36 protein-coding genes and 3 tRNA genes are annotated in these 46,007 nt (G+C 37.2%); 7 read left to right on the top strand and 32 right to left on the bottom strand.

Annotated elements, in window-relative coordinates:
• Positions 1-191: hypothetical protein (locus AC4MRQ_RS08205; RefSeq protein ID WP_491197179.1), on the bottom strand; the 191-nt coding region annotated here is incomplete at its 3' end.
• A 405-nt stretch (positions 192-596) separates the two neighbouring features.
• Here AC4MRQ_RS08205 and AC4MRQ_RS08200 point away from each other — a divergent pair.
• Positions 597-1,217 (top strand): plastocyanin/azurin family copper-binding protein, encoded by a 621-nt coding sequence (locus AC4MRQ_RS08200; RefSeq protein ID WP_491197178.1) that lies wholly within the window; start codon positions 597-599, stop codon positions 1,215-1,217.
• Between the two features lie 64 nt (positions 1,218-1,281).
• On the opposite strand, the gene AC4MRQ_RS08195 is transcribed toward AC4MRQ_RS08200, so the two are convergent.
• From AC4MRQ_RS08195 to AC4MRQ_RS08140, 12 genes are all read right to left on the bottom strand, one after another.
• Positions 1,282-2,199 (bottom strand): helix-turn-helix domain-containing protein, encoded by a 918-nt coding sequence (locus AC4MRQ_RS08195; RefSeq protein WP_491197177.1) that lies wholly within the window; start codon positions 2,197-2,199, stop codon positions 1,282-1,284.
• A gap of 95 nt (positions 2,200-2,294) precedes the next feature.
• Entirely contained in the window at positions 2,295-3,113 is an 819-nt protein-coding gene (locus AC4MRQ_RS08190) for an SDR family oxidoreductase (protein WP_491197176.1), read from the bottom strand.
• 11 nt (positions 3,114-3,124) lie between these two features.
• The gene (locus AC4MRQ_RS08185; protein ID WP_491197175.1) at positions 3,125-4,051 is read right to left on the bottom strand and encodes an alpha/beta hydrolase family protein; all 927 of its coding nucleotides are present in this window, start codon (positions 4,049-4,051) and stop codon (positions 3,125-3,127) included.
• A gap of 128 nt (positions 4,052-4,179) precedes the next feature.
• Positions 4,180-5,097 carry a helix-turn-helix domain-containing protein gene (locus AC4MRQ_RS08180; protein ID WP_491197174.1) on the bottom strand — a complete coding sequence of 306 codons (918 nt, stop codon included), beginning with the start codon at positions 5,095-5,097 and terminating at the stop codon, positions 4,180-4,182.
• A 93-nt stretch (positions 5,098-5,190) separates the two neighbouring features.
• Positions 5,191-6,075, bottom strand: coding sequence for an SDR family oxidoreductase (locus AC4MRQ_RS08175; RefSeq protein WP_491197173.1), 885 nt, complete (start codon positions 6,073-6,075; stop codon positions 5,191-5,193).
• A 156-nt stretch (positions 6,076-6,231) separates the two neighbouring features.
• A complete protein-coding gene (locus tag AC4MRQ_RS08170) occupies positions 6,232-7,155 on the bottom strand; it encodes a helix-turn-helix domain-containing protein (RefSeq protein ID WP_491197172.1) in 924 nt (307 codons plus the stop codon).
• Positions 7,156-7,262: 107 nt separating this feature from the next.
• Positions 7,263-8,291, bottom strand: coding sequence for an aldo/keto reductase (locus tag AC4MRQ_RS08165; protein WP_491197171.1), 1,029 nt, complete (start codon positions 8,289-8,291; stop codon positions 7,263-7,265).
• Positions 8,292-8,302: 11 nt separating this feature from the next.
• Entirely contained in the window at positions 8,303-8,536 is a 234-nt protein-coding gene (locus AC4MRQ_RS08160) for a hypothetical protein (protein WP_491197170.1), read from the bottom strand.
• A gap of 23 nt (positions 8,537-8,559) precedes the next feature.
• Positions 8,560-9,084 carry a hypothetical protein gene (locus tag AC4MRQ_RS08155; protein WP_491197169.1) on the bottom strand — a complete coding sequence of 175 codons (525 nt, stop codon included), beginning with the start codon at positions 9,082-9,084 and terminating at the stop codon, positions 8,560-8,562.
• A 227-nt stretch (positions 9,085-9,311) separates the two neighbouring features.
• Positions 9,312-10,235 carry a helix-turn-helix domain-containing protein gene (locus AC4MRQ_RS08150; RefSeq protein ID WP_491197168.1) on the bottom strand — a complete coding sequence of 308 codons (924 nt, stop codon included), beginning with the start codon at positions 10,233-10,235 and terminating at the stop codon, positions 9,312-9,314.
• Positions 10,236-10,246: 11 nt separating this feature from the next.
• On the bottom strand, positions 10,247-10,936 hold the full coding sequence (locus AC4MRQ_RS08145) for a nitroreductase family protein (protein ID WP_491197167.1): 690 nt from the start codon (positions 10,934-10,936) through the stop codon (positions 10,247-10,249).
• Positions 10,937-11,116: 180 nt separating this feature from the next.
• Entirely contained in the window at positions 11,117-12,058 is a 942-nt protein-coding gene (locus AC4MRQ_RS08140) for an alpha/beta hydrolase (RefSeq protein ID WP_491197166.1), read from the bottom strand.
• A 420-nt stretch (positions 12,059-12,478) separates the two neighbouring features.
• Between AC4MRQ_RS08140 and AC4MRQ_RS08135 the strand changes: the two genes are divergently transcribed.
• Together AC4MRQ_RS08135 and AC4MRQ_RS08130 are read left to right on the top strand one after the other, a co-directional pair.
• Positions 12,479-12,856, top strand: coding sequence for a nuclear transport factor 2 family protein (locus tag AC4MRQ_RS08135; protein WP_491197165.1), 378 nt, complete (start codon positions 12,479-12,481; stop codon positions 12,854-12,856).
• Positions 12,857-13,497: 641 nt separating this feature from the next.
• A complete protein-coding gene (locus tag AC4MRQ_RS08130) occupies positions 13,498-13,971 on the top strand; it encodes a hypothetical protein (RefSeq protein ID WP_491197164.1) in 474 nt (157 codons plus the stop codon).
• An 821-nt stretch (positions 13,972-14,792) separates the two neighbouring features.
• Here AC4MRQ_RS08130 and AC4MRQ_RS08125 read toward each other — a convergent pair.
• The 16 genes from AC4MRQ_RS08125 to AC4MRQ_RS08050 form a co-directional block, all read right to left on the bottom strand.
• Positions 14,793-16,391, bottom strand: a complete 1,599-nt coding sequence (locus AC4MRQ_RS08125; protein WP_491197163.1) for a T9SS type A sorting domain-containing protein — start codon at positions 16,389-16,391, stop codon at positions 14,793-14,795.
• A 207-nt stretch (positions 16,392-16,598) separates the two neighbouring features.
• Entirely contained in the window at positions 16,599-18,917 is a 2,319-nt protein-coding gene (locus AC4MRQ_RS08120) for a glycoside hydrolase family 3 N-terminal domain-containing protein (RefSeq protein ID WP_491197162.1), read from the bottom strand.
• Positions 18,918-19,036: 119 nt separating this feature from the next.
• Complete coding sequence (locus tag AC4MRQ_RS08115; protein WP_491197161.1) at positions 19,037-19,696, bottom strand: glycoside hydrolase family 78 protein; 660 nt, start codon at positions 19,694-19,696, stop codon at positions 19,037-19,039.
• Positions 19,697-19,716: 20 nt separating this feature from the next.
• Positions 19,717-22,929 carry a cellulase family glycosylhydrolase gene (locus AC4MRQ_RS08110; RefSeq protein WP_491197160.1) on the bottom strand — a complete coding sequence of 1,071 codons (3,213 nt, stop codon included), beginning with the start codon at positions 22,927-22,929 and terminating at the stop codon, positions 19,717-19,719.
• A 69-nt stretch (positions 22,930-22,998) separates the two neighbouring features.
• The gene (locus AC4MRQ_RS08105) at positions 22,999-24,174 is read right to left on the bottom strand and encodes a PKD domain-containing protein (protein WP_491197159.1); all 1,176 of its coding nucleotides are present in this window, start codon (positions 24,172-24,174) and stop codon (positions 22,999-23,001) included.
• A gap of 26 nt (positions 24,175-24,200) precedes the next feature.
• Positions 24,201-25,181, bottom strand: a complete 981-nt coding sequence (locus AC4MRQ_RS08100; RefSeq protein WP_491197158.1) for a hypothetical protein — start codon at positions 25,179-25,181, stop codon at positions 24,201-24,203.
• Positions 25,182-25,201: 20 nt separating this feature from the next.
• A complete protein-coding gene (locus AC4MRQ_RS08095; RefSeq protein WP_491197157.1) occupies positions 25,202-26,728 on the bottom strand; it encodes a RagB/SusD family nutrient uptake outer membrane protein in 1,527 nt (508 codons plus the stop codon).
• A gap of 53 nt (positions 26,729-26,781) precedes the next feature.
• Positions 26,782-29,853: a SusC/RagA family TonB-linked outer membrane protein gene (locus AC4MRQ_RS08090; protein WP_491197156.1), complete on the bottom strand. Its 3,072-nt coding sequence runs from the start codon at positions 29,851-29,853 to the stop codon at positions 26,782-26,784.
• Positions 29,854-30,383: 530 nt separating this feature from the next.
• Positions 30,384-33,053: a two-component regulator propeller domain-containing protein gene (locus AC4MRQ_RS08085; RefSeq protein ID WP_491197155.1), complete on the bottom strand. Its 2,670-nt coding sequence runs from the start codon at positions 33,051-33,053 to the stop codon at positions 30,384-30,386.
• 316 nt (positions 33,054-33,369) lie between these two features.
• A tRNA-Pro gene (locus tag AC4MRQ_RS08080) sits at positions 33,370-33,444 on the bottom strand.
• Positions 33,445-33,568: 124 nt separating this feature from the next.
• Positions 33,569-33,643 (bottom strand) — tRNA-Pro (locus AC4MRQ_RS08075).
• A 14-nt stretch (positions 33,644-33,657) separates the two neighbouring features.
• Positions 33,658-33,744: transfer RNA gene (locus AC4MRQ_RS08070), tRNA-Ser, on the bottom strand.
• A gap of 210 nt (positions 33,745-33,954) precedes the next feature.
• Positions 33,955-34,938, bottom strand: coding sequence for a flotillin-like protein FloA (floA, locus tag AC4MRQ_RS08065; protein ID WP_491197154.1), 984 nt, complete (start codon positions 34,936-34,938; stop codon positions 33,955-33,957).
• Between the two features lie 4 nt (positions 34,939-34,942).
• Entirely contained in the window at positions 34,943-35,410 is a 468-nt protein-coding gene (locus AC4MRQ_RS08060; RefSeq protein ID WP_491197153.1) for an NfeD family protein, read from the bottom strand.
• Between the two features lie 4 nt (positions 35,411-35,414).
• Positions 35,415-35,690 (bottom strand): ATP-dependent Clp protease adaptor ClpS, encoded by a 276-nt coding sequence (locus AC4MRQ_RS08055; RefSeq protein WP_491197152.1) that lies wholly within the window; start codon positions 35,688-35,690, stop codon positions 35,415-35,417.
• A 51-nt stretch (positions 35,691-35,741) separates the two neighbouring features.
• Positions 35,742-38,210, bottom strand: a complete 2,469-nt coding sequence (locus AC4MRQ_RS08050) for an SPOR domain-containing protein (RefSeq protein ID WP_491197151.1) — start codon at positions 38,208-38,210, stop codon at positions 35,742-35,744.
• A 288-nt stretch (positions 38,211-38,498) separates the two neighbouring features.
• Between AC4MRQ_RS08050 and bcp the strand changes: the two genes are divergently transcribed.
• The gene (gene bcp / locus AC4MRQ_RS08045; protein WP_491197150.1) at positions 38,499-38,957 is read left to right on the top strand and encodes a thioredoxin-dependent thiol peroxidase; all 459 of its coding nucleotides are present in this window, start codon (positions 38,499-38,501) and stop codon (positions 38,955-38,957) included.
• Between the two features lie 44 nt (positions 38,958-39,001).
• On the top strand, positions 39,002-40,024 hold the full coding sequence (gene recA / locus AC4MRQ_RS08040; protein ID WP_491197149.1) for a recombinase RecA: 1,023 nt from the start codon (positions 39,002-39,004) through the stop codon (positions 40,022-40,024).
• A gap of 74 nt (positions 40,025-40,098) precedes the next feature.
• On the opposite strand, the gene AC4MRQ_RS08035 is transcribed toward recA, so the two are convergent.
• The 3 genes from AC4MRQ_RS08035 to AC4MRQ_RS08025 form a co-directional block, all read right to left on the bottom strand.
• On the bottom strand, positions 40,099-41,982 hold the full coding sequence (locus AC4MRQ_RS08035; protein ID WP_491197148.1) for a protein-disulfide reductase DsbD domain-containing protein: 1,884 nt from the start codon (positions 41,980-41,982) through the stop codon (positions 40,099-40,101).
• 45 nt (positions 41,983-42,027) lie between these two features.
• A complete protein-coding gene (locus tag AC4MRQ_RS08030; RefSeq protein ID WP_491197147.1) occupies positions 42,028-42,420 on the bottom strand; it encodes a thioredoxin family protein in 393 nt (130 codons plus the stop codon).
• Positions 42,421-42,509: 89 nt separating this feature from the next.
• Positions 42,510-43,748 carry a thioredoxin family protein gene (locus AC4MRQ_RS08025; RefSeq protein WP_491197146.1) on the bottom strand — a complete coding sequence of 413 codons (1,239 nt, stop codon included), beginning with the start codon at positions 43,746-43,748 and terminating at the stop codon, positions 42,510-42,512.
• A 127-nt stretch (positions 43,749-43,875) separates the two neighbouring features.
• Between AC4MRQ_RS08025 and AC4MRQ_RS08020 the strand changes: the two genes are divergently transcribed.
• Both AC4MRQ_RS08020 and AC4MRQ_RS08015 read left to right on the top strand, forming a co-directional pair.
• Positions 43,876-45,360 (top strand): sensor histidine kinase, encoded by a 1,485-nt coding sequence (locus AC4MRQ_RS08020; RefSeq protein WP_491197145.1) that lies wholly within the window; start codon positions 43,876-43,878, stop codon positions 45,358-45,360.
• A 26-nt stretch (positions 45,361-45,386) separates the two neighbouring features.
• Positions 45,387-46,007, top strand: a 621-nt coding sequence (locus AC4MRQ_RS08015; protein ID WP_491197144.1) for a response regulator transcription factor, incomplete at its 3' end; no start/stop codon positions are given.

Below are 46,007 nucleotides of genomic sequence, written 5' to 3'. Positions count from 1 at the left end.
AACGCTTTATTCAAATTTGCCCTGTACACACTACCATTTAAATTAAAGTGTTCAGACCTGTTAGTTGCGGAATAATTTATTTCCGGTGAATACAAACTTTGTACTTTAATTTCCTTTAACTGGCCATAGCCATTATAAAAATTCAGTAACAGACCAATCACTATCGGCCATTTGGCTAAAACTTTCCCCATGCTCATTTGCCATTATTATCACAGATCATGCAATGTGTATATGCTGGTTAGCAATCAACTGTGAATTACATTTATTTCAGTGGTCTAAAATCAACATCACGACAGCAACTTGAAAAGAATTGTGAGAAACGGTATCATGTTAATGAGAAACAACCAGGAATTAACCAAGGAGACTCAGATACCTGATTTCAAACTACATTTAATTTTGAACCACAAATGGCACAGATAGACACAAATTATTTTTCAATGGAATATGCATTCAAAAAACCACTCCTATTCTAAGTAATAAGAAATTCATTAATGATTAACTGTAATCAATTAGTGGAAAAAACGTCACATTGACAAAAGTATCGGATATTAAGATATTTGCATCTTATTATATCACTAACATTAATAATATGAATCATGAATACACTTGCAAATAAACTCTGCTTAGTAACGATTTTTACAGCATTTTGCCTTGTAACTATCAATGCTCAAACAAATTGGAATGTGACCGTTAGCAATTTTTCATTTAGCCCGGCAGACCTTACAATAGATCAGGGAGATATTATTACATGGAATAATACTCTTGGAACACATAATGTTAATGGCACAACTGCAACATTTCCGAATAACCCAACTTCGTTTGGTAATGCTGTACAAGCTGCACCATGGGAGTATAGTTTTACTTTTGATATCGCCGGAGAGTACCGTTTTCAATGTAATCCACATTCTGCAAGTATGCAAGGTACGATTACAGTAAATGCTGCCACTTCTATTGTTAGCAGCGAAGAAAATGATAATATAAAAATATATCCATCGCCTTTTGAGGAATATGTATTTATTGAATTACCCGATACCAAGACCAAATCCTACGAGCAGATTCAGCTTTTTAACATGACCGGGCAAATGGTATATTCAAAGCAGATAACAAGTGATGATAAGTTTCAATTAGACTTGGGACATTTAGAACCTTCCATTTATTTCTACAGACTACAAGATTCAAATGGTTCCTTTGATACTGGTAAGATTATAAAAAAATGATAATTCGGTTTGACGTTAAATTCTGAGTTAGCTGAAATGGCATGATAGCAATTTTTAAATATGGTTAATTCAGTGGTGCTTTTTCAATGTATTCTCTCGGGCTCACTCCCGTTTTCTTTTTAAACACCTTACTGAAGTTCTGTGGTTGTTCAAAACCTAAGTCGTAAGCAATCTCACTTATAGATTGCCCTGAATTTAATAAAAGGTCTTTTGCCTTTTCAATCAGGTGGTAATGGATATGCTCGATGGCACTTTTACCTGTTTCCTGTTTTAGCAAATCGCCTAAGTAATTTGGTGAAAGGTTCAGTTTTTCAGCACAATACTTTACCGATGGAAGCCCATTGAGCTTTACTTGTTCTGAATCGAAATAATCAGAGATGAGTTTTTCAAACTGAGATACAATTCCTTTGTTGTGTTGACTGCGAGTGATAAATTGTCTGCCATAAAAGCGTTTACAGTAATTCAGTAATACTTCAATGTTTGATATAATCAAATCGTGACTGTGATTGTCGAGGTTGGCACTAAACTCCTCCTGAATGGTTTGAACAACTGTATATAAAGTATTCTTTTCCTTGTCTGATAAATGCAAAGCCTCATTCATATCGTAAGAGAAAAAGCTATAGCTCTTAATCTTATCATTTAGGAAACTGGAACGGATTAAATCGTGATGAAAGTACAAGCCCCAACCTTCAGCTGAGCCTGACTCTTCAATGCCGGAAGAAAAAGTAAGTTGTTCTGGTGACATACATAAAAGTGCAGCTTCGTTAAAGTCAATGTCTTTTCGACCGTATTTTACTTCACCTTGATTTAATTTTTTCAGCATAATGCAATAAAAGCCCAGGACAACTCTGGTAGTCTCGTTGCTTATTTGAAATTTAACTTTCGAAAAATTAATGAGCGAAATTAATGGATGCACTGGTTTTTTATAACCAAATATCTCGTGCAACTTACTTATTGAGTTTATTTTAATTACTTCTTTCATATATGCACTGTAAGCTTAGTAAAGTTAGGAATATTACCAGAAATCATCGGATAAATTATTATCAATTAATCCGATGATTTTTGTGGTTTTATCTATTACAATAAGCCCATTTGCGCAGCAATCATTTCCTTAAATTGCACATCGTCCATTTGACTGCGGGCAATAAGCAATTGAGCAGCATCGGCACCAACAGGGTATCTTAGCTGGCTGGTATTATCAGTGGCTGCTTCAAAGGTTTTATCAGCTACTTCTTGTGGATCTTGTCCTGCCTGAATCATAACTTCTGCCGCTTTTAGAAAAGCATCCAGCTTTGGTTTATATTCATTATCCTCTTCAATAGCCACCCAATCCATTGAGCGATTGGCAAAATCGGTATTGAATGCACCTGGCTCAATTAGTTTCAGATGTATACCAAATGGATTCAGCTCGTATTGAAGTGATTCTGTTAATCCTTCGACAGCAAACTTGGTTGCATGATACATGGATGTGTATGGGAAAGTCACCCTTCCGCCAATAGATGAATAGTTGATAATGATACCGTTTTTGTTGTTACGAAAATGTGGTAATACGGCCTTTGTAACATTAATCAATCCAAAATAATTAACCTCCATTTGCCTTCTGAATTGTTCTTCTTTCGCATCTTCCATAGGACCAAAAATTCCATATCCGGCATTGTTTATTAACACATCAATCTTACCAAAACGTTCCAAACCTTCTGTTACAGCTTTTGTAATAGACTCGTTATCAGTTACATCAAGTTGATTGACCAATACATTGTTTAATTGAATCAATTCTGTTTCCTTTTCGGGGCTTCGCATTGTTGCAATGACGTTCCACCCCTCTTGTTGAAACTTTTTTGCGGTTAGTTTTCCAAAACCTGTGCTTGCGCCTGTTATTAATACTGTTTTCTTCATATCATCAAATTTTACTTCATATACTTATCAAACCATTCTATCATCATTTCAGGATTTTCGCCAAAGTAGTTATAGCCCACAAAACGTTTTGTAGTTCCTTCAATCCAGAATAGTTTTTTATCATTACCCGGGATTAAATCATAAGTTGTTTGAACATCATCAGGAATTGTCCATACATCGTCTTTCACTTGAATAATAAAGGTTGGAACTTTTACATTCATGGCATAATTGTGAGGGGACATATCGCTGCTCTTAAATCCACCCAATTTGATTTGTTCTTCATCCAAAACATCTAAATAGTCTCCTAAGCCCATGTTCTTTAATGTTATCTGCGACATTATATGCATGGATGCAGGCTGTGGGCAAACAAATGCTTTCACATCTTCAAAATATTCAGGATGTTTTGTCATAGCAACCATGGCAGCATCACCTCCGGCACATGGATTAAATAAACCAACTTTCATCTTTTTTAGCTCATCATGGTTTTGCACATATTGCATTGCTCCAACAACATCCTGGTACTCTAATAAACCAACGCCACAAACATTATTGTCAGCTGATGCACTTTCTCCATGATTTCGCAAATCATAGGTTAACACGTTATAGCCAGCATCATGCAGTGCTTTATAAAGAGGTAGAAAGTTAACCCTAACATCACTAAACTGATTCCACGGCTCTAAATGTCCAGGAAACCCAGAACGATTAAACGTCATTGGATGGTTACAAATGATAAGCTTATCTGAGTTTTCAGAAGGAATATACCATGCTGCTAAAGTAGTACCATCCATTGAGGAAAAGGAAACATCTGAGAATTCCATATTATAATCAGATGGTTTTTCTAAAATTGGAGTAGGGTGGTCAACCTTTGTTAGGCCTTTGGCTAATCCCGCTATATTAGCCCTAATCTCTTGTTGTTCCTTTGTGCTTAAATTTTCCATTGTGATAGCTTTAATTTGTTTATCACAAAGGTATAAGGTGCAATATCCGCAAAACGTAGCCATTTTACGGTAAGGGATAGCCATTTTACAGGTAGGTACAAAAAAATCGGCGGAGTGCCGACATTAAACTAATTCAAGGTTGAACTTTCAATATACTCCTTTGGACTCATACCCACTTTCTTCTTAAACAGGCGCGAGAAATATTGAGGATATTCAAAGCCAAGATCGAAAGCAACCTCTGACACTCTACTATTAGAGTTGAGAAGCTTATTTTTTGCCAGCTCTATTATATGATAATGTATATGTTCCAATATGCTTTTATCCGTTCCTTTTCTAACTAAATCACTTAGGTAGTTTGGTGAAAAACTAAGTTTATCTGCAAAATACTGAACAGTGGGGATTCCTGATTTCTCTTGTAACCCTTTTTCAAAATATTCCTCCAATAAATCAGTAAACTGAGTAATGGTATTTCTACTAAACCGCTTACGGGTAATAAACTGTCGGTTGTAGAAACGCTTGGAATAATTCAATAACAATTCAATATTGCTTACTATTAGTTCTTCACTAAAGTCATCAAGGTTTGAATCCAACTCTATTTCAATTTTATAAATAATGGATTCAACCACCACTTTCTCTTTCTCAGAAATATGTAAGGCTTCGCACGATTGGTAGTTAAAAAAGCCATACTCTTTCATTTTTTTTTGAAGAGAAAAGGTGCGGATTAAATCTGCATGGAAGAAGAGCGACCATCCGGATGTAACTCCTTCGCTTTCCTCGAAACTGTAATCAACAATCTGTTCTGGTCCTATATAAATCAGAGAACCTTCTTGATAATCGTAGGTTTCACGCCCATATTTTATAAAGCCATTTTTATCGCCTTTCATTGAGATTTGATAAAAGTCACAAACAACCTTAAACAGTGGTATAGCTGTATTGAATGGAGTTTTAGAATAATCAATAATTGCAATTAAAGGATGTTTTGGAGGGGGCATCTCCAAAATCCGAAACATTTCAGTTAAAGTATTTATTTTTAGAAATTCTGTCATTGTTTGCAAATTACAAAGATTCAGTTAATTGATATATTTATCGTAATACTCAGCAAAAGAATCGAAAAGAAATTTGCTGTCTTCGCAACCTATTTATATTATACCTACATGTTGTTTTGATATTTCCCATACTTTATCAACCAGTAACTCTTTAAGTGCTTCAGAATTAGGATCTCTTTCTGCATCCTCAAATATGAATTTACCGGTAACGCCTTCAAATTCTTTTGATAGGGCTAATCGTAAAATTCTATCGCCACCTACTTCCGGTTTTGATGCAAAAAAGAACATGTAAGGAACTCCAATCAGGGCTGTCCAGCCACTATGATCGCGTAGCAGATTTGTTTTTATAAATCCAGGATTAAGCGCATTTACAGTAACTCCCGAACCCTTTAGTTCTTTTGCCATTTTTCGGGTACACATATTCATAGCCAGCTTTGCCTGTGAATAGGTCTTCAATAAACTCCATTTATGGACTGTCTGCAGATCATCGAAACGAATATGTCCATATTTTTCCATAGCCGAAGACAGGTTGATAATCCGTGCCGGTGCCGATTCTTTTACTCTTTCCAATAATAAGTTAGTCAGCAAAAAGGCCCCTAGGTGGTTAATAGCCCAATTCTTTTCATATCCTTCCTTCGTTACTTGCCTGGTGGCTACATTTATTCCGGCACAATTGATCAGGTAATTAATTTTAGAACATGTATCAAGAATGGTGTTGGCAGCTTTTCTAATACTTTCCTGCGAAGCCAAATCGCAATGTATATAGTGAGTATTTTCTTTTTTTGAAATAGCATTGAGTTCAGAAACAATTGCCTTTGTTTTTGCTTCGTTTCTTCCAAGTAACATAATGGTAGCACCCATTTTAGCCAATTTTGTAACAGCAACTTTGCCCATACCATCAGTACCACCAGTAAAAACTATTGTTTTTCCATTTAAATCTATACCCATAAAGGATTTTTGTCTGTCTGCCAGTTTCATTTTCGTATCATTTAAAATTGTAATACAAAGTTATGATGCAACAAGTCGGTGTGCTGTATACAAATTATCTGGAATTGTATAGATTTCTACGATGAAGCTTCTTTGAAAAAGTAAGGGACAAAAAGAGACTGTCTTCTAGGTTGAAAGTCAACCTCATTAATTCAGTGGTGCGTTTTCAATGTATTCTCTCGGGCTCACTCCCGTTTTCTTTTTAAACAGGCGCGAGAAGTATTGGGGATATTCAAAGCCCAACTTATATGCAGTTCCGGAGATGGAAGCATTGGGAGCTAGTAATAAGTTCTTAGCTTCTTCAATCAGGTAGAGGTTAATTTGATCAACTGCTGTTTTTCCTGTTTCAGCCTTTATGGTATCATTCATGTACTTGTAACTCACGCATAATTCCTTAGCCAACCAATCAACTGTAGGAATCCCTTTTTCTTCAAATTGATTGGAATCAAAATAAGCATCTAAAACATTCTTAAGCCTGGTTAATAAAGCTTTATTAATTTCTTGACGATTTAGAAACTGACGTTTGTAAAAACGATTGGCATACTTTAACAAGGCCTCTAAATGAGTTAAGATAATTTCTTTGCTAAACTCATCCTGATTATTGTGGTATTCTGTTTCAATATTTTTGAAAATTGATTTTATGGTTTGCTCCTCTTTCGGAGACAGATGTAAAGCTTCGTTAACGTTATAATTGAAGAAACTATAGTTCTTAATCTGCTTCCGAATTTCTAATCCACGAATAAAATCTTCATGAAAAGCAATAAACCAGGATTCCGAACTCACTACAATTTCTTTGGCTATAATGGTCTGATTAGGAGCGGTAAAAAGTAAGGTACCGATACTGCAATCGTACTTTGTTCGACCATAAATTAGCTCACCCGAAATGATATTCTTTAAACTGATGAAATAAAATTGGTTCGTATAGCTAACTTCTTCATTGGATGTAACACAATCCTCTATTTCATTAGCCTTTAACTCTTTATGTCCCACATAAAAAAGCGGATTCTCTGGTTCTGGTAAATTCTGAGACTGTGTAAATTCCGTAATATTTTTAAAGTTTAAATGAATCATCGATACAAAGCTTGAGTAAAACTACAAAAACATCCTTGGTTACTATTGCTATCTTTAGATAACAGCAACAAACCAAAGATGTTATCTTATACATATATATTAGATCACTACTCGTTTTTGAAGCGGCTAAACAAGCTCTCTCCACGTTGCATTGGAGGCATCAATTGAGGATACTCTGGTTTCAAAGCGCTGACTTCATCCAGTTGTTTTATCTCTTCATCACTTAATGCTATATCGGCAGCGGCCAGGTTGTCAATTAGTTGTTCTTCCTTTCGTGCTCCAATTATTATACTTGTAACACCTTGTTTGTGAAGCAACCATGCCAATGAAATTTGTGCCACGGAAGCATTTTTACTTTCTGCAATTTCTTTCAATTTATCCACAACATCAAAACCCTTCTCTTTATCAATTGGTGGAAAGTCAAAATTAGCTCGTCGCCCCGATGCTTCTCCCTGGCGAGTGTATTTCCCACTTAAAAATCCTCCGGCTAACGGACTCCATATCAATGTTCCCAATCCTAAATCCATAGAGGCAGGTATAATTTCTCTTTCCAATTCACGCCCTACCAGTGAATAATATGCCTGAACCGAGCAGAATTTTTCAGTGCCCAATAATTTCGCCAATCCGTCAGCTTTAGCTATCTGCCATGCACTGAAGTTGGAAAGTCCGATGTACCTCACCTTACCTTGACGAACCAGGTCATCCAATGCTTTTAATGTTTCTTCAAGTGGTGTTGTTGTATCAAAGCTATGAACCTGATATAGATCGATGTAATCGGTTCCTAAACGCTTCAAACTGGCTTCCACTTCTCGCATAATTGCCAGGCGACTTGTACCCAGATCATTTGGTCCGGTAGTTAAGGTACTATATACCTTGGTAGCAATCAATACATCTTTTCTTTTAGCACCTAACGCTTTGCCAAGCATAGTTTCCGATACGCCTGAACTATATACATTGGCTGTATCAAAAATGTTAATACCCGCATCCAATGCCAGGTTAACCATTTTAGTGGCCAGTTCCTGTCCCGTTGCTCCGATTAATCCTGCGTAAGCGCCACCTTCGTTATCAAAGGTCATGGTTCCAAGTGTCAACTCAGAAACATATAATCCTGTATTTCCTAAACTTTTGTACTTCATGACATTATTATTTATAGTTGAAATATTGCATCTGCTCCAAACTGTTCCTTAAGATCATCAATCGCTTTATTCGATTTTTCTTCACTTCTGTTAAGCATAACCACCTCTGCACCTTTGCTTAAAAGAATCTTAGTAGCTTCAAAGCCGGATCCTGCATTTGCTCTTGTTATCACGAAATTTTTATCACTTAAATTTCCTAATCTTTCGGGTGTCCACCCTTGTTTACCAAATTGATTATTATTCATTTAATTGTTCTTTTAGTTCATGTTTAATTACAATCCGGACCGTTAATTTCTCCCTTGTATTCTACTAATTGTTCTTTATAGGCTTCGTGTCGAGCGCTGGAATTGCTGTCTATCATTAGAATAATCGCCATCATGGCAATTGTTGTAATGCTGATTGCACGCCAAATTGGTTTGTCAATGAAAATGATTAACAACGCAAATACAGTAATAATCAGCGGTATAATTTTGAAAACGACGCCCTGGTATTCGTTCAAAGTTTTTTCGGCACGAACAATTTCTGATTCTACAAATGCTGAAGGATTACTATTGTATGTAGTTTCAAAGTCAGTAATTCTTGACTTATTGGTAAATAATAATCCAAGTCCTATAGTCAAAAGTAAGATGCCGGCCACTAAGGTCGGTAACGTAAATGCTTTAGCCACTTCAGTTTTTCCTAATTGCCAGAATCCTATGCTTGCCAAAACAAATAAGATTCCGAAAAGGATGAAAAATGTTGACGAGAAAACTTCGTCTTTTGCCCAATCGGTTGCCGTCTTTAAAATATCCATTGGCTATGTTTTTTAGAATTTGTAATTAATACCAGCAAGTTTCTCCGATAACTGCTATAACCTTCACACTTTGATGTTGACAAAATTATTAATACAAAGGTCGGTCAGTCAAGGTAGATATGACTTAAACTATTTTGTATTTGACGTATACAATTTTTCCAAGAGCAGTTTCTAGGCAGAAAAAGACTATAAACGGGTATAAAAAAACCGGCCTAAGCCGGTTTTAACTAATTTAATAAGCTGTTCTCAATATAAGACTTTGGGCTCATACCCACTTTCTTTTTAAACAAACGAGAAAAATACTGCGGATATTCAAAGCCCAATTTATAGGCTGTTTCTGAAATGCTTGCATTGGGATTCAGTAACAGATTTTTTGCTTCTTCAATCAAGTATAGATTAATTTGGTCAACAGCTGTTTTACCTGTTTCATTTTTAATGCTATCACTCATATAACGATGACTAACACCTAATTGACTGGCCAACCAATCCACTGTAGGGATACCTTCTTCTTCCAGTTTGTTTGAATCAAAGTAATTATTTAAAATTTCTTTGAAGCGTGTAAACATGGCCTTATTAATGATCTGACGGTTTATAAACTGACGCTTATAAAAACGGTCGGCGTATTTTAAAAGGGTTTCCAAATGAGAGATAATGATTTCCTTGCTGAACTCATCCTGGTTGTTGTGATACTCAGCATAAATATTCTCAAACACCGATTTCATCACCTTCTCTTCCCTGGGAGACAAATGCAAAGCTTCATTGACATTATAGTTGAAGTAGTTGTACTTTTTTATCCGGTCAAACAACTCGTGACCATTCAGATAATCTTTGTGGAAAGCAATGTGCCACGACTCTTTACTGATCACAATCCCTTTCATAATCATGGTTTGGTCAGGCGCCATAAATAACATCGACCCTTTATCGCAATCATATTGAGTGCGACCGTACAATATCTCACCCCGGATGATGTTCTTAAAACTTATGGAATAGAAATGGTTGTTTATTTTAACAGGCTCCGGGTCCTCTTCACAAGCGACACTATCAGCATCTGCAACTACTGTATGCAAAATACTAAACAAAGGATTCTCCGGTTCAGCCTCCTTAAAGTACTCATGCATTTGCCCAATTGTCTTAAAACTCAAATCCTTCATAACATTTTCATTTAATTGCTATAACCTACCAACTGGATAAGATACGCATTTCTGCTATCATCAAACAATAGTTTTTCGTCTACAAACTCTCTATTAAAACCACCAATCACCACTGCATTCATATTATTGCTGCAGGCATATAAATACACATTCTGTGTTGAATAAGCTGTTTGGTTGCCATAATAGAAATCCATTCCATGGGCTTCTTTCATGGCTTTTAACATGAAATCGGGAAACGAGTTATCGTCAATGGCATAAATAAACACTACAGGTGCTTGTTTTACCGTGTTTTGTTCTGATATCTGGTGACGAATATCTTGAGTGATAATTTGTTTTAAGGCATGCTCATCAGGCTGATAGTGGTAAACACCCGTTGACATGGCCACATAAATGCCGATATCGCCCAGCAAAGGAACCGTTCTGCCACCATTCTCCCGGTTGATCCCTCCTGCAGCCCATAACAAGTTACTCAGGTCTTGCTTTTTGATTTCTTGCTTAGCAAAACTGCGTGTTGACTTTCTGTTTTGTAATGCTTTCATCAATGTGACTTCACTGTTAAAATCCGGTGCATCCAGTTTAATTATGTCACCCACTTGAATAGAGGCTCCGCTTGTTGTATCAATTTCTCTGTGTTTACTTTGAGCATTCGTACATGCGTTAATTAGTCCCATTAATATAGCGATGGTTAATAATTGTTTCATTTCGATTCTTATAACTCCCATTTACAATTCGTTTTCTTTTCTGATAACTCCCACAGTTTTTGGGCCACACCTCTATCCAAAACATGCGGTGCCAGCTGACATTCATCAAACACTTTTTCACTCATAATTGTAATGCTTTAAGTTAGGTAGAGACCATTTTCTGATCTCTACCTTAATCAATTACTTATTGAAGAATTCCGCTACAGCATCTGTTGATACTTTTACAGCTTCCGGTTTGTAATAGAAATCAACATGGCTAAATTCACTCAAAGCAACAACCTCAGGGTTATTTGTAAGCTTCTCAATAAATCCAGTTGAACAAATAGCTGTAGAAGCAGTTGTTCCATAGATTACAATAGTAGGCTGTACAATCTTGTCGGCATAAGCTTCGCCTATAGAAAATAATGATTGCATTGCCTGGTCGCCAATGTGCATATTAGTGAAGTTCTTAACAGCTTTAGGTCCTCTAAAGCCATCTCTACCATAGTAATCATATGTTTCTCCGGCCATTGCCGGGTATGCTGCGGCTTCAACAAATTCTTCTCTTGATTGCTCATCGTTAAGGCCAAATGGAGCTACATAATCTGGCTCCCCAGTTTCATACTGCTTTTGCATGGAAGCATTTGCAGCAGCAATCTGTTGGTCTGTTATTTCTCTACCAAGCCACTGGAAATTATCTGCCGCCATCATGCCTGAAATAGTTGCAATTTTCTTAATTCTGTGGTCTGTAACTGCTGCTGAAGCAATAATTGAACCACCTTGACATACACCAAGGCCATAAATCTCTTCTACAAAAGGCAGTGTTCCTAAATAGGATACAGCATCCCATGTATTTTCAATAAGACGAAACATATACCTCGATTGTTTATGTTCTCCAGGAAGAGCTGGGGAATCTCCCATTCCTAAATAATCAAACCCTAAGAAAACGAATCCCCTATTAGCCATTTCTGGTCCGTAAGTTGCGGGAATTTGTTCCTTAACCTGTGGAAACGGACTCGCACTAACTATTGCTTTGTACTTTTTGTTTGGGTCAAAACCTTCAGGGAGGTATAAATTTCCAACTAATTCTACTCCAAATGATTTGAAAGTCACTTCGTTTGTTCCAGCTTTGAAATTTTCCATTGTATTACCTTTTAAGTGATTACTACTTTGAGCTGATAAATTTATCGAGGCTGCTATCAGCAACAGACCGAACATTGTTTTTACAGTTGTTTTCATTTCTATCAGTTGTTGAATTATTAACTGATACAAAGTTCGGTTATACGGGTTCTTATCACTTAAACATTTTGGTATACAGCTTATACATTTTTGCAACTAAGACAAAACAAACATCTCAATCAAAAACTGATGATGAACCTGATTCCAAAAATTAATACATTAAATATTCCTATAAGGTTCTAAACTGAACCTTACCAATAGCTTTGCTTACTATATATTCAGGATGAGATTAAACAAACTATCCTTTGAAAAAAAGGATTGAGTTTCCGTCCGAAAAATACTTAAGAATTGTCAAAGATATAGTAAACATTAAAAATCTGTATTATGACGAAATTAGCAAAAGATGTTGTAGCGGAGTTTATCCGATATACAAACGATCACAAGGATGTTGCAGGTGCCGTTAGCCTAATGGATGAGAACATCAAATTTATTGGACCGGCAATGCAATGTAACAATCGGGCAGAGTATGAGGAGCTCTTAAACAATTTCCTACACAGACATATTGGTTGGAAGCATCATCAGACCCTTGAACAAGGAAATGAAATTTGTTTGATTGAGGATATCTATCTCAAGGGGCCCAAAGGGGAAGAACTGACACTGGAACTGGCAGAATGGTTTAAAGTAGAAAATGGTAAAATTGTGTACCACAAAGTATTTTACGATCCTATCGAGTTTCTGAAAGTATTCAATACCCAATCTTAGAAACTGTTTAAATTTTGTTTTTGTGAAACATCGTTCAGCGGAGCTAATTATTTTGGAAGAATTAAGCTCTCAGACAAGGCAAAATAATGCGAATAGCATCGCTATTTAAAAAAATTTTGCAGTAGTATGAGGAATTAATTCACCAAAATAAACCGAAGGATAAAGCTTAAAACAGTTTCTTAATTAAAACAACAGATTCTTAATCCGACAGTGCACATCACTTAACTGTAAACACTGTCAATAAAGCAGAGGACGTTTGGCGTATTGCCGAACGTCCTTTCTTCTAATTTTTTTTATTAAAAGTCTATATTAGACTCAAGACCACTCACAGATTAACACTAATTATTTTTCTATCGAAATCCTCAATTTATAAAAATTTGAGTAATGTATATCATTCAATTATTTATTAATAATAGTCTCAATTACCCATGTCAGGCTAAATAACGTTAGGTGTGCAATAGTCGTAATAAACATATGTTTCATTAAACAATCTACACCATTCATCAAGAAAGGGATGATTGAATCAATCATATTGTTAATTTAACATTAAATAAAAAGCACGAATCACAACTGGCCTTGGGTCTGCAAACTTCCGGTCAATGTGGTTCGCGCTCATTGTAGAATTTCAAAGATAAGATAAAATGAAGAACATTCATGACGAAAGCATTCCAAGTGAAGTATTAGAACAAGTAAACACCAAAGTAACTGAGATTAACGACCTACTGACTCCTTATTTGACAACTTTAACGAAAGATCAACGGCGAACCATTCTAAAAATGGGCGAGAAAGCTCTGAGTTTTGTAACAAATTCAAATGATTTAAGCAAAGAGTATCCTGAACTTTTACCTTCATTTGTAACACAAGAAGAATTCGATATTGATGTGACGGATGCTACACAATTATTGCCTCTGGAAAACAACTTAACAGCGTTGGCAAGTCTGATAAATGATACGGCTATGCTGGCCGGTAGTGAGGCGTATAATAATGCCTTATTATTTTACAACAATGTGAAGCTTGCAGCTAAAAACAATATACCAGGAGCCAAAGAAGTGTATGATGAACTGAAAACACATTTTCCGCGTCGAAAACGTAAAACTGAAACTGAAGAAGTATAATCAATTAAATCCGGAAGCAGACCTCCGGATTTTTTATTTTCATTTTCAACATCTCTATTAAACCTTATTCAGGTCATTTTCATACTTACCAAACCTTAAACACTAACCTTATTAAGCTAATAGTAGACTTTTATTGGCATCATCTGTGAAGTAAAATGCTGACAAGCTTATGCCAGATTGCGTTAACATTTATCATAGCAAAGGTCAATTCTACCCTTAATGAAGGTCATTAATGATGCAAAGTTGCATCATTTTTAATGCGATTATAGCCCAAATCTGATCCAGACCTGGCAGCATTTCACTTTACTTCAGCATCTGACTTTATCCCATAATACAGTTCTATTAATGCCATTGCGCATTAATAACTACGTTCGAAAGCTTCAGTTTTGAGCTTACATAGGTTCGTTTTTGGAATTAAAACCGGACAAGATTGAAACAAAGTGTCAGGAAATTAAGCTTTGGCAACCTCATTGGCAAGCTTCAATAGGATAAAAGACGGACTTCAACAGGATGGATAACGACCTTCTTTAGCATCCATTACTTACTTAAATATGACCAAGATAGACCTTACATCTTATCTTTAATGAGTTGCGACAAAGTAATTAGTTATTTTTTGTCTCGCTTTGCATGGGTTTTGTGAAACTCAATTAAAATATATACTTATAATCTGCAATGAATCTTGTATCCAAATTAGGGATAGAATAATAAAAAGATAGGAGTAACCTTGAAAAGTTAACTCCTATCAATTTAAATCAAGTACAATCTTATGCTCAAATAATTAGGGGTTTTCTTCAAACTTATACGCTAAAGAAGAATAAAATTTACTTCTTAACTATTTTTGTTGTTGCACCATTGACATTTACAAAATATACACCCCTCGGTAGTTCTACTAAGTTAACTACACCGTTGGTAGCAGGAGCGTGCTTAACCAAACTACCAGCAGTATTGTATACATTAACTGAAGTATCACTTTTAAGACCTTTAATGTATAAAACATCAGTCACAGGGTTAGGATACATAAGAAGCTCTTCCAGGCTATTTTCTGATATATCAGTAGAAACAACTGTACCTAATTCTACCTGACCAAAAACAGACGGATTCCACCATCCATTATCTTCTGTTGCCATCCAGGCGTGTGTACCTTCTCTGCCTGTTGCATCATTATCTGTAGATGATACGTCCATGCCAATTAAAGCACCTTCTACAGCAGTATAGTTGTCATCTAAATATGTCCAGGGTAATGCTATTTCTATTAACCAACCTTCGGTAACATCCGCATGTGCACTCGTGCCTTTGCCATTATTATAATCGGCATCGTTCCAGATATAACGGATTTGTTTATCATTATCGTAATTGGTACCTCCTTCATTATCAATGTCAATAAGTAATTCTACGCAATCACGTTCGTAATCATTGCCTGTTGAGTTAACTAATGTTTGATCTGTTACCTCAACAAGTACATACAAGTTCGTTTCATCCCAAAGGGCTTTAAAAGAAGCTGAATGATCTGCTGCATCATCAAAACCACCATTAAAAACATTGTTCATATTTGTTGCCGCAACATTAGTCCACAGGCCATCAATAACACCATCAATTGTTGGAGCTGATGCTGTCTTACCAATTACTAAATTAGTATTGGCAACCTTATATTTAGCTGTATAAAAATCTTTATCAACTTCAATGTTCATAGCAATTCCTGTTTTATAGGAGTTGCCATCTACATTTAAGTTCCAGGTATGATTACCAATAGGTACATCGGCCTGTTTTCCTGTCCAGATGCCATTATCGTTCGTTAATGCTATATTATTGCCATCAAAATCAACCGACATAGAAGTGGAACTTAATTTGTCAGTTACCGAAAAAGTAACTTCTACCAGACCATCTGGTGCTATAACGCCCGGAACGGTGATTTCATCAAAATACCAATCTCCTTCCGTTCCATTACCGGCATTAAATATTATTTCGATTCGATTATAAGCATCGTTGGCAGGTGCAAGATCGGTAAAGTCGTAGGTTAACAATTCCCAATCACCACCTCCTGTATGTCTCTGGGTTCGAATTTCCTTATCACTTTGTCCCGAACCTTTTATTTTAAACAAAACCTCGCCTTCGGTGTCAGACTTAACTTTCATCGTAAAGGTATACGATGCTGTAAAATCGAATTTACCATCAATATCAAAACCAAATTCATCCCAATCACTGGAATTAGTATGCGCTAGTCCTGCTTTAGCACTCGTATTAATGCCATCGGTAGTGGGATTATCCACCACCGAATAGGATGCACCCCAATCCCAATAACTTACATCAGCAGGTGTTTTATCAGGTGATTCCCAATCAAACCACAAGATTTGTGCTTGTGTAGTAGCAACAAATGCTGTAAGACAACACAATAAAAGAATACTTCGAGTAATTTTTTTCATGATTTTCATTTTTAATTAGTAATTATATAAGGGTACTGCGTTACACGAACAATGCGTCTGATAATCATCAACATGATTGCATTATTCAAAAACAATTGACTTCTACTCAATAAAGAACGATAGGTCTACAATTTGGATTAATTGCGAGGTATTAAGATTTCAATGAGAGAATAGGCTAAAGCCTTTCTCTCATTGAAATTTTTAACTCTATCTAAATGCACTATCCCACTTACCAAAGCTTGAGGCACTAATCATTACTATCTTACTACCAACTTGTATTTTAAATTTTCCTTCCTCAAGAACCCACTCACCACCAAGGTTTACAAAGGCTAAATCTGAAGCTTTTACTTTAAGCTCTACAGTATTTGTTTCACCAGGCTGTAACTCAATTTTGTCAAAAGCTCTCAGGCGCCTGTTATCGGGTGTAATGGAAGCATACAGGTCAGATGAAAACAGTAGTACAGCCTCTTTACCTGCTCTTTTACCTGTGTTTGTGACATCAACAGAAAAAGTTAGGACATCAGAAGGCATAAAATCGGTTTTATCAACTGTTAAATTGCTATAGGCAAATGTTGTATAACTTAAACCATGCCCGAAACCAAATTGTAAATCCTGAACTGCTCCATAGTTGTATGCACCTTCCATTTCTGTCCGGTTCTCAGCCGGTTTATAATCGTAATTCATTAATGAATTAGGATGTTTAGGATAAGTATATGGCAGTTTACCCGACGGGTTAGTAATTCCGAATAAAACATCCGCTGTTACTTCCCCGCCAAATGTGCCAGGCAGATAGGTTTGAACAATGGCATCGGTAAGTGGTTCAATATCGGAGATCGTTCGAGGTCGTCCTGAATTAAGCACTAAAATAACAGGCTTACCCGTTTTGGCTAAGGCCTTAACAAGGTCTTGCTGGTTTTGCGAAATAGACAGGTCATTTAGATCTCCTGGTTTCTCTGTATATGTATTCTCTCCAACACAAGCTACAATAACATCCACATTTTTTGCAGCCTTTACTGCAGCTGCTATATCGGTCATTTCTTCCTTCCAGTAAGCATCCATTTTGTATGATACACCTGGGGCAAATACAACATTTTCGGCATGACGCTTTATGGATCTTAAGAAGGTATTTTTGTTGTCTATAAACTGCTCCACTTTTTCACCTTGCCACGATAGGGTCCATCCCCCTTGAAGCGTACGCATGGAGTTCGCATTAGGTCCTGTTACCAGGATGCGCTGTTTAGTTGAAAGAGGCAACAAGTTATTTTCATTTTTTAATAAGGTAATTGATTCTTCCGCTGTTTTTCGAGCATCCGCTTTATGCTCTTCACTTGCAAATTGATCATATTCGGTGTAATCAAATACAGGTTTCTCAAATAAACCTAATCGATACTTTAAACGTAAGATACGACGCACGGCATCATTAAGGCGCGATATCGGTACCTCCCCTTCATTAACCAATTCAATAAAATAGTCGGTATAATCTACATCATACGGAACCATTGCCATATCTATACCGGCATTAAAGGCTATTTTTATGGCCTCCTTATCGTCTTTGGCAATTCTGTCGCGCGCATACAAATTATTAATATCCTGCCAATCGGTTACTACAACACCATCAAAATTCAAGTCTTGTTTTAACATTTTAGTCATCAAATTATAACTGGCATGTACTGATTCACCATTGACAATACCAGAGTTAACCATAACCGTTAACGCACCGGCTTCAACAGCTCTTACAAATGGTTCGTAATGCTTTTCAATTAATTCTTGCAAAGGAATATTGGCAGGCGTTCTATCCTTACCATTTACAGGTGTGCCATAGCCCATATAGTGTTTTAGACAAGCTGCCACATGGTGTTTGTCAACAGCTTCTCTATCATCTCCCTGATAGCCTTTAATTACTTCTTGCCCCAACTCTGAAATTAAGTAAACATCCTCTCCAAATGTTTCCCAAATTCGGGGCCATGCAGCATTGCGACCTAAATCCAGTACCGGAGAAAAGTTCCATGGCAGGTTAGATGCCCTGGTTTCATAAGCCGTGTTTTTAGCCCCTTTGCGAACCAATTCCCTGTTAAAAGTAGCCGCCTGACCAATTTGCTGTGGTAAAAACGTTGCCTTTTGTGTGTAGGTGGTTCCGTGTATGGCATCAATACCATAAATAACAGGTATTCCTGTCGTCTCCATAGCCAATTTTTGAATACGACTTACCACACTGTGCCATTCTTTTAAAGATAATGGTGTATTGGATGCCGTATTAAGAATCGATCCTGTTTTACGATTGACTAAAACATCCTTTAGCATTACCTCATCTAACTTAAAAGGGAAATGACTCGAATATACGTTTTCTCCTTCTCCAATCACATCGAGAGTAAATTGTGCTGTTTGACCAACTTTTTCTTCAACTGTCATTTGAGCCAAAAGCTTCTCAATTTCTTTTTCGTAAGGTGAACAGCTTTTTTCTTGCCTGCAGGATACTAAAAAAACAGTTAGTGATATAACAGCAAGTATTATAAATGCGTTTTTCATTTTGTTGTAATTCTATGTGCATGAAAAGAAACCAAAATAATTTTCAGGTTCTTTTGACCATTATTTATAATCGTGATTTATTCAAGTTTCAATGATCAATTAAATGTTAGGTTGATGATTTAATCAATTATTATGGAGACGACCGCACTGCGCGATGTTTGCCCTCTGCTATCAATAGCTTCAACATACCAACTAAGATTGCCGGCAACTAAGTTTTCTGTAAATGATGTCTCTGATATTCCTTCTTGAAGTAAAGCGAAATCAGAATCTGATCCGTGCTTTACAAATAAATCGTAAGTGATTGTTCCTACTCCTTCTGTTGTCGCTTGCCAGCTAAAAGTAATATCACCAGCAGCCATATTATTCTTTGGTGCTATGATGACAGGTCTGGATGGAAGCACACCACTTTCTCCTTCTCCGGTTGTTGAAAATGAAGCTATTTGACTTTTTGTGCTTGAATTACCATCGTTAGCTTCAACTTGCCAATAATATTTTGTTGCGTTTTTAAGATTTTCGTTAGGTGTATAGCGTGAGTGTTGTGTATTTTCACTTACAATACTGAGGTTACCTTCTGAGGTGCCCATCCATAAGTTGTATGTAAGATCGTTATTTTCAGGATCACTTGCCTCCCATGATAAGGATGGTCTTAAAGTTTCGCAGGTTGCTCCATCAACAGGTGATACAATGGTTGGTTGATTGGGTGCCAAATTAGGATCTTCTGACTTACTACAAGCAAAGAGCACCAACATTATACTGAATATCATAAATTGTGTTCGCATAATTCTTTTTGTTTTATTTGTTATGGTACTATAAACCTGATGGTTTCAGCCAGGTTTTTATTTGTTACTTTTAGTAAATAAACTCCACTTTTTAAGCTGCTTACATTCATTTCAACCTGATTATTTCCTGTTTTTTGTTGCTGCGAAAGAAGGCTTTGACCATTGATGGAAATAATCTCTAATAAATACATTTGCTCGTCAATAGTAGTGGGACAATTCAAGTACAATACACCATTACTAACCGGATTTGGATAGATCTCAAAAGCATTGATATTAAAAGAGAGCTTTACATCATCCGAACACTGATTGTTAGCCATTACGGTTGCAGAATACAAGCCTGATGACAGATTTTCAATTGTAAATGCTGAAGTCTCCTGCAAGTATGTTTGACCATTCAGCTGGATGGTATACGGTGCTTCTCCGCCTTCAATTGTAAACGAAACAGTAGTTCCGTCAATAATGGCTTTACTCTTCAGTGCTTCTGCTTCCTTTAAAACAACTTTGTGATAACTATCGTAGTTATTAATGGATGTTGCTAAAAGATCATAACTACCGGCAGATAAATCACTTATTGTATACTCCACATTTTGGCTTATTGGATGCTGGTCGCCACCATTTAAGGTAATGTTAATTGGTGCAACTTTACTCAATATCGTAATGCTCCCATCAGCCAGTTGATAGCATGATGGGGATACATACGATATTTGAAAATTAGTAGCAGAATATATTTCATCAGGATCATCAGAAATTACCTCACCTACCTGTTTAAACTCAAACCAATTGAGGTTATGCTCTTGCTGCTCAACTTTAAAGCGAAGAACATATTCACCTTTATTTAACAACAGAGAGGTTCCACTTTGCGTTTGCCAGGTACTCCAACTACCAGTACTACTTAGTTTGACGGTAGCAACCGATTCAAATGTTTCACCATTATCAGTACTTAACCACATGGATAAGCGAGGTGCATTATTCTCTGAAGCAACACGCATACTTAAGTCATAATAAGCCGTGTTTTGTACTGAGATGAGATAATCCAGGTAATATCCTTCACGCGCATATGATGAATTTTTTCCACCACCTACATCGGTGCAATTCTCAAACGTAAAGCCATTGTTATAATGAAAATCTTCAGCTTCAATTTTACCCGGAACTGCATGACGCATTGGTAAATTATTAAATACCGGCAAATTTGAAAAAACTACCAGTTCCTCTTCTCCTGATTGGACACTGGTTCCATTGTAACTCAATAAAAGCTCATCAAAATAAGTAAAGGTCGAACTGGTTGTTAATTCCAGAACTTTCGCATTCTCTGAACTAATCTTTACATCACTTAATTGAATATCAACACCATCTTTGTTTACTAAACTAAATTCGTTCAACTGCAAACTGCTACCTGATGTCACCTCTTTGTTGAGTGTTAAAAAAACTTGGTTACCCAAAGTATTTGACTCAACCGAGAAAGCTTTAAACTCTACACTACTGATTGGCTGTGGATTAGTAAATTCGAAATAATTCAGGTTCGCCCCTCCTTGCTCGAAATAAAATACAATTTTAACCTCTCCGGCAGGCAAAATAATGCCGTTAAACGCTGTGGTCAACCAGGTTTCATAGCTGCCTGTTGATGGTAATTCCAATGTTGATGTAACATCTAAACCATTGGCCATCAACTTAATTTTTGCAACATTACCAGCATGACGAATATTAAGCGTATATGACTGCTCGGTTGTGTTGTTTATGGTGTATTGTAACCATTCCTGATCTGCCGTCCAGCCAACATTATAGGGAGCTTCTACAAAAGAACCATCCTGGTTGGTATCAGTACAATGTTGTACGTCAACGCCATCGCTGCGATACGCCCAACCTGTATTCCAATCGGTATAATCCGTTACCTGACTCAGGTTAGCTGTATCTGTATCCCAATAGGCGTAACCATTACGTCCCATATCATAGTCGGCAAACCAGGTTTTATCACCAATTGCATGTGTTTTATATGGCTTTGTATCGTAAGTGTGTGACTGACGAATCATGGCATCAATTACATCGTACATAACCCGCACATTCTCAATTTTATGATTGTTAGCCCATTCAGTTACAGCATCGATCGCCGCCTGTCCGGTAACATCATCCGAAGATTCAGGTGTTCGCCAGCCATCAATTAGTTTCTTGTATGATTCTGGTTCCTCAACGTACATTACATTGTTGATACCATTCTTTTTAACCGGCCACCACGACCAACCAATATCTTTGCTTTCGCATAGAGCAATCAGATGTGTATACCAAACATTAGAGTTTTCACCACTTTCGCCCAACCAAAGTGGTACATTATGCTGTATGCTTCTCTCTATTATCCAATCGAGTGAATTGGCATCCACATTGTTCCAATATTTGTGAAAGCTAATTACTAAGTTATCGTCCCAAAGAGGATCTGGTAACCCGTCGTAGTTATTGGCCCAATCATTACCTTCTAAAAAGATGATGTGATTATCGCCTGTTTCACGGATGACATCAGTACACTCTTCCAGCAGATTCCATAACAGTTCATTACCATTATCTTTCAGTTCACTCCAATTGGTTTCATTCAAGAGGTCATATCCGCCAATCCAAGGCTCATCTTTATAGCGTTCAGCCAATTTTCGCCAAAGGGCCACCATCTTATGCCGATTGTTGACATCTTCCCATAAAGAAGGTTTACTGTCGTCATAATCGCTAATATCAGCATTTCGTCCTTGTCCACCTGGCGCCGCATGTAAATCTAATATCAGGTACATATTATTAGCTTTACACCAACTTAGCACATCATCCACACGCTCAAAACCACTTTCATGCCAAGTGTAATTCTTAGTGCTTAAATTTGTTGCACTTTCATCTTCAATGGGCGGTGTAAACTGGTTATAGTGCATGGCTAGACGTAAGCTGTTAAAACCCCATTTGGCCATGGAATCTACATCTGCTTTGGTCATGTGATTATCCCACCATAGTTCAAAGAAATCATCGGTAGCTGTTTCACCAATCACCTCATTTAACTTATTTCGGAATTCATGCTGCGTACCAGCTACTCCGGCGGTTTTCATCATGTACCCTTCCATCAACACCCAATTTCCGGTTCCTATCCCACGAAGAATTACTTTATTCCCCTGATCATCTTTAATCAACCTGCCATCGGTAGTGAGTGTTTGGGCATTAATAGCACAAATGTTAAGTACCATTATTATTAAAGGGAGTATCTGTTTCATCTTGTTCTGTTTAAAATCAATTGTATGTAAAGAGGCGATTAGCATCCACCTCTTTACATTTATCAATTCTTATAGTTTCTTTATTCCCGGATACTCTTTACGTAAAACGATATCATCCACATAAATTACACCACTTGTTCCTTTACCATGGCTAAACATTACCCATAAATGCCTGATATCATTGGCCTCGATTTTATTATGCGAGAAATCTTTATTTGAGAAATCAAAAGATAGGTCGACCCAGCCATCCGTGGAAGTAATGGTGTGTTCCACTTCTACACGACCATCCCAATCGTTAATGGTCGAAAGTCCAATTTTTAGCAAGCGCTCGCTTTCCGGCATATTGAAGTTATAATCAACTCCGCCAATGTTAACCGTACTTCCTTCAAGGTACACGCGCAAGCCCACTTCGGTATATTCACCTGAAAAATTAAGTGATCCTTCAGAGATACTATAGTTGGCTTCGGTCCACCAGCCACCTGATTTACCCATTAGTAATACATTACTACCATCGAATGCATATGGGTTAGTGCCTGGGTTATATTCATTAAGTAATTTCGTATCACCATTGGCTTCACCCCAAACTCCCGGATAGGCAGCATCGTCATCAAAGTTGTTAAAGACAATACTTTGCTTTTGAATATCGCCATTTTCAATGGTAACTGTTGTTTCGGTACTTAGTAAAGCACCTTGAACAAAAGCTTCAAATTTAACTGTATAAGTACCGGCATCTAAATAACGCAAGGTGGTGTCTGTTGTAGCTGTATTAATCCATGTTCCATCGCCAAAATCCCAACGACTGTCTGTAAAAACGGTTGAGGCATCCGCATTAATCTGTAATTGTCTCAAGTTTTCTTCTCCTGCTATACCTGGTTTAGAAACATCTGTGACAATAATTAACTCATCTGCAGAAACACTTATTTCGTCGAAGGTTTCAACATTCACTCTATTACCATAAACAGCAGTTACTTTGGGCTGATATGTACCATCTACTGTGTAAATAAATACTCCCGATTCCTGACGCACCGTGGTTCCATTACCAAAATCCCACTCAATATAACTCAAACCTGGTGTGCTGTTATTAAACTCATAGCTGTTGGCAATACCAATCTCATCAGAAACATTGGTAAACGAAACATCCAGGTCGATTAAATTCTCATCCCAGTCTTTTGGATTACTTTCATCTTCACAAGCTACTGTTAGCGTTAACAATGCAATTGCGATAGTATATATTGATTTCTTCATTATATTAATGTTTTAGTACTTAAACTTTATTCCAAACAACCAGGAACTTTTTGAATTAATTCAATGTCATCAACCATAATAACACCAGTTCCATCACGACCAGCACCTCTGTCGTTATCCCAGGCATGTGTAAACATTACCCAAATGCTTTCTACTTTAGTTGGGTCAATCTGGTCGAAGGTGCTGTCTGTAAAATCAAATTCCACATCAATCCATTGGTCTAATTCATTCAATTTGATATTACGCTCAATTTCCTGACGTCCTGAACCATCGTTCAGACCAATTTTAAGGTTTAAGTATGACTCAGGGATGTTAAAGTCAAAGTTTCCTTCCGGCACCTCAAAAGTGCTTGGAATATAAAAACGCATAGCTACTTTACGCCACATACCTGCATGTGAGAAGTCAAATACCTCGGAATCGAAATCGTAAGCTACTTCGGTCCACCAGCCACCGGCTTTTCCTATTAGCAATACATTATTATCCTCAGGAAACTGATAAGGGTTCTCATCAACATGATAATCTTTAAAAAGTGCTACGTCATTCGGATGCTTTTGTATCCATGAACCAGCATAAGCAGCTTCATCATCAAAATTATCGAGCATAATACGTTGCCCAATTGCACACCAAAGCGTTTCTGTTGCTGTTACAGTTTCTGCCTCCTTAGAAAGCTCACCATCATAGGTGTAAGCATTAAAGGTAATTGTGTATTCACCCGGATCGATAAAATAAACGGTGTCTTTATCTTGCTTGCTGGTTTGTCCATTTCCAAAATCCCAGGTTATAAACTGAATATCATTATCAGCTTCGCCACCGGCACCTCGAACATATTCTACTTCATATATTTGTGCCGCCAATTCTGTTACATTAATCTGTATTTTACCAGCCAGTTCTTTTAAACTTTCCGGATCTTGTTTTTTATAGTCGTCAACTACACCTACTTCTGTTGGTTCGCAACTCCATAAACCTACAGCCAGGATAAACAATAGTATTTGTGATATAATTTTCATTTTTAGATTTTTTTAGTTGCTTAATAACCTGTGTTTTGTTTCAATGGCTTCGAGCTGGAACTCGATAATTGTATTTGTACATCGGCAATTGGCCAAACACCACGTGTCGCTCTGTCAAATGTTACATCAAAAGGACTTTCGTAATTATTAGAGATGGCTTCGTCTGCGACATCAATACCGCGTCTTAACAAATCCCAATAACGTAAGCCTTCACCAAAGAATTCTTTTCTGCGCTCGTCAAATACCCTTTCTGTACTAACCGGCGGGTGTACACTAAAACCAGCACGTACGCGCACTTCTTCATAATAACTCTGTGCACTTCTGGTAAATGTTCCACCGTTTAGTGATAATTCAGCAGCCATTAAAAGCACATCGGCATACCTAACAACCGTACGTCCATCTGGATGTCCGCTAAAAGCCGGATCATCAACAAAACGGCTTAAAGGCGTAAACTTTTTGAAATAATAACCAGTATGCTGATAACTGTTAGAATAATCATTTTCTCCAACTTCACTATCTGCATCCAATATAGTAGCATTTCTTCTCTCATCAGCCGGGTCATAAATGCTATATACATCAGGATGGATAGTTCCGAATCCCCAGCCGGCAGCGTAAGTATCTGTATTTGAAATGTCTCTCAATCCGTAAAACTGAACATCGGAGCGGCTGGCTCCTTTACCATTATACGAGTAAGGGATTTGGTAAACATGTTCTTTACTGTAATAAGACTCATCAGAACCTGATACCAACCAAAGATCAGCGAAATCGTCCACCAGTCCATGTTCACTTTCTTCAATAATATTATCAACTAATGTACTAATGCTATTAAGTGTTACTCCACCCGGCATTTCTGTTTGACCATAAAACCCTGTATAGAACAAGTAAACACGGGCCAACATAGCTTGTGCAGCGTATTTAGTCACACGTCCCTCTTCCCCTTCTACTGAACTTGGTAAATCTTCGATTGCAGCTAAAAAGTCAATAGCGATTTGCTCATAAACATCATCAGGATTAGCCTGACCTACGTCAGCATCAGCCAATGTAATAGGTTCAGTTATCAGCGGTATGTTTTCGTACATACGCACCAGGTTGGCGTAAATATAGGCCCTAATAAACTTAAGCTCAGCCAATATTCTTGCCTTTTCCCCTTCATTTTCAAACGCAATTTGAGGTATCTTCTTAAGTGCCACATTGGTACGATAAACACCTACATAGCCTCTCCACCAAAATTGATCATGCTGCCAATCAGTCGCCAGCATTTTATGCTTTTCAAAACGCCTGACATCAGTTCCATCGGAAGAGCTACCGCCACCGGTAAACATGTCATCCGAACACATATTAAGAAAAAACTCAAACTCATTAGTTCCACCTTTATCATCAGTAGTGGCATTATAGGCTGCATAGAGTGCTGCATAGGCATCTTCCTCTGTCTGGTAGAAATTATCTTCGGTTGTTGCCGTATGATTATCTACTTCCAGATAATCATCACACGAAGGAGCTCCTATAATCAAAAGAGCCATTGTTATATGTAAAATATATTGTTTCATATTATTTAAATCTTTGTAACTATTTAAAAATGTGATTCAAGCAAGAGCATTGATTAAAACCTTAAGTTCATACCAATTGTAAAAGTTCTTGCCTGGGGGTATGTACCCGTATCGACACCAGAATTTATGGTACCTGAACCAAATTCAACATCAACACCCGGATAATCGGTGAATGTGTATAAATTCTGGGCCGCTACATAAAGCTTTAAGTGTTCGATTTTTAAACGCGAAAGTGTCTTTTTGTTGAATGTATACCCTAACTGAACATTCTTGATGCGCAAATAATCAGCATCAACAACATACCTGTCTGAGAATCGACTATAGTTTTTATTTGGATCTTCAATTGAAGCACGTGGCTCACTATTGGTTGAATTTTCTCCAGTCCAACGATTAAGCATTGTTGCAGGCAAGTTTGTTAGACCAGCATCTAAACGTCGAGAAAGGTTGGCAATTTGATGACCTCCAGCTCCTTGCATAAATACAGAAACATCGAACCCTTTCCAATCGGCAAACAAGGATAAACCATAGAAATAAACAGGGTTTGAGTTGCCCAGGTTGATTTTATCATTGTCATCCAATATACCATCTCCATTTTGGTCGACAAAACGCACATCTCCCGGCTGGGCATTTGGTAACATTTTTACGATGTCGCCATTTTCATTGACAGAAACTGGCATATTGTCAATATCTGTTTGGTTCTGAAACAATCCATCCGTTTCATAACCCCAAAAATAACCAAGAGGTTCACCTTCTTCAGCTCTTGTAACCAATCCATAAGTTTGAACAACAGCACCTCCCAGTACCTTTTCATCATTACCAATATAGGTTACTTCATTGTCATTAAATGAGATATTAGCATTGGCACCCCATGCGAATTCACCGGCCTTATCATTATAGCCAAATTCAAATTCATAACCACTGTTACGTACCTCAGCGGCATTATCAATAGGTGAGTTACTTCCGTAGTGTCCAGGAATCTTAACTGATAGAAGTAAGTCTTTTGTTAGCTTATTATAGTAGTCGAAGGTAAAGGTGAACTTACTATCTAAGAAATGAGCATCTAAACCAATATCTGTTTGTTCAGATGTTTCCCAGCGGATATCTGGCGTTGGAATAGTGTTAGGTGCTAAGCCCTGCATGGAAGTACCACTGGTTAAAGGATTACCTATCACATAGCTACCTGCATCAGAAATATTTGACACATAAACGAAATTGCCGATGTGATTACTACCATTTTGTCCCCAACTGGCTCTTAGCTTTATAAAGTTGGCAACACTTTTAAGTGAAGCTGCAAAATTTTCATTGGTTAGCACCCATCCACCTGAGAAAGATGGGAAGTAACCATATTTATTGTCCGGACCAAAACGAGATGAACCATCTGCTCTGAATGTTGCAGAAAAGAAGTATTTTTCGTTAAAATCGTAGTTAACACGAGAGAAAAACGATACCAATCTATTGGGAATACCCTTGCCACCACTGGAATTACGTGTTTCTTTATCGCTTATCGTATTATCAATGTATGCATAGTCAGGGCCTTTAGGCGTTTTAGTAATGTCAACACCGCTCCCCCAAAGGCTATGGGACGTTTCCTCCAATATAGTACTACCAGCAACAACATTAAAGCTGTGCTTATTTATATCCAGATCATAAGTAATTATGTTCTCCCAGTTGTGATTGAAATAACGTGTCATACTCTTTTGCACATCATCAACCAGGTTAAAATCTGATGGACTGAGTTTATAAACCGGATTGTAATCTTCCCAGGTTACATATGCCAGGTCGATACCATATGAACTTTTGAATTTCAAATTCTCGAGAATGCTGTATTCTACAAACATATTACCCACAAACTTGTCGGTTCGGGTTTGTGAATGCAGATACTCCATTTTACCTACTGGGTTAGTAATACCTTGGCTTACATAATCTGACACTCCATACTCCCCATTTTCATCCCGTACTGGTGTTAATGGATCTAAGTTATAGGCTGATGCCAAAGGTCCTCCATAAATGTTATTTACAGAAATACCACTACTCTCAATATTAGAATAATACAGTGAAGTACCGGTACGTAATTTATCATTATGACTTTTTGTTTCGGCGTTGACACGTGCTGTAATACGACCATAGTTTGAGTTATCAGGTGCAACCAAACCCTCTTGCCCAAAATAAGATATACCACTTGATATCTTGGCTCGCTCGGTTCCACCATTCAAGGTAACACTATGGTTCATCATTGGCGCGTTTTTATTGTAGATCTCATCTTGCCAATCTGTGTTGGCACGACGATTAAAATCCATTGGACGAACGCCGTCGTTTAGTTGTGCTTCATTATAGAAAAGCACATACTGATCAGCATCCATCAAAGACAATTTACGCTCCGGATTTTGAATACTGTGATAACCATCATAAGTTACAGTAAAGGCTTGGGCTTTACCTTTCTTAGTGGTAATAAGTACTACACCATTCGCACCACGAGCTCCATAAATAGATGATGAAGCCGCATCCTTTAATATCTCCATGCTGGCAATATCACCCGGGTTCAAGTAATCGATACCTCCAACAGGTAGTCCATCAACAATATACAATGGATCAGAGTTACCATTAGTACCGGCTCCTCGAATACGCACTGACATACCGGCTCCTGGCTGCGCTGAACTACTGGTTACTGTAACACCAGCTGTTCGTCCTTGCAGTGCTTGTTCAACCCTTAAGTTTTGTGTTTTTTCAATGTCTTTTTCACCAACAGATGATATGGCTGCTGTTAAAGAGCTTTTCTTTCGAGTACCATAACCAACTGCTATAACTTCATCAAGTCCAATACTACTGGAGCGCATTACAATATTAATTGCTCCCGAGGTATTTTTATTCGTAATTTGGACCTCTTGGGTTTCCATCCCAATAAATGAGAAAACCAGGACTGCATCAGCTGGTACATTATCGATTAAATAATTACCCTCAAAATCTGAAATAACCCCAACTTGAGTTCCCTTTATAAAAATATTGACTCCGGGAACAGCGCTCCCTATTTCATCAGTTACCTTACCGGAAATAGATAATGTTTGTGCGAGTATGGTTGTTACACTGCCTAATAACACTGCAACAAATAATAGCTTTAATCTCTTCATAGTAATTTGACTTTTTTAACAGATTTAGTCTCTTTCATGACACCTTGTTTTTATTTAGATTGTGCAGAGTGTAAAACTATTTGTTAGAAAAAAAGTGTCATAAAAAAGACCATAGACTAACGGTAGACAGGTGAAAAACAACCTTGATATTTCATAGACTCGATCATATTAAGCACTGATTTATTGCTATTTACAGATTTATTATTTAATACAAATTCTAATGCTTTTATCTGTTTCTGTAGTGGATAAATTGTCGATATGTACAAGCAAATGCCAATATCGTTTGATACAAAGCAAGGCACTTTAAACTGTTTTAATTATGAAAACAGCAATTCTGAAGGTAAATTAAAGTTTAACTAAGTGAAAAAGTCTGAAAAGGATTATTTGCCTTATAGCATTTTACCTGGGTGTATTGCTTACCTGATATAATAGTGACAATATACTAAAAGGCAGTTTGCAAGGTTTAGGAAGTAAAAAGAGCCTCCAAATAATCCTATACAACCAGAATTAAAGATATAGTCTTATAATCCTTAGAAATCCAGAATAAACTTATTGAGGTTTTGAGAGTGATCCAGGTCCAGCTTTTTTCTCAAGCGATATCGGGCGGTATCCACACTGCTTGTTGAAATATTTAAAAACTGTGCTATTTCATTGGTATTGGCATTAATACGAATGAATGATAACAGGCGAATATCATGCTGAGTCAGCCCTTCATATTTTGAAGAAATGCGTTGAATGAAATCCTGATGATCTTCTGCAAACACCTTATGAAATAAAAATTCTTTTTTCTCCTTGTTAATCTCTTGATCGATCTTGTTAACCCACCGTGAGGCTGCACTATTTTTCATCTGTTCCAATGCAGCCCTAACTTCAGTAAGAAAGGTATTCTTATGCCTTATAACTTCTGTAAACTGAAGGAGTTGCTGCTTTTTAGATTGAATCTGCTCTTCTACATATCGCTTTCTATCCTGTTTATGCTTTAACCTTAATTTTTGGTTTTTAACATATTGAATAAAAATTAAAGCAAGAGCCAGTATGATAACAATCAAGATCCCTAATCGCAGATAATAATAACCGATACCTTCGATTATTATGGGCAATGTTGTTTTTCTTTCGATGGTACCATTGTAGCGACACTCAAGCTCAAAAGTATATTCCTGTGGTTTTAAATCACCATAGGCCACCTGTTTCTGTAAATGTGACCATTCGGTCCACTCTTTCGTATAGGGTAACAAACGGTAGCGATACTCAATATTTTGTTTCTTTCGATTGGCAAATGACAAGGTGATGGTTTTAAACTGTCGACTGGCCAGATTTAAAGCTTTATTAGTGTAAGGATAATATATTGCCTTCGGCTTATTATTGCCTGAATAAGTAATCTCAACCTTGGCTATTATCGGTTCTTTTAATGATTGACGATTATTTCTGAGATTGAGCGGCAACACTTTAACTCCCTGCTCAGTAGCTATATAAAGCAGTTTATCATGTATTATTAAACACTCAAACTGTTTCAGTATATCATTATTAACTTCGCTTAATAACTTACTATGAATTACAGTAGAACCATCTGCCAATTCTTCAATCATCTTTAGTTCGTCATTTTGAATATAGACAGCAATATTGTCATCAGGAGATAACTCCAAAGCTGAAATATTTCTGCCTACAATACCTTGTGTTAAGGCCATCTTTGTCTCTACAAAGTGTCCGTCAATGTTTTCAAATAGCGTATGCCCATCATAAAAAAACAAACCATACTCCGTTGGAAATACATCTCGCATGGCTGTCTTTGTTACTGCAACCGAATCATCTATTACCTGAATACAATGAACAATTGTATCGGCACTTCCCCCATAAGACCAAACACACCGATTAGCTTTATCGTAACTTAGTTTTGGGTTCCCCCAAAGCCATAGGTTTTGCTTCTCTACAAAATCATTTTCCAGATGTTGTATCCACAATGTACCCGTGTAAGCCGAAAATATATAATTATTGGAGTTGCCAAGTTGAGCAACATCCATTACACCTGTTTGATTATAAATGAGTTCAGATGTATCATCATCTATCTTTACCAGACCATTGTTATGGCAAGCATATAACCCAGAAGCAGACTTATTTAAGGCCCATACCTGACCTTGAGAACCAGGTACAAGAGAAAATTCATTCGCTTTATAATTGGTATAAAGCCCTTTGTTAGTTGCAACATAGGTAATATCGTTGTGCATTAATACATCATAAGTTGCACCTTTACTAATTATTGATTTTAATAAACTTTCCTTGTTAATTTTTGCAATACCATAATCTAAACCCGCCCATAAATTTCCGTTATTATCAACTGCTAATGAAAGCACGGTATTATCTAACAATCCTTGGTGTTGCTGTATCTTTCCCTGAATAACAAGTTGATCATTATCTTTTTTAACAGGAATTATCCCTTCCAAAATAGAACCAAGATAAAAAGTGTTTTCATCATAATGTACTGCCGAAAAACAGCTCACCTGTACAGGTAAAGAAATCTTATTTATATCTGTGCCATCATAGGCAAAAACCTGACCATTCAGCATTACCATGTAGAGTTGTTCACAATGTTCAAACAACGCTCTAACTTCCTTACCCTGCGCCAACGGAAATGGTTCCACTAGATTAAATCCATCGAAATCTAAGGTGCCTAAACCATTGTCACCATTGATGGTCCACACTTCATCTTGCCACTTACATAAACCTGATATAGTCTTTGGAAAGGTATATTGAACCAGGCTTTTAGTCTGAATATTATAGATGGTAATGGCATTATTCGACTGAAAAAAAACATTATCGTCCTTTACTCCAATATTCCAAATGTTGCCATTGATCTCTGAAAGGTATTCGTAAGATAAGTTACCGCTATCATCTATTTCGAAGAAACCAATCTCGTCTCCTCCACACCAGATTTTATTATTTGAATAACAAACGGCGCGTATTGATCTGCCAGATGGAAGTTTATTAAAAATCCACTGACCATATACATAGCGCAAGAGTCCCTGATTGTTTGCAATGTATATTACGTTATTGTCATCAACTGCAATATCCCAGTTCTGCCGACCAGCACCATAATCTTTTTTGTCAAAAGTGGTAATATCAGGCACAAAGGCATAGTCCAAGCCATGAGCAACATTCATTGCACAGAAACATAAAATTACTAATAGGTTCTTTTTTAATGTCATAATTATCGAAATTGGCTATTTCAGATAACCACTTTCTTTCTCCTACTTGATATATATCTCACTTGTTTCCCAACACAAATGTAGATAATTATTTCTTTTTTCGTTTTGATAAAAAGTTCTCTATTATAGAAACATCCTTCTGCCAAAAGTTATATACATGGCAAACAATTTTTAAGAATCATTTAATGCTAATATTAAGGACTTCTGAAGAAAATTCAGAGGCGTTACTTACGTGAAGTTTTCTTTGGTATAAAAAGAAAAAAGCTCATAAATCCAACGATTTACGAGCTTTTGATTGTATTTGATTAATACTTCGTCGGGGTACCAGGATTCGAACCTGGGACCCCCTGGTCCCAAACCAGGTGCGCTAACCGGACTGCGCTACACCCCGAAACATTATTTTTATTGATGAGAGCAAGATGCGCTTACTCCCGAAACTTCGGGATGCTACACCCCGAAACAATAAATAATTATCAAAATAAAAGAGCTAAACATTATTTAGCTCTTGAAAGTTGTCGGGGTACCAGGATTCGAACCTGGGACCCCCTGGTCCCAAACCAGGTGCGCTAACCGGACTGCGCTACACCCCGAAACTAAAATTGAGCGGAGGGAGGGGGATTCGAACCCCCGGTACGGTTACCCGTACGCCAGTTTAGCAAACTGGTGGTTTCAGCCACTCACCCATCTCTCCTTTAACCCTCTTTCTTTAAAGAGAAAGAACCGCTCTAGCTCCTCTATCCTGCGTCCCCTTTGCGATTGCGATTGCAAAAGTAGCAAATTGAATTAAACCTCCAAAATTAAAATGAAAAAAAACGACACTTTTTATTCACCCAATTTATTGCATTCACATAACTAATTATCGTTCAAAAAAAAAGCTACCCGAAGGTAGCTCTTAAAATATTTAATCTTTTTTCGGAGGTTTACCACCTGGCTTGGCAATTGAATCTCTCATGGCTGTATCTGCCTCAATATTTTTATACTTGAGATAATCCATTACACCAAGATTTCCACTGCGGAATGCTTCAGCCAGAGCTTTCGGTACTTCAGCTTCAGCTTCAATTACCTTAGCACGGGCTTCCTGTGCTTTGGCTTTCATCTCCTGCTCTAAAGCAACCGCCATTGCTCTGCGCTCTTCGGCCTTAGCCTGCGCAATGTTTTTATCTGCATCAGCTTGGTCAATCTGTAACCCTGCACCAATGTTTTTACCTATGTCAATATCTGCAATATCAATCGATAGGATTTCAAACGCTGTACCTGCATCTAATCCTTTTTCCAATACAACTTTAGAAATCGAATCCGGATTCTCTAATACTGCTTTGTGGGAAATGGACGATCCAATCGACGAAACAATACCTTCTCCAACACGAGCCAATACTGTTTCTTCTCCTGCTCCACCAACCAATTGTTTAATATTGGCACGAACAGTAACACGGGCTTTCGCGATTAACTGAATACCATCCTTGGCTACAGCAGCAACAGGTGGTGTGTCAATTACCTTAGGGTTAACCGACATCTGAACAGCCTCAAAAACATCACGTCCAGCCAGGTCAATAGCTGTTGCCATTTGAAAATTCAGGTCGATATTTGCTTTAGCAGCCGATACCAAAGCATGAACAACACTTTCCACATGACCTCCGGCCAGGTAATGTGCCTCTAATTCATCGCGCTTAATTTCTGATAATCCAGCTTTATAAGCTTCAATAAGGGCCCGAACAATAACACCCGGAGGCACTTTACGAATTCGCATTAAAATCAATTGAATTAACGAAATTCGAACGCCGGAAACTAAGGCTGAAAACCAAAGTAAAATTGGCACATAGTAAAGGAATAAGAATACAACGACTATAACCGCTGCTATCAAAAAGATGGGAGCTAATCCTGTCATTTAATTATATTTTTGGTTTGACAATTATATAAGTTTTAAATACTTCTTTTACAATCACAGTTGTGTTCTCATCGATAAAATGCCCCGGACATTTACCTTCAATAACCTCGTTATTAACCATCACCTTTCCAATTGGATTCAAACGGGTCATTGCAACACCTTCATCCCCTACATGAATATTACTTTCTTCAACCGTCTCAACCTGCCCGTCGACCTTCGAATGCAACATTAGTCGATTCCAGGTTTTAGCCCTGAATGAAAGCGCTAATATTATAATCCCTACAAATAAAGTTGCCACCAGGGCAATATTCCCATATGTAGAGCCATAACCTTGATACGCTAAAAACACGCCCCCGGCTGTAAATAGAAGACCTCCTATTCCGGCCACTGTGACACCAGGGAATACAAAAAATTCTAAAACGAAAAGAAATAATCCTAAAAGGATAATCAGGACAATAACAAGTGCTGACATAGTGTTAATCGATAGTAACTAATAAACGTTCTTTTGATAGTTGTTCTTTAATTGGAAGTAAATCATCAACAACGCCGGATTTAATCTGACATGAACCTGTATAGTGCGTTAAAAAAGCACATTGTTCAGCCTGAACGGCATCATGTTCACAAACTTCACACAATACATCAATCACATGGTCAAAAGAGTTGACATCGTCATTATGAAGTGTTAAAGTGCGAATTTCTTTACCGTTTTCCTCGCGGTTTTGTTCTTCACTCCTTCTACTAAATGAAACCATATTTCAAAAGTTTCTATAAATAAACCATTATTTTTCGTGAAATACTAATTTCTACTTCCTGAGTTCTTCTGTCAGATTAATTTGTTTACCATCTTTAAAAACAACTACAAAAGCACCAGCAAAACCAGCAGCTTGCACAACACCCAAATCACCTTGCGCTTCGGAATATGATGAATAGTTCCCGGCAAAATATTTAGTCAGATCCCGTCCCGGAATTTCGATTTTTGAAATGGCAGGAATCTTAGCTAATGCTGTTGCATTAGGTTCATTTCGGAAAACACCAATCTGAATTTTGTAAACAAGACCCGCATCCAGCTCTTTCTTGAACGCCTTTTCTACAACTTTAGCCGGCTCTTCTTCCTTAACAAACCCTTGTAATTCCTGATATGTTTTAGGTATTGTCTTTTGAGGAGTATCAACCTCCTGTTGTTCGTTTTCACTTGTGACTCCGGAGTATTTTACCAGCCCCTGCTCTTGCACTTTAACTCCATTACGTTTTATGGCTCCGGCTTTCTCATACTGTAACATATCATAACCTACTGTTTTATTGTTTATTCCATGCGCTTCCTTGTAATATTCTGCACTTTCCGCCTCAACTTGCTGAAGGTATGATAAGTCATCAAGAGTGTTTGAGATCAACACTTGCTTTATCTTGTTGTTATAAATTTGATGTTTGGTATCAAGCGATTCATGATACAGTTTTAGTGCCGTTGTTTTCAACTCCCTGGCTTTGTTAATCTGGTTTTGTACCGGACTATCCTCCTCAACGCTATCTTTACCTTTTATAAGACTCGTAATTACATCTTTCTCACCTGGTGCTTCTGCTGCATTTTCAAGAATTTTAGATGCTTCCAAGTTTAATATATTTCCCCAAATAAATAACGAATCTGCTCGATTAAGTTGTTGAATTTCCTCGGCATTAAACAACTTTTTGTACATTTTGTCCAACTCCTTCAATTCACGCTCAAACTCCTCATCAGTATAAAAAGTGTATTCTTCCGGTATTAATATTTCATTGTAATTAACCTTTTGCTTTTTCTCTACTTTAACATGCGTTGATGCCTTATATTCACCAGATGCAACCAATTCTTTAATCTTATTCTGCTCAATCAATCGTGCCTGGTAGAAGTTTCTTTCAATTTTGCTATCTAAACCATAAACATTTTTCTCAAGCAACAGAATATCGTTAACCAGCATGGAACGTTCCATCTCGGAATTAGTACTTGCATAAGCTGCTCTTTTTTGTTTCATCAATAACGACAGGCTATCCTTTTGAAATTGTAATTTAAGTCCGTCACTGAAAAGAGACCTTGCCTTCTCACTTTTAAAATGTTCAAGTTGACTATATTCTAATGTATCCGCTACAACAAATTGAAACAGATTTTCTTTCTTTTCCGTTCCTCTTTTTGAATCTCCATTTCTCTCATCCAATGACCAAATACTACCTTCAGAAACCTGCAAGGCCGCTGTTTCTTTAACTTCGTTAATGTCGTTTACAAAATTTTTAACAACGGAATCATCCCATTTAATGGTATAGACTATAAATGTACTATCATTCGTTTCCCTGTTGGAAGCAAACCAGGCAATCTTGTTAAATTCATCAGCAACAAATAAATGATCGTCTTTGGGTGAATTAAATGGAATCCCAAGATTAACAGGCTCTGTAAAAGTTTTAATTTCAGGATCGTAATGAGCCCTGTACAAATCATAACCACCAAAGCCCCCTTCGCGATCGGATGAGAAATAAATTGTTTCACCATCTATTAATACAAATGGCTCAACCTCGTTAAAAGATGAGTTAATACCATCAAGTGGTTTACTTTCACTCCATCCGTCAAGTAACTTTTCCATTTTACTAAGGTTTTTACCCTCTTCCTCATTTTCCATAGAAAAGTACACCTCATCTCCCCTTTCTGTCAAATATAGAATATCATCGGGTTTCAAACCTGATTCAAAAAATTCCTTATTATATGTCACTTTTCCTACATCTTTCGCCGGGTGGTAGGCACTTAATAAGTTCACATTATCAACTGTATCGCGATTGTAAACATCCAGATGATAGATTTTAGCCGATTGATGTAATCCAAATTCACACTCCAGACGGTATTGTTCTGCTTTCGCATTTCTAATATCTGAAGCTGATGCATATTTCAAAAAACGGGAATATTGCTTGATGGCTTCTTCAAACTGATATGTTAATTGATATGCGCGACCTAAATAATAATACGCATCACGACTGACACCTTTCAGAGTTGCATATTTCAACCGCTTTACTGCCTGAGATAAGTCACGATTGTTTTGTATCAGGCAAATTCCGTAATAATAATTGTATTTGATTTGACGATCGTAACTTTTAAGAAGGTATGCATAAGCTTTCTCAGCCTCTTCGTAGTTACCCTCTTTAAAAATGGCTAACGCCTCTTTTGCTGAATACCTCTTTATCTCCTGCGACTGGATTACTTGTCTTGAACCCACTGTCAACAGAATCAGAAATAATAATATTAACCTCAATTTACTCATTAGGTAGAACTGTTTCGAATGTTTTAGTATGCCAAAATTACACATTACACCCCAAAATGCTAGTCGGGTGTAGAAAAATATTACAATGAATCGAAAAGTCAATATTTAAATCAAGTTTAAACGAACACTCAACTGTTTTAACTGATATGTCTATGATATTTACCTGAAATAATGTCTGTTAATAACTTTTGAACCATGCCCAGTATTAATCGTTCTTATTTAAATATATTTGTAAATAGAATAGATTTGATGATACTGAAATCTATTCGACTTTAAACCAATTCAAAGATGCTTAAAGAAGGAGATAAAGCCCCGGTTTTCAAAGGGCTCAATCAAGATGACAAAAAAATTAGCCTGACCGATTTCGGAGGCAAGAAAGTAATTCTTTATTTCTACCCGAAGGATAATACTCCAGGCTGTACTGCCGAATCGTGTAATTTAAGTGAAAACTATGACACATTAACGTCACAGGGATTTGAAGTTATTGGTGTTAGTCCTGACAGTATAGCTTCACATCAGAAATTCATTGCTAAACACAATTTAAGGTTCAATTTAATTGCTGACACCGAAAAAGAAATATTGCAACAGTACGATGCCTGGGGTTTGAAAAAAATGTATGGCCGTGAGTATATGGGAGTTTTAAGAAAAACCTTTATCATTGACGAAAAAGGCATCATTATTAAGATATTTGAAAAGGTAAAAACAAAAGATCACACCAATCAGATTCTTGAAGAATTAGGACAATAAGTTTATTAACCCGGCAAAAGAAGAAACAGCTTAAAATCAATATAATGGCAGAAAAAAAAGATAATAATGTAAACAAAGAAAAGCTGAAAGCCCTTCAGCTTACAATGGATAAAATTGATAAAACCTATGGCAAGGGTACCATCATGAAAATGGATGATGCCACTGTCGAAGATATACCTGTTATTCCTTCCGGATCAATTGCTTTGAACATGGCGCTTGGTGTTGGTGGATTTCCAAGAGGTCGTATAATTGAGATTTATGGTCCTGAATCATCAGGTAAAACAACTTTGGCTATCCACGCCATTGCCGAGGCTCAAAAGGCTGGTGGTATTGCTGCTTTTATTGATGCTGAGCATGCTTTTGATCGTTTTTATGCAGAGAAATTAGGTGTTGACTTAGAGAACTTATTGATATCTCAACCTGATAATGGTGAGCAGGCATTGGAAATTGCTGATCAATTGATTCGTTCTTCTGCGATTGATATTATTGTTATTGACTCGGTTGCGGCTTTAACTCCTAAAGCTGAAATTGAAGGTGACATGGGAGATTCAAGAATGGGACTGCAGGCTCGTTTGATGTCGCAGGCACTTCGTAAATTAACCTCAACCATCAATAAAACCAATACAACTTGTGTATTCATCAACCAGTTAAGGGAGAAGATTGGTGTGATGTTCGGTAATCCGGAAACCACAACCGGTGGTAATGCTCTTAAGTTTTATTCTTCAGTGCGTTTGGATATTCGTCGTGTTACGCAGATTAAGGATGGTGAAAATGTGGTAGGTAGTCACACCCGCGTTAAAGTTGTGAAAAACAAAGTAGCGCCACCATTTAAGAAAGCTGAATTTGAAATTCGCTATGGAGAAGGTATTTCGCGGGTTGGTGAAATTCTGGATATGAGCGTTGAGATGAATATTGTTAAGAAAAGCGGTTCATGGTTTAGTTATGGTGAAACAAAGTTGGGACAAGGTCGTGAAGCAGTTAAGGAAGTAATTAAGGATAATCCTGAACTAGCAGAAGAGCTGGAACAAAAAATCATGGATGCAATTAAGGGAGTTACAACAAATTAATTGCCTGACAGATAGTAATCATAAGAAAGCCTGCAAGTATTATGCAGGCTTTTTTATGATATTTATATCCTGGTCTAGAATGAGACCACTTCTTCCACTGTTATTGGAGGCAAGCACATATCCTGGTTACAAGTTTGGTACTTTACAGTCACCTTCACTTTTTTATCCTCGTCCTTTACTCCATAGTATGCTCGTGTTGTTCTGAATATTTGTTCAAACTCCATTTCCAATCCTTCGTAACGAGCTGTTCCTTCCGGATTTGACACTTCTGGTGTACGCAACGATTGTGCAACGAGCCCTTCAAATGACTCAAACTCAATTGTTGTTGGAAAATAGCCTTCTTCACGATTATGCTTTGTATCGGCATATAAATACCAACCCGGTTTCATTCTAAATTTCACCTTAATAATAAATGGTGTTTCAAAACCATCAGCTCCTTCTGTTTGCTCAATTGCTATTTTTACCTGTTCGGTACTATGACTTCCTACTTCATTGGTTTTTAATTGATATGCTTCCGGCAATACAAAATCTTTAGCATCTGCATATTCTTTCACCTGAGCCTTTGTTGATGGTGCCTGACCATACATAATATAAACATATCCCCTGTGCCGCGACGAATAGATGTCTTTGACCTCATCGTCCAATTCTCGCTGATAATACCAAGGAATTTTATAACCGGGATACCAGTTAATCATTTGCTTTTCCCTCTCCATCGTTTCAGTATGACGGTTAGGATCACCATAACCATGACCCAAATCTTTACCAATACGCGGTAATCCGAAATGATCAAGTGGTTTCCAGGCCAATGAATCAACAATACTGTAATCATCAACAGAGATGATACTAACTCCTAACAGAAGATCTTTCACACCATCGTTATTGAAATCTTCAACCTTAACCTGCGTGCCCGATCCCGGGAATGGTCGCGGCTCTCCATCTTTACGCTCAAACAGTGGCTGACGCTGCTCAAAACGGATACCCTTGGGTGTTTTAACACCACGGAAAAACTCAACCGGATTCTGTCCTTCGTATGAATAAGTTGATGTAGCCAATAAATCCAATACACCATCACCATCCCAGTCAACAGGCTCAATGTAAGATTTCATATCACCTGATATGCAGCCAGCCTGACCATACTTTTTAATATTATCATCTATGGTCTTTTGATCAACCAGAATCAAAGGCTCACCGTCAACATCTAATAATAATTGGCGGTAACCAAATTTAGGTTTGGTTTTCGTCCCAATATTCAATGCGACCCGAAGACCACCCGATCCGGCCACAAATAAATCATACAGACCATCACCATTAAAATCAGCAAAGTTAGCCGAACTATAGTTCCAATAATCCAACGATGCTTTATCTGTTAGAGGCAAGCCATTGACATATTTACGCGGATCGCCATCCTGCTCCACTTCTACAACCGGCTTAAAACCTTCCGCAGTACCTTCCCACATAGAAATAATACCCGGGTTATAAGATCCGGTCAACATATCATCAATACCATCACCTGTTATATCAACAAAACGCGGGTGAAAACCAATACAACACCAGTAATAAGCTGTAATCGTATCTCCAGCTATATCTTTGGCATACTCAAATTTACCTGAGAACTTCGGATGTTCATTTGAACCTTCATTTAAGTGCACTTGTAGGAATGAACCCGTTTCACCTGTTTCAAACTCACCAATTAATAAATCTTTTAAACCATCTTTGTTCCAATCGAACAAAGCCGGATATGCATATCCATGTTTCTCAGTAATTATTTCGTCAACTGATCCCTGCACATGAACCGGCTGACTTAATATAGGCGCTCCGGGAATATCTTTATTTACCAGCTCAGGTATTGTAACCATGTTTTGGGTTTTCATATTCTGAGCATCATTATACGTGGGGTAGTTGGGTGATGAGCATGCCACTGCCCATACTGCCAACAGGAATAGACTTATTTTCTTCATTATAGATTATTTAACAAATTAATATGTGCCAATTAACTGATATAGTTACTTTGCAAGATTTAATAGTTTTCCTTCATCTTGTACGCCCATCACTTTATTGGTTTGTATACCATCCGCTTTTGCATAAACCAAGGTTGGATAAGCTTTCACACCATATTTCTTAGCCAATTCAGGTCCTTCACCTTTTTCTGCATCAACTTTTAAGCAGATATACTTTGCATTGTAAACTTTACCAACCGATTCAAGGGTAAAATATTTTTTAGCCATCATTTTACATGGTCCGCACCATGAAGTGTAAAAGTCCATAAATAATTCTTTTCCCTCAGCTTTCGCCTTAGTCTGTGCCTCGGCATATGTACCCTGGAAGAATTCAATACCCTGGGACATAGCACCAGTACTTAATAGTAAAGCAAACGCAACAATTACAATAGTTCTCATATATTTTGAAGTTTAATATTATGCAGCTATAACACGAACAAATCATTTATGGGTGACACACCAAACAAGAAAAATACTTTTTTGTCCTATTAATACTTTTGTAAGTACCTTAACAATCCTGCAAAACTCTTATTAGTATGTCCATCAGCTACACGCTGTAAATAATTCAGACTTTGCTCATCTCTTCTATCATAAGGATACAATTCCCTATCCAGCAAGATGTTTTGAGCATACATCACTGCTTCCTGCGGATCACCAGCCAAAATCATTAAGCGCACCAAAACGGCATTCATAAGAAGTTGTTGACCTTGTCCAACCATTATGGAATTCAGCTCATTCATCAAAAGATGAATATGCTCAGATTTCACAGCCTGACCTTGTAAAACTGCCACTAAAACATCATGATTTAGCACGGGACTTAACCTGTACTTCTGCATAAACATAAAATAATCATCTACAAAAGCAGTCGCATTGTTGGACTGAATCTGGTGCATTAACTCCATATATTCCAAAGCCGGATAACAACGCTTTCCAAAATCACGCTTTAGTTTTCGCTTATAATCATCGATACTATATGGCGATTTAACTTGATTGTACTTCAAGATTGTTGAAAAAATATGAATAGATTTTTGGGTATCTCTTAATTCAAGCAAATCCTCCTGATTCCTTACAAGGATATGATACAGTTCATTATCAGGATAGGCATAATGATACAACATATAACGAACTCTTTCATTGTGCATCAACTGCCTTTCCGGTAAAGCACTTACATACTCATGCACAAGATCATAAGGCGGAGGTAAACTAGTTTCAATAACTCGCTCATTAATGTATTTCTCTAAAAATTGCCAACTACGATCTCCTGATTCGTATCGTTCCAAGTAATATCCCCATTCTTTCTCTCCCGGATAATTCAATGCCAATCGACCTGCCTTTAATACAGCTTCAGAACTAACTAATCCCTTATTATTGGTAATTCGAACCAACTGCCCGTCAGGTTTAATAAAAACAAGGGCAGGAACACCCCGCACTCTATAATCTTTTATCAATTGCCTGCCTTCGCCTTCGCCGACATTAACCCTGTGATTAATAAAATTACGATTATAAAAATCACCAACCTGACTATTTTGCCAAACTTGCTCATTTAATATTTCACATTGCTGGCTCCAGTCAACATATAAATAAAAGCACGCCACTTTTTGTTGACGCTGCGCTTCGTTTAGCACCTGCCAATAATCATCGTTGTCACACTGAAACCATTGTGTGCCATGAGCCGATATTTTACCATAAGTAAAGAATAGTAATATGAATGCAAATAAGATTTTCATGCTTGGCGAACATTACTATACAAATAAAACTTATTGTCGAAAAACAAAGGGTTAACACTCCCCCAATCAAGGTTAATTAAGGTTAACGTTGTGATCATACTAAACACAAAGCACTTATATTTACATTATGGAAAGAAATCCTTACTTCAAAAAAAAGCTGCGCATTGTTGTTCTGATGGTAGTAAGCCAGCTTCTGCTTTCCACGTTTGTAGGTTATTGGTTAGTAACGCAATACAAAAATGAGAAACATACACTTAACAGACAGTTGCGAACCCACTATTACGATGTTCGCAGTGAAATGTTTGATCGTGTCTTGTATGAGTCAATCATTACACCAATAATCGAAAACCAGGATAAATCAAACTATAGTAACGTACACTTTAAGGATATTGAGTTGAATGAACAGAAAAAGATTGTTTTGGTACAATCAATTGTTGATTTATTAAATGAAAATGAGAAGTCCTTAGATAAAATATTTGACTATTATACTTCGGTATATCCGCGCACAGAACCTGATGATATTACCCAAAACATCTTAATGACCATCCAGAATTATATCTTTCAGGCAGGTATTCGTTTACCTTATCAGTTTATGGAAGATGAAAAGGATTTAGTGTTTATTAAAATTGATGAAGAACTTTTTAAGAAACTTTACCTGCTTCGTTTGGAATACAATGATATACAAATAGAGGCGCAGTGGTTTGATAAATCGCAACAATTAATTCCTGATGAAAAAACATTATCTGTCAACAGATATCTGCCCGATAATGAAACTATAGAAGTTGAAGTATTATTTAGCAAATATCGATTACATCTTCTTAAGGTGATATTTGTTCAGATATGTTTTGGTATTATCTTATTAAGTATGACTGCTTTTGCCCTGATTTTCACTTACCAAAGCTATCTTAGACAAATACGATTAAGCGTTCTAAGAACAGACTTTATCAACAACATAACCCACGAACTTAAAATTCCTGTGGCTACGGCAAAAGCTGCTCTCGAGGCTCTACGCAGTTTTGGTATGCAAGCCAATCCCGAAATTATGGCCGAATACCTTGACATGGTAGCCAATGAAATGAATCGTTTGGATGGATTAACGTCTAGAGTTTTGGAACATTCCAAATTAGAAAAACAGGAAAAACACCTTAAAAAGGAATCAACTAATCTTGGCAATTTGATTCAACAGTGCCTGAATAATATCAATCCTCTTTTAACAGATAAGAATATACAGCTTAAATATAACAGACCTGATGAAGAAATTACTTTAAACCTCGATGCACTATACATTGAAGGAGTAATAAAAAACCTGCTTGATAATAGCATTAAATATGGAGGCAATAATACGGAAATCAATATTGACCTGGACCTAATGCAACATCAGGCAGTAGTAGCTATCAGCGATAATGGTCCCGGTATACCTGAAGGATATATCAATAAAGTATTTGATAAATTTTTCAGAGTGCCAAAAGGTGATCAGCACAACGTTAAAGGTTTTGGCTTAGGACTTAGTTTTGTTGCTTTGGTTATAAAGCAGCACAATGGTACAATAACGGCGGAAAACTTAAAGGAGGGTGGTTGTCGCTTTACAATTAAACTTCCTCTTGAAAACTAACTTGGAACGACTAAAATCAGAATAGGATGAAAGCAAAGATTTTTTACGTTGAAGATGAACCAAACCTGGGTAAAATAACCTTCGACACACTTAAACTGCAAGGCTTTGAAGTGGTTTGGGAAACAGACGGTGGTAAAGTGATGGAACATTTTGATTCATTTATGCCAGATATTTGTGTGTTGGATATCATGCTTCCCAATGTTGATGGTCTGTCACTTTGTCAACAAATAAAAAGTCGCTTTCCGACCTTACCTATTATCTTTTTAACTGCTAAAACAGAGACAGAAGATCTCGTTCTTGGGTTTGAAGCCGGAGGAACAGATTATATGCGTAAACCCTTCAGTATTGAAGAATTGATTGTGAGAATAAAAAATCAACTGGCAATTCATAAAAATCAGACAATTGCTCCACACGAGAATGATGAAATTACGATTGGGAAATACAAATATTTACCGCAACGCTATGAATTAATTGCACCCTCCGGAACCATTAACCTCTCAAGCCGCGAGGGTGAACTGTTACAGATGATGGCGGGTAAAGGTTCACAAATTATCGAACGCAAGAACTTATTGTTGACAATTTGGGGTGATGACTCTTTCTTTAACTCACGCAACCTCGATGTTTATATTAAAAAGCTTCGTAATTAC

Source organism: Carboxylicivirga sp. (genome assembly GCF_982718395.1).
This window is presented reverse-complemented; position numbering and strand designations above follow the sequence as displayed.

Bases quoted from the DNA above. Each gene is read 5' to 3' on its own strand.
- AC4MRQ_RS08180 (WP_491197174.1), bottom strand. From the start codon at position 5,097: ATGACAGAATTTCTAAAAATAAATACTTTAACTGAAATGTTTCGGATT.
- AC4MRQ_RS08155 (WP_491197169.1), bottom strand. From the start codon at position 9,084: ATGGATATTTTAAAGACGGCAACCGATTGGGCAAAAGACGAAGTTTTC.
- AC4MRQ_RS08035 (WP_491197148.1), bottom strand. From the start codon at position 41,982: ATGAAGAAAATAAGTCTATTCCTGTTGGCAGTATGGGCAGTGGCATGC.
- AC4MRQ_RS08190 (WP_491197176.1), bottom strand. From the start codon at position 3,113: ATGAAGAAAACAGTATTAATAACAGGCGCAAGCACAGGTTTTGGAAAA.
- AC4MRQ_RS08020 (WP_491197145.1), top strand. From the start codon at position 43,876: ATGGAAAGAAATCCTTACTTCAAAAAAAAGCTGCGCATTGTTGTTCTG.
- AC4MRQ_RS08145 (WP_491197167.1), bottom strand. From the start codon at position 10,936: ATGAAACAATTATTAACCATCGCTATATTAATGGGACTAATTAACGCA.
- AC4MRQ_RS08090 (WP_491197156.1), bottom strand. From the start codon at position 29,853: ATGAAGAGATTAAAGCTATTATTTGTTGCAGTGTTATTAGGCAGTGTA.
- AC4MRQ_RS08100 (WP_491197158.1), bottom strand. From the start codon at position 25,181: ATGAAAATTATATCACAAATACTATTGTTTATCCTGGCTGTAGGTTTA.
- AC4MRQ_RS08160 (WP_491197170.1), bottom strand. From the start codon at position 8,536: ATGAATAATAATCAATTTGGTAAACAAGGGTGGACACCCGAAAGATTA.
- AC4MRQ_RS08200 (WP_491197178.1), top strand. From the start codon at position 597: ATGAATACACTTGCAAATAAACTCTGCTTAGTAACGATTTTTACAGCA.
- AC4MRQ_RS08110 (WP_491197160.1), bottom strand. From the start codon at position 22,929: ATGAAACAGATACTCCCTTTAATAATAATGGTACTTAACATTTGTGCT.
- AC4MRQ_RS08030 (WP_491197147.1), bottom strand. From the start codon at position 42,420: ATGAGAACTATTGTAATTGTTGCGTTTGCTTTACTATTAAGTACTGGT.
- AC4MRQ_RS08060 (WP_491197153.1), bottom strand. From the start codon at position 35,410: ATGTCAGCACTTGTTATTGTCCTGATTATCCTTTTAGGATTATTTCTT.
- AC4MRQ_RS08165 (WP_491197171.1), bottom strand. From the start codon at position 8,291: ATGAAGTACAAAAGTTTAGGAAATACAGGATTATATGTTTCTGAGTTG.
- bcp (WP_491197150.1), top strand. From the start codon at position 38,499: ATGCTTAAAGAAGGAGATAAAGCCCCGGTTTTCAAAGGGCTCAATCAA.
- AC4MRQ_RS08135 (WP_491197165.1), top strand. From the start codon at position 12,479: ATGACGAAATTAGCAAAAGATGTTGTAGCGGAGTTTATCCGATATACA.
- AC4MRQ_RS08195 (WP_491197177.1), bottom strand. From the start codon at position 2,199: ATGAAAGAAGTAATTAAAATAAACTCAATAAGTAAGTTGCACGAGATA.
- AC4MRQ_RS08125 (WP_491197163.1), bottom strand. From the start codon at position 16,391: ATGAAAAAAATTACTCGAAGTATTCTTTTATTGTGTTGTCTTACAGCA.
- recA (WP_491197149.1), top strand. From the start codon at position 39,002: ATGGCAGAAAAAAAAGATAATAATGTAAACAAAGAAAAGCTGAAAGCC.
- AC4MRQ_RS08085 (WP_491197155.1), bottom strand. From the start codon at position 33,053: ATGACATTAAAAAAGAACCTATTAGTAATTTTATGTTTCTGTGCAATG.
- AC4MRQ_RS08140 (WP_491197166.1), bottom strand. From the start codon at position 12,058: ATGGAAAATTTCAAAGCTGGAACAAACGAAGTGACTTTCAAATCATTT.
- AC4MRQ_RS08130 (WP_491197164.1), top strand. From the start codon at position 13,498: ATGAAGAACATTCATGACGAAAGCATTCCAAGTGAAGTATTAGAACAA.
- AC4MRQ_RS08105 (WP_491197159.1), bottom strand. From the start codon at position 24,174: ATGAAGAAATCAATATATACTATCGCAATTGCATTGTTAACGCTAACA.
- AC4MRQ_RS08120 (WP_491197162.1), bottom strand. From the start codon at position 18,917: ATGAAAAACGCATTTATAATACTTGCTGTTATATCACTAACTGTTTTT.
- AC4MRQ_RS08115 (WP_491197161.1), bottom strand. From the start codon at position 19,696: ATGCGAACACAATTTATGATATTCAGTATAATGTTGGTGCTCTTTGCT.
- AC4MRQ_RS08025 (WP_491197146.1), bottom strand. From the start codon at position 43,748: ATGAAAATCTTATTTGCATTCATATTACTATTCTTTACTTATGGTAAA.
- AC4MRQ_RS08150 (WP_491197168.1), bottom strand. From the start codon at position 10,235: ATGAAGGATTTGAGTTTTAAGACAATTGGGCAAATGCATGAGTACTTT.
- AC4MRQ_RS08170 (WP_491197172.1), bottom strand. From the start codon at position 7,155: ATGATTCATTTAAACTTTAAAAATATTACGGAATTTACACAGTCTCAG.
- AC4MRQ_RS08185 (WP_491197175.1), bottom strand. From the start codon at position 4,051: ATGGAAAATTTAAGCACAAAGGAACAACAAGAGATTAGGGCTAATATA.
- AC4MRQ_RS08055 (WP_491197152.1), bottom strand. From the start codon at position 35,690: ATGGTTTCATTTAGTAGAAGGAGTGAAGAACAAAACCGCGAGGAAAAC.
- AC4MRQ_RS08050 (WP_491197151.1), bottom strand. From the start codon at position 38,210: ATGAGTAAATTGAGGTTAATATTATTATTTCTGATTCTGTTGACAGTG.
- AC4MRQ_RS08095 (WP_491197157.1), bottom strand. From the start codon at position 26,728: ATGAAACAATATATTTTACATATAACAATGGCTCTTTTGATTATAGGA.
- AC4MRQ_RS08175 (WP_491197173.1), bottom strand. From the start codon at position 6,075: ATGAAACTGGCAGACAGACAAAAATCCTTTATGGGTATAGATTTAAAT.
- floA (WP_491197154.1), bottom strand. From the start codon at position 34,938: ATGACAGGATTAGCTCCCATCTTTTTGATAGCAGCGGTTATAGTCGTT.